57 protein-coding genes and 2 pseudogenes (1 of these 59 running past the window's edge) are annotated in these 55,559 nt (G+C 68.5%); 28 read left to right on the plus strand and 31 right to left on the minus strand.

The window, feature by feature from the left end; all coding sequences use genetic code 11:
- Positions 1 to 1,001 (plus strand): ATP-binding protein (locus ACFOY2_RS48955; protein WP_379535037.1); only part of this gene is annotated, 1,001 nt, incomplete at its 5' end.
- 69 nt (positions 1,002 to 1,070) lie between these two features.
- Here ACFOY2_RS48955 and ACFOY2_RS48960 read toward each other — a convergent pair.
- Positions 1,071 to 1,481, minus strand: a complete 411-nt coding sequence (locus ACFOY2_RS48960; protein WP_379535038.1) for a RidA family protein — start codon at positions 1,479 to 1,481, stop codon at positions 1,071 to 1,073.
- 260 nt (positions 1,482 to 1,741) lie between these two features.
- Between ACFOY2_RS48960 and ACFOY2_RS48965 the strand changes: the two genes are divergently transcribed.
- A complete protein-coding gene (locus ACFOY2_RS48965; RefSeq protein ID WP_379535039.1) occupies positions 1,742 to 2,131 on the plus strand; it encodes a cupin in 390 nt (129 codons plus the stop codon).
- An 11-nt stretch (positions 2,132 to 2,142) separates the two neighbouring features.
- Here ACFOY2_RS48965 and ACFOY2_RS48970 read toward each other — a convergent pair whose 3' ends face one another.
- The gene (locus ACFOY2_RS48970; RefSeq protein ID WP_379535040.1) at positions 2,143 to 4,029 is read right to left on the minus strand and encodes an ABC transporter substrate-binding protein; all 1,887 of its coding nucleotides are present in this window, start codon (positions 4,027 to 4,029) and stop codon (positions 2,143 to 2,145) included.
- A gap of 230 nt (positions 4,030 to 4,259) precedes the next feature.
- Entirely contained in the window at positions 4,260 to 6,005 is a 1,746-nt protein-coding gene (locus ACFOY2_RS48975; protein WP_379535041.1) for a BCCT family transporter, read from the minus strand.
- Positions 6,006 to 6,410: 405 nt separating this feature from the next.
- On the opposite strand from ACFOY2_RS48975, the gene ACFOY2_RS48980 reads away from it, so the two are divergent.
- Positions 6,411 to 7,655 carry an erythromycin esterase family protein gene (locus tag ACFOY2_RS48980; RefSeq protein WP_379535042.1) on the plus strand — a complete coding sequence of 415 codons (1,245 nt, stop codon included), beginning with the start codon at positions 6,411 to 6,413 and terminating at the stop codon, positions 7,653 to 7,655.
- A gap of 96 nt (positions 7,656 to 7,751) precedes the next feature.
- Here the strand turns inward: ACFOY2_RS48980 and ACFOY2_RS48985 are convergent, their stop codons facing one another.
- Positions 7,752 to 7,901: a hypothetical protein gene (locus ACFOY2_RS48985; protein WP_379535043.1), complete on the minus strand. Its 150-nt coding sequence runs from the start codon at positions 7,899 to 7,901 to the stop codon at positions 7,752 to 7,754.
- A gap of 104 nt (positions 7,902 to 8,005) precedes the next feature.
- On the minus strand, positions 8,006 to 8,185 hold the full coding sequence (locus ACFOY2_RS48990) for a hypothetical protein (RefSeq protein WP_379535122.1): 180 nt from the start codon (positions 8,183 to 8,185) through the stop codon (positions 8,006 to 8,008).
- Here ACFOY2_RS48990 and ACFOY2_RS48995 point away from each other — a divergent pair.
- The 7 genes and pseudogenes from ACFOY2_RS48995 (at position 8,100) to ACFOY2_RS49025 (ending at position 11,853) form a co-directional block, all read left to right on the plus strand.
- On the plus strand, positions 8,100 to 8,336 hold the full coding sequence (locus ACFOY2_RS48995) for a hypothetical protein (RefSeq protein ID WP_379535115.1): 237 nt from the start codon (positions 8,100 to 8,102) through the stop codon (positions 8,334 to 8,336). The genes ACFOY2_RS48990 and ACFOY2_RS48995 overlap by 86 nt on opposite strands.
- A pseudogene (locus ACFOY2_RS49000) lies at positions 8,260 to 8,571 on the plus strand (hypothetical protein); the annotation flags it as partial. The gene ACFOY2_RS48995 and the pseudogene ACFOY2_RS49000, both read left to right, overlap by 77 nt.
- The gene (locus ACFOY2_RS49005; protein ID WP_379535044.1) at positions 8,568 to 8,948 is read left to right on the plus strand and encodes an antibiotic biosynthesis monooxygenase family protein; all 381 of its coding nucleotides are present in this window, start codon (positions 8,568 to 8,570) and stop codon (positions 8,946 to 8,948) included. The pseudogene ACFOY2_RS49000 and the gene ACFOY2_RS49005, both read left to right, overlap by 4 nt.
- A complete protein-coding gene (locus ACFOY2_RS49010) occupies positions 8,878 to 9,279 on the plus strand; it encodes a nuclear transport factor 2 family protein (protein ID WP_379535045.1) in 402 nt (133 codons plus the stop codon). Before ACFOY2_RS49005 ends, ACFOY2_RS49010 begins: the two co-directional genes overlap by 71 nt.
- 817 nt (positions 9,280 to 10,096) lie before the next feature.
- On the plus strand, positions 10,097 to 10,252 hold the full coding sequence (locus ACFOY2_RS49015) for a hypothetical protein (RefSeq protein WP_379535046.1): 156 nt from the start codon (positions 10,097 to 10,099) through the stop codon (positions 10,250 to 10,252).
- Between the two features lie 63 nt (positions 10,253 to 10,315).
- Complete coding sequence (locus ACFOY2_RS49020) at positions 10,316 to 10,918, plus strand: PadR family transcriptional regulator (protein ID WP_379535047.1); 603 nt, start codon at positions 10,316 to 10,318, stop codon at positions 10,916 to 10,918.
- Between the two features lie 80 nt (positions 10,919 to 10,998).
- The gene (locus ACFOY2_RS49025; RefSeq protein ID WP_379535048.1) at positions 10,999 to 11,853 is read left to right on the plus strand and encodes an alpha/beta fold hydrolase; all 855 of its coding nucleotides are present in this window, start codon (positions 10,999 to 11,001) and stop codon (positions 11,851 to 11,853) included.
- A gap of 13 nt (positions 11,854 to 11,866) precedes the next feature.
- Here ACFOY2_RS49025 and ACFOY2_RS49030 read toward each other — a convergent pair whose 3' ends face one another.
- The 3 genes from ACFOY2_RS49030 to ACFOY2_RS49040 are packed head-to-tail and all read right to left on the minus strand — an operon-like array spanning position 11,867 to position 13,730.
- The gene (locus ACFOY2_RS49030) at positions 11,867 to 12,523 is read right to left on the minus strand and encodes a response regulator (protein ID WP_379535049.1); all 657 of its coding nucleotides are present in this window, start codon (positions 12,521 to 12,523) and stop codon (positions 11,867 to 11,869) included.
- Positions 12,524 to 12,542: 19 nt separating this feature from the next.
- Positions 12,543 to 13,358 (minus strand): sensor histidine kinase, encoded by an 816-nt coding sequence (locus tag ACFOY2_RS49035; RefSeq protein WP_379535116.1) that lies wholly within the window; start codon positions 13,356 to 13,358, stop codon positions 12,543 to 12,545.
- Positions 13,359 to 13,385: 27 nt separating this feature from the next.
- Positions 13,386 to 13,730, minus strand: a complete 345-nt coding sequence (locus ACFOY2_RS49040) for a DUF7134 domain-containing protein (protein WP_379535050.1) — start codon at positions 13,728 to 13,730, stop codon at positions 13,386 to 13,388.
- Between the two features lie 155 nt (positions 13,731 to 13,885).
- On the opposite strand from ACFOY2_RS49040, the gene ACFOY2_RS49045 reads away from it, so the two are divergent.
- A complete protein-coding gene (locus ACFOY2_RS49045) occupies positions 13,886 to 14,701 on the plus strand; it encodes a hypothetical protein (protein WP_379535051.1) in 816 nt (271 codons plus the stop codon).
- A 78-nt stretch (positions 14,702 to 14,779) separates the two neighbouring features.
- Here ACFOY2_RS49045 and ACFOY2_RS49050 read toward each other — a convergent pair whose 3' ends face one another.
- Entirely contained in the window at positions 14,780 to 15,760 is a 981-nt protein-coding gene (locus tag ACFOY2_RS49050) for an MFS transporter (RefSeq protein ID WP_379535052.1), read from the minus strand.
- Positions 15,761 to 15,821: 61 nt separating this feature from the next.
- On the opposite strand from ACFOY2_RS49050, the gene ACFOY2_RS49055 reads away from it, so the two are divergent.
- Both ACFOY2_RS49055 and ACFOY2_RS49060 read left to right on the plus strand, forming a co-directional pair.
- The gene (locus ACFOY2_RS49055; protein ID WP_379535053.1) at positions 15,822 to 16,814 is read left to right on the plus strand and encodes an ArsR/SmtB family transcription factor; all 993 of its coding nucleotides are present in this window, start codon (positions 15,822 to 15,824) and stop codon (positions 16,812 to 16,814) included.
- A 166-nt stretch (positions 16,815 to 16,980) separates the two neighbouring features.
- Positions 16,981 to 17,925, plus strand: coding sequence for a helix-turn-helix domain-containing protein (locus ACFOY2_RS49060; RefSeq protein WP_379535054.1), 945 nt, complete (start codon positions 16,981 to 16,983; stop codon positions 17,923 to 17,925).
- A gap of 10 nt (positions 17,926 to 17,935) precedes the next feature.
- Here the strand turns inward: ACFOY2_RS49060 and ACFOY2_RS49065 are convergent, their stop codons facing one another.
- Positions 17,936 to 19,492, minus strand: coding sequence for an OmpA family protein (locus ACFOY2_RS49065; protein WP_379535055.1), 1,557 nt, complete (start codon positions 19,490 to 19,492; stop codon positions 17,936 to 17,938).
- A gap of 128 nt (positions 19,493 to 19,620) precedes the next feature.
- Here ACFOY2_RS49065 and ACFOY2_RS49070 point away from each other — a divergent pair, with 128 nt between their 5' ends.
- The 3 genes from ACFOY2_RS49070 to ACFOY2_RS49080 all read left to right on the plus strand — a co-directional run bounded on the left by ACFOY2_RS49070 (position 19,621) and on the right by ACFOY2_RS49080 (position 22,020).
- A complete protein-coding gene (locus ACFOY2_RS49070) occupies positions 19,621 to 20,643 on the plus strand; it encodes a S66 family peptidase (RefSeq protein WP_379535056.1) in 1,023 nt (340 codons plus the stop codon).
- A gap of 249 nt (positions 20,644 to 20,892) precedes the next feature.
- A complete protein-coding gene (locus tag ACFOY2_RS49075; protein WP_379535057.1) occupies positions 20,893 to 21,243 on the plus strand; it encodes a DoxX family protein in 351 nt (116 codons plus the stop codon).
- Between the two features lie 27 nt (positions 21,244 to 21,270).
- Positions 21,271 to 22,020, plus strand: coding sequence for an SDR family NAD(P)-dependent oxidoreductase (locus ACFOY2_RS49080; RefSeq protein WP_379535058.1), 750 nt, complete (start codon positions 21,271 to 21,273; stop codon positions 22,018 to 22,020).
- Between the two features lie 34 nt (positions 22,021 to 22,054).
- Here ACFOY2_RS49080 and ACFOY2_RS49085 read toward each other — a convergent pair whose 3' ends face one another.
- Positions 22,055 to 22,507 (minus strand): helix-turn-helix domain-containing protein, encoded by a 453-nt coding sequence (locus ACFOY2_RS49085; protein ID WP_379535059.1) that lies wholly within the window; start codon positions 22,505 to 22,507, stop codon positions 22,055 to 22,057.
- 303 nt (positions 22,508 to 22,810) lie between these two features.
- Between ACFOY2_RS49085 and ACFOY2_RS49090 the strand changes: the two genes are divergently transcribed.
- Positions 22,811 to 23,773, plus strand: coding sequence for a helix-turn-helix domain-containing protein (locus tag ACFOY2_RS49090; RefSeq protein WP_379535060.1), 963 nt, complete (start codon positions 22,811 to 22,813; stop codon positions 23,771 to 23,773).
- Between the two features lie 60 nt (positions 23,774 to 23,833).
- On the opposite strand, the gene ACFOY2_RS49095 is transcribed toward ACFOY2_RS49090, so the two are convergent.
- Positions 23,834 to 25,090: an NAD(P)/FAD-dependent oxidoreductase gene (locus ACFOY2_RS49095; RefSeq protein ID WP_379535061.1), complete on the minus strand. Its 1,257-nt coding sequence runs from the start codon at positions 25,088 to 25,090 to the stop codon at positions 23,834 to 23,836.
- A gap of 93 nt (positions 25,091 to 25,183) precedes the next feature.
- A complete protein-coding gene (locus ACFOY2_RS49100; protein ID WP_379535062.1) occupies positions 25,184 to 26,128 on the minus strand; it encodes an RNA polymerase sigma-70 factor in 945 nt (314 codons plus the stop codon).
- Positions 26,129 to 26,215: 87 nt separating this feature from the next.
- Between ACFOY2_RS49100 and ACFOY2_RS49105 the strand changes: the two genes are divergently transcribed.
- The 5 genes from ACFOY2_RS49105 (at position 26,216) to ACFOY2_RS49125 (ending at position 31,688) form a co-directional block, all read left to right on the plus strand.
- Positions 26,216 to 26,788, plus strand: a complete 573-nt coding sequence (locus tag ACFOY2_RS49105) for a TetR/AcrR family transcriptional regulator (RefSeq protein ID WP_379535063.1) — start codon at positions 26,216 to 26,218, stop codon at positions 26,786 to 26,788.
- Positions 26,789 to 26,860: 72 nt separating this feature from the next.
- A complete protein-coding gene (locus ACFOY2_RS49110; RefSeq protein ID WP_379535064.1) occupies positions 26,861 to 28,648 on the plus strand; it encodes an alpha/beta fold hydrolase in 1,788 nt (595 codons plus the stop codon).
- 15 nt (positions 28,649 to 28,663) lie between these two features.
- A complete protein-coding gene (locus tag ACFOY2_RS49115; RefSeq protein ID WP_379535065.1) occupies positions 28,664 to 29,293 on the plus strand; it encodes a DUF3887 domain-containing protein in 630 nt (209 codons plus the stop codon).
- A gap of 233 nt (positions 29,294 to 29,526) precedes the next feature.
- Complete coding sequence (locus ACFOY2_RS49120; protein ID WP_379535117.1) at positions 29,527 to 30,975, plus strand: M20/M25/M40 family metallo-hydrolase; 1,449 nt, start codon at positions 29,527 to 29,529, stop codon at positions 30,973 to 30,975.
- A gap of 455 nt (positions 30,976 to 31,430) precedes the next feature.
- Positions 31,431 to 31,688, plus strand: a complete 258-nt coding sequence (locus ACFOY2_RS49125) for a hypothetical protein (RefSeq protein ID WP_379535066.1) — start codon at positions 31,431 to 31,433, stop codon at positions 31,686 to 31,688.
- A gap of 12 nt (positions 31,689 to 31,700) precedes the next feature.
- Here the strand turns inward: ACFOY2_RS49125 and ACFOY2_RS49130 are convergent, their stop codons facing one another.
- Positions 31,701 to 32,885: a PP2C family protein-serine/threonine phosphatase gene (locus ACFOY2_RS49130; RefSeq protein ID WP_379535067.1), complete on the minus strand. Its 1,185-nt coding sequence runs from the start codon at positions 32,883 to 32,885 to the stop codon at positions 31,701 to 31,703.
- A gap of 285 nt (positions 32,886 to 33,170) precedes the next feature.
- Between ACFOY2_RS49130 and ACFOY2_RS49135 the strand changes: the two genes are divergently transcribed.
- The 3 genes from ACFOY2_RS49135 to ACFOY2_RS49145 all read left to right on the plus strand — a co-directional run bounded on the left by ACFOY2_RS49135 (position 33,171) and on the right by ACFOY2_RS49145 (position 37,768).
- Positions 33,171 to 33,620, plus strand: coding sequence for a GNAT family N-acetyltransferase (locus ACFOY2_RS49135; protein ID WP_379535068.1), 450 nt, complete (start codon positions 33,171 to 33,173; stop codon positions 33,618 to 33,620).
- A gap of 49 nt (positions 33,621 to 33,669) precedes the next feature.
- Entirely contained in the window at positions 33,670 to 36,483 is a 2,814-nt protein-coding gene (locus ACFOY2_RS49140) for an AfsR/SARP family transcriptional regulator (RefSeq protein WP_379535069.1), read from the plus strand.
- 67 nt (positions 36,484 to 36,550) lie between these two features.
- Positions 36,551 to 37,768, plus strand: a complete 1,218-nt coding sequence (locus ACFOY2_RS49145; RefSeq protein ID WP_379535070.1) for an exonuclease domain-containing protein — start codon at positions 36,551 to 36,553, stop codon at positions 37,766 to 37,768.
- Here ACFOY2_RS49145 and ACFOY2_RS49150 read toward each other — a convergent pair.
- From ACFOY2_RS49150 to ACFOY2_RS49160, 3 genes are read right to left on the minus strand one after another with little or no spacing between them, the layout of a single operon-like run.
- The gene (locus ACFOY2_RS49150) at positions 37,762 to 39,426 is read right to left on the minus strand and encodes an ABC-three component system protein (RefSeq protein WP_379535071.1); all 1,665 of its coding nucleotides are present in this window, start codon (positions 39,424 to 39,426) and stop codon (positions 37,762 to 37,764) included. The two genes, ACFOY2_RS49145 and ACFOY2_RS49150, sit on opposite strands and share 7 nt — an antisense overlap.
- Positions 39,416 to 39,667 (minus strand): ABC-three component system middle component 6, encoded by a 252-nt coding sequence (locus tag ACFOY2_RS49155; RefSeq protein WP_379535072.1) that lies wholly within the window; start codon positions 39,665 to 39,667, stop codon positions 39,416 to 39,418. The genes ACFOY2_RS49150 and ACFOY2_RS49155 overlap by 11 nt, the downstream gene beginning before the upstream one ends.
- Positions 39,651 to 40,535, minus strand: a complete 885-nt coding sequence (locus ACFOY2_RS49160; protein WP_379535073.1) for an ABC-three component system protein — start codon at positions 40,533 to 40,535, stop codon at positions 39,651 to 39,653. Before ACFOY2_RS49160 ends, ACFOY2_RS49155 begins: the two co-directional genes overlap by 17 nt.
- 318 nt (positions 40,536 to 40,853) lie before the next feature.
- Here ACFOY2_RS49160 and ACFOY2_RS49165 point away from each other — a divergent pair, with 318 nt between their 5' ends.
- Positions 40,854 to 41,159, plus strand: coding sequence for a nuclear transport factor 2 family protein (locus ACFOY2_RS49165; RefSeq protein WP_379535074.1), 306 nt, complete (start codon positions 40,854 to 40,856; stop codon positions 41,157 to 41,159).
- A 29-nt stretch (positions 41,160 to 41,188) separates the two neighbouring features.
- On the opposite strand, the gene ACFOY2_RS49170 is transcribed toward ACFOY2_RS49165, so the two are convergent.
- From ACFOY2_RS49170 to ACFOY2_RS49205, 8 genes are all read right to left on the minus strand, one after another.
- On the minus strand, positions 41,189 to 41,878 hold the full coding sequence (locus tag ACFOY2_RS49170; protein WP_379535075.1) for a DUF899 domain-containing protein: 690 nt from the start codon (positions 41,876 to 41,878) through the stop codon (positions 41,189 to 41,191).
- A gap of 125 nt (positions 41,879 to 42,003) precedes the next feature.
- Positions 42,004 to 42,762, minus strand: a complete 759-nt coding sequence (locus ACFOY2_RS49175) for a class I SAM-dependent methyltransferase (protein ID WP_379535076.1) — start codon at positions 42,760 to 42,762, stop codon at positions 42,004 to 42,006.
- A 235-nt stretch (positions 42,763 to 42,997) separates the two neighbouring features.
- Positions 42,998 to 43,153: a hypothetical protein gene (locus ACFOY2_RS49180; protein WP_379535077.1), complete on the minus strand. Its 156-nt coding sequence runs from the start codon at positions 43,151 to 43,153 to the stop codon at positions 42,998 to 43,000.
- Positions 43,154 to 43,418: 265 nt separating this feature from the next.
- Positions 43,419 to 43,592, minus strand: coding sequence for a CsbD family protein (locus tag ACFOY2_RS49185; protein ID WP_379535078.1), 174 nt, complete (start codon positions 43,590 to 43,592; stop codon positions 43,419 to 43,421).
- 66 nt (positions 43,593 to 43,658) lie between these two features.
- Positions 43,659 to 43,910 (minus strand): hypothetical protein, encoded by a 252-nt coding sequence (locus ACFOY2_RS49190; RefSeq protein ID WP_379535079.1) that lies wholly within the window; start codon positions 43,908 to 43,910, stop codon positions 43,659 to 43,661.
- A 128-nt stretch (positions 43,911 to 44,038) separates the two neighbouring features.
- Complete coding sequence (locus ACFOY2_RS49195) at positions 44,039 to 45,220, minus strand: sensor histidine kinase (RefSeq protein WP_379535080.1); 1,182 nt, start codon at positions 45,218 to 45,220, stop codon at positions 44,039 to 44,041.
- Between the two features lie 44 nt (positions 45,221 to 45,264).
- Positions 45,265 to 45,939 carry a response regulator gene (locus ACFOY2_RS49200; protein WP_379535081.1) on the minus strand — a complete coding sequence of 225 codons (675 nt, stop codon included), beginning with the start codon at positions 45,937 to 45,939 and terminating at the stop codon, positions 45,265 to 45,267.
- A 55-nt stretch (positions 45,940 to 45,994) separates the two neighbouring features.
- Positions 45,995 to 47,599 (minus strand): carboxylesterase/lipase family protein, encoded by a 1,605-nt coding sequence (locus ACFOY2_RS49205; RefSeq protein WP_379535082.1) that lies wholly within the window; start codon positions 47,597 to 47,599, stop codon positions 45,995 to 45,997.
- Positions 47,600 to 47,779: 180 nt separating this feature from the next.
- On the opposite strand from ACFOY2_RS49205, the gene ACFOY2_RS49210 reads away from it, so the two are divergent.
- Positions 47,780 to 48,658 carry a DUF72 domain-containing protein gene (locus tag ACFOY2_RS49210; protein WP_379535083.1) on the plus strand — a complete coding sequence of 293 codons (879 nt, stop codon included), beginning with the start codon at positions 47,780 to 47,782 and terminating at the stop codon, positions 48,656 to 48,658.
- A gap of 56 nt (positions 48,659 to 48,714) precedes the next feature.
- Positions 48,715 to 49,542: an SAM-dependent methyltransferase gene (locus ACFOY2_RS49215; RefSeq protein ID WP_379535084.1), complete on the plus strand. Its 828-nt coding sequence runs from the start codon at positions 48,715 to 48,717 to the stop codon at positions 49,540 to 49,542.
- A gap of 38 nt (positions 49,543 to 49,580) precedes the next feature.
- Here ACFOY2_RS49215 and ACFOY2_RS49220 read toward each other — a convergent pair whose 3' ends face one another.
- The 6 genes and pseudogenes from ACFOY2_RS49220 to ACFOY2_RS49245 all read right to left on the minus strand — a co-directional run.
- Entirely contained in the window at positions 49,581 to 50,201 is a 621-nt protein-coding gene (locus ACFOY2_RS49220; protein ID WP_379535085.1) for a DJ-1/PfpI family protein, read from the minus strand.
- On the minus strand, positions 50,198 to 51,094 hold the full coding sequence (locus ACFOY2_RS49225) for a DMT family transporter (protein ID WP_379535086.1): 897 nt from the start codon (positions 51,092 to 51,094) through the stop codon (positions 50,198 to 50,200). The genes ACFOY2_RS49220 and ACFOY2_RS49225 overlap by 4 nt, the downstream gene beginning before the upstream one ends.
- Complete coding sequence (locus ACFOY2_RS49230; RefSeq protein WP_379535087.1) at positions 51,091 to 51,603, minus strand: MarR family winged helix-turn-helix transcriptional regulator; 513 nt, start codon at positions 51,601 to 51,603, stop codon at positions 51,091 to 51,093. Before ACFOY2_RS49230 ends, ACFOY2_RS49225 begins: the two co-directional genes overlap by 4 nt.
- A 161-nt stretch (positions 51,604 to 51,764) precedes the next feature.
- Positions 51,765 to 51,944, minus strand: a pseudogene (locus ACFOY2_RS49235) (hypothetical protein); the annotation flags it as partial.
- 66 nt (positions 51,945 to 52,010) lie between these two features.
- Positions 52,011 to 54,797 (minus strand): hypothetical protein, encoded by a 2,787-nt coding sequence (locus ACFOY2_RS49240; RefSeq protein ID WP_379535088.1) that lies wholly within the window; start codon positions 54,795 to 54,797, stop codon positions 52,011 to 52,013.
- A gap of 65 nt (positions 54,798 to 54,862) precedes the next feature.
- Positions 54,863 to 55,559, minus strand: partial view of a PEMT/PEM2 family methyltransferase gene (locus ACFOY2_RS49245; protein WP_379535089.1) — the 3' portion only. The gene runs 26 nt beyond the window's last position; 697 of the gene's 723 nt are visible here — the last part of the coding sequence; the start codon falls outside the window, past its right edge — the gene reads right to left on this strand; the stop codon is at positions 54,863 to 54,865.

The raw sequence follows: 55,559 nt of genomic DNA on the forward strand, positions 1-55,559 counted from the left end.
AGGAGGCGCTGCTGCGCGACAGCTCGAAGGCCATCCTGCGCGAGGCCGGATACGTCGGGGCCGGCACGTGCGAGTTCCTCGTCGGCCAGGACGGCACGATCTCCTTCCTTGAGGTCAACACGCGGCTGCAGGTCGAGCACCCGGTCACCGAAGAGGTCTCGGGCGTCGACCTCGTCCGCGAGATGTTCCGCATCGCCGACGGCGAGGCGCTCGGCTACGACGACCCGGTGCTGCGCGGCCACTCCATCGAGTTCCGGATCAACGCCGAGGACCCCGGCCGAGGCTTCCTCCCAGCCCCGGGCACCATCACCCGCTGGCGCGCCCCCTCCGGCCCGGGCGTCCGCCTGGACAGCGGCTACGAACAGGGCGAGACGGTCCCCGGTTCCTACGACTCCCTGGTCGCCAAGCTGATCGTCACCGGCGCCACCCGGGAGCAGGCCCTGCAGCGGGCCCGGCGCGCGCTGGCCGAGTTCGAGATCTCCGGCATGCCGACCGTGCTGCCCTTCCACCGGGCCGTCGTGACCGACCCGGCCTTCACCGCCGAGCCGTTCACCGTCCACACCCGGTGGATCGAGACCGAGTTCGACAACCAGATCGCCCCCTACGCGGGGCCGATCGCGACCGAGGAGCCGGGACAGCGGGAGCGGGTCACGGTCGAGGTGGCGGGCAAGCGCCTGGAAGTCGTCCTCCCCGCCGGGTTCCGGACCGGTGGCGGCACTGACGCGAAGAAGCCCGCCGCCGGCCGTCGCGCCAAGAAGGCGACGGCGCCCGCGGCGGGCGGCGACTCCCTGGTGAGCCCCATGCAGGGCACGATCGTCAAGGTGGTCGCGGCCGACGGCGACACCGTGACCGCCGGCGACACCATCGTCGTGCTGGAGGCCATGAAGATGGAGCAGCCGCTCACCGCCCACAAGGACGGCACCGTGGTCGGCATGAACGCCGAGGCCGGAGCCACGGTGGCGGCGGGCGCGGCGATCTGCGAGATCAAGGACCCGTCGTGACACGGCTGGCTACCTCACCGCGAGGACGCTCAGCGTCGTTCGTACGTCGTCCTCGTCACTCCTCCGGGCTCATCGGCGGGGCAGGGCGGCCACGCCCTCGATCTCGACGGTCAGCGCCGGGTCGGCCAGGGCCGTGACCACCGCGAGCGAATGGGCGGGCCAGTCGCCGTCGGGGTACCACTTCGCGAACCTTTCGCCCCGCGCCGCCCGGCAGCCTTCGACGTGTTCGACGCCCGCGACCAGGGTGAACAGCTTCACCAGGTGCTGCGGCCCCGCGCCGAGCGAGTCGAGCAGGCGCTCGAAGTTGTCGAAGATCTGCCGCGTCTGCGTCTCCGCGTCGGGGCCCGCGAGGGTGCCGTCCGGCAGCGTGCCGACCTGGCCGGAGATCATCACCAGCTCGTGACCGTCCGGCACCGACGCGAGGTGGCTGTACTGGCCGATCGGCGGGGCCAGGTTGTCGGGATTCCAGCGGCGGATCATCGGCTCTCCTTCGTTCGGTGACGCCGGAAAGGTTAGCGATCCGCCGGACTCTCCTGCGCGCCATGCCCTCCGGGCAACAGCCCGGCCACCAGAGTGGTACTACCAGTGTGGTAATCCGGCCGGTCGCTGGTTCCGGTGGGGTAGCGGTAGGTGACTTCGCTCGCAGGACGCCTCTGAGCAGTGGGTGGGCGACGATTGTTGTCATTACGCATCGTCGCGCCCGACCGGCAACCCACCCCCGCAGGAAAGGTCGTCTCGGCATGGCCGTCACCCCGATCGATCTCTTCGCGTCCTCCATTCACCTTCACCAAGGCGGCGAGATCCGCGCCGGGAAAAGAACGACGAACTCCGACCAGGACGGCTGGCGGTTGACGGCCTTCCACGCGAAGACCGACGCCGACGTGCACGGCGGCCACTGGGAAGTCCACCCCGAGGCCGAGGAGATCGTGTCCTGTCTCATCGGGAAGATCCGGCTCTACCTTCGTCCTGAGCGACCTGGGCAGGAGGAGGAAGAGATCAGGCTCGTGGCGGGAACCGCCGCCATCGTCCCGCGCGGGCGCTGGCACCGCATCGAGCTGGACATCCCCAGCAACATCATGGCCGTCACCCTGCCGCGCGGCAGTTGCCTGGAGGAGCGGGCAGAAGGCTAGCGCGGGACGGATCAGGTCGGCAGTTCGCCGAGTTCGTGGGAGAGGCTGATGTAGGTGTTGGTGGCTTTGTATTGGTAAATACCGATCGGTGCCGTCGCCGGGTCGCCCCTGTCGGTGAAGTCGATCGGGCCGCTCGCGCCGTCGTAGTCGATGTCCTCGCCCGAGGCCAGGAGCCGGGCGCAGGTGCGGAAGTCGGTGCAGCGCTCGCCGCCCCTGGTCACGTCCGCCATGGCGCGGGCTATGCTCTTCGGATCGTCGCGCCCCGCGGCGAGGGCGGCCAGGGCGGCGACGATCGTCGCGTCGTACGCCTCCGGCGCGTACTTGAAGTCCGTCACGCCGGGGTCGAAGGAGGCCAGCCGCCGCCGGAAGGCGTCGGTGACCTCGGCTCCCGCCATGGTGGCCTTGACCCCGGTGAGGGTGCCGCGGGGGAGACCTCTGCCGTAGAAGGACAGGTTGCCGTCCACGAAGTACCACTTGTGCCGGTCGACACCCAGCCCCTGCCTCACCAGCTCTCGCGCGACCGCCGCCGTCTCAGTGCGGCCGACCACCACGATCGTGTCCGGAGCCGAGTCCTTGATGTTCTTCACCTCGGTGGTGTAGCTCGTGTCGAAGGTGTCGTAGGTCTCAGCGTGCAGATCGGTGATGCCCCGGTTCTCCAGCGACCTGCGGATACGCTCGCTCAACCCGGTCCCGTAGGGGTCGTCCAGCGCGAGCACGCCCACCCGCCGGCCACCGTCCGCCGCGATGAGCTTCGCGAGGACGTCGCCCTGGATGGAGTCCGGCGCCACCATGCGGAAGAACAGGCCGTCGTCGTCGGCGTCGCTGAGCTGGTCGGCGGTGGCGGTGGGCGAGATCTGCGCCACGCCGGCGCTCTTGGCCTGGTCGATCAGTTCGAGGGACATCGAGGAGGTGATCGGGCCGATGACGACGTCGGACCCACCCGTGATCAGCATGTTCAGCGCCTGAAGGTGGAGATCCGTGGTCGAGTCGCCCGAGTCGGTTTCGACCTCGGACACGTCCCGGCCGAACACCCCACCGGCCGCGTTGATCTCGTTGACGGCGAGCCGGACGCCCGCCGCCATCGGGCGGTTGAAGAACTGCAGATCTCCGCTCCAGGGCACCAGCACACCCAGGCGGAGCACTCCGTCACCACCCACGCTCGCCACGGTGGTCGAGGCATCGGGGGCGCCGGTCATGTCCTTGGCGGCGGGCCACACGGCCCAGGCGGCGATGACGACACCGGTGAGCGTCAGCGCGGCGGCCCTCATGGCGCGTCTCCCCATCCAGCGCCGAAAGGGCCCGACGGCCGGAGGCAGGGTCGTGGAACCACCGGACGGGCGCTGCGGCGAATCGGTCGATTCCGGCGGGCGGAATTCCGGCGGTTGGAGGGACGGTCCCGGTGGGCTGGGGGACGGTTCCCCGGAAGGCGGTTCCCCTGGCGGCTCTTCGGGAAGTGGTGCTGACTCGGGTACGGGCTCGGCCGAGGGGCCGGTGCCCTCCGAAGGCGAATCGCTCGACCGTAATCGCTTGGCGGCCTCTCCGGCCATCCGGCTGGTACTGCGCATCCCGGCCATGTCCAGCAGCAGGTCGCGATAGGCCGCATCCCAGACCTTGGGATCGGCCAGGTCGTCGGGCAGGGAGCGGCCCGATTCCTCGCCGATACGCAGGCAGGTGTCGACGAAGACCTCGAAGTTCTCCTGTTCGGGACGTACCGGCCGAGTCCTGCTGATCATCCCGGCGATGGTGCTGCGTTTCAGCCGCAGAGGTGGCAGACCGTCGCGCCGCCGCGGCGTCCGGGCACTGGCGACCTCCAGATCGCGCACCGAGACACCTACCGCGTCTTTCAACGCCCGCAGCCGCTCGGCGAACCCCGACCGTGGATCCGATTCGTCACCCACCTGACCGCCCCTCAGATCCCGACTCCCCGCCGGAACGTGTCCGGCGGCGCCGGACACCCCATGATCCGGAGTTTAAAGGCGCTGCCTGCGGATTCGTAGTCGTCCGTCCGGAGTTCGTCCGATCGCATCGCCGGACATGCGCTCAAGCGGCTGGTAGACGTGTTCGTCCGGCCTCGCCGGGGAAAAGCCCCCGGCGAGGCCGGACGAGTCAGTCGGCACGCCGAGCGGATCTACTCCTTGTGCGCCCCACTGACGACGGCCTTGTCGTCGGCGTCCTCGGTGCCGTTGCCGTTGCCGTTGGTGGGGACGACCCCGAGCTCGAAGTCGCCGTCGTAGAGCTCGTGGCCGGTGATGACAGCGCTCTCCACGGCCTCCTCGCCACGCTGCCCGCGCAGGATCAGCGGGTCCTGCCGCAGGTCGCGGGTGAGTGCCCAGCACAGGCCCACCATCACCAGCATGAACGGCACCGCGGCCAGGATCGTGAGATTTTTCAGTCCGGTGAGCGCCGCGTCACCGCCGCCGCCGAGCAGCAACATGATGGCCGCGACCGCGCCGGTCAGCACACCCCAGACGATCACCATGACCCGGGTGGGCTCCATGCTGCCGCGCTGCGAGAGCGTGCCCATCACGATCGAGGCGGCGTCCGCCCCGGAGACGAAGAAGATGCCTACCAGGATCATGACGACCAGGGTCGTGATGCCCACGACCGGGTACTCGTTCAGCATCGCGAACAACTGGCCTTCCGCGGTGGCTTCCTGGGTCAGCCCCGCGCCACCGGCCTCCAGTTGCATCGCGGTGCCGCCGAAGATCGCGAACCAGACCAGGCTGACCACGCTGGGCACCAGGATCACGCCGCCGACGAACTGCCGGATGGTACGGCCCTTGCTGATACGGGCGATGAACATGCCGACGAACGGCGTCCAGGAGATCCACCACGCCCAATAGAACACCGACCACCCCGACAACCAACTGGCGACCTCGTCACCGCCGGTGGCCTCGGTGCGGGCCGCCATCTGGGCCAGGTCGCCGATGAACGAGCCGATGGAGGTGGGCAGCAGGTTCAGGATCAGCACTGTCGGGCCGGCCACGAAGACGAACAGGACCAAACCCAGCGCCAGCACCATGTTGATGTTGGACAGCCACTGAACGCCCTTCTCCACCCCGGACACCGCCGACAACACGAACGCCAGCGTCAGCACCACGATGATCACGATGAGCAGGCCCTCGCCGACCTCCGACATCCAGCCGACCTTCGTGACGCCGCTGCCGATCTGCAGCGCGCCGAGACCGAGCGAGGCGGCCGAGCCGAACAGCGTGGCGAAGATGGCCAGGATGTCGATGACCTTGCCGACCCCCCCGTTGGCGTGCCGGGCGCCGATCAGCGGGGTGAACACCGCGCTGATCGTCTGCCGCCGGCCGCGGCGGTAGCAACTGTAGGCGATGGCCAGGCCGACCACGGCGTAGATCGCCCAGGGGTGCAGCGTCCAGTGGAAGAGCGTGGTGGCCAGCGAGGTCTCCATGCGCTCTGGCGCGGGCGCGGTGGCCGCGTGCGTGCCGGGCGGCGGCTCGGCGAAGTGCGTGAGCGGCTCGTTCACCCCGTAGAACATCAGCCCGATGCCCATGCCCGCGCTGAACATCATCGCGATCCAGGACACGGCCCGGAACTCTGGCTTCTCGCCCTCCTCACCCAGGGTGATCTTGCCGTACTTGCTGAACGCCAGCCACAGCACGAACACCACGAAACCTGAGGCCGCGAGCACGAAGGCCCAGCCCAGGTTGTGCATCGTCCCGTTGAGCAGCGAGGTCGACACGCTTTCAAGCGAGTCGGTGCCGGCCGCACCCCAAACCACGAAGGCGAGGGTTAATGCGGCGGTCACCCCGAACACCACCCAGTCTGTCCGGGGTGGGAGGGCGGCTTTCAGCCCTCCTGAGGTCTCCATGATCTTGTCGTCGGTGTCCTGTTTTTCCCGTCCCACGAGCTCTTATGGCCTTCCCTCGTGTCCGCGTGCGTCTTCACCGCACGCGGACGACTTCCGTCGACGCTATCGAACGATCTTCGAATAGCCAAAAAAATCTTCGCAATCAGGTAAACTTTTCCGCCCGGTCGAGCGTCTCGAAAACCTGTGTTTCCGGGCATTTGCGGTGTCTCCGAACTCGGACGGTGAACGGCGCTTCAGCGACTCAGGTCCACATCCGGATAGCCACAGGTCTAGGACCGGGGACGACGGCCTGGCCTCGCGTGTGACGGCCGTCGACCTGGGGGCGATGACCGGCGGGCGAGCGATCCGATGGACTTGACCCATGATCGAGGTCAGCACGTTCACCAAGGCCATGAAGGCACCCGCCACCGCGCTCTGCGGCCCGGATTCGCGTGATCTGGCGTGAAGCGCACGCTCCTGAGCATCGCCGCGATCGTGCTGGCCGCAACCGGCTGCGGGGATGTGGACACTTCGGAGGTGACGTCCAAGGCCGTGATCCCTCTCCAGCAGGCCCCGCTCGCCGACGCCGCCGCCAAGCGCGTGGTCGGGATCGGCGAGGCCACACACGGGAACAAGGAGTTCGTCCAGACCCGCATGCTGATCATCCAGAAGCTCATACGCGAGCACGGCTTCCGCACGGTCGCCCTGGAGGCCGACTTCGGCGGCGCGGCGGCCGCCGGCGACTACGTGATGGGCGGGCAGGGCAGCGCGGAGGCCGCGGCGGCGGCGCTGGGCTTCGCCCTCTACCGCACCCGAGAGACAGCCGATCTGATCAAGTGGATCCACGACTACAACGCCGCCGTCGCCGACCGCGACAAGGTGCGTCTCTACGGCTTCGACATGCAGCGCTCCGACCGGAACAAGGAACGCCTGCTGAGCTACCTCGCGAAGGTCGATCCCACGCAGGTCCGGCCGGTCCAGGAGTCGCTGGCCGCCCTCACCGACGCCACCCGCACGACCCAGGACGCGGGAAAAGTCACCGCCGCTGCCGCGGCCGCCGGACGGCTCGTCGCCCAGATGACGGCCAACCGGGAGAAGTACGTGAGCGGCAGCTCCGCGGAGTCGTTCGCGCTCGCCCTGCAACACGCCGAGACGCTCCACCAGGGCGCGCGGTTGCAGACCTCGGGAAACGACTATGCGAGCAAGCGCGACGCCTGGATGGCCGAGAAGATCGACTGGATCGCCGACCTGGAAGGCGCCCAAGGACGGAAGAAGATCATCGTGGCCGGCCACAACGGCCACATCGACAAGAGCGGCGCGGCGTTCTCCTTCGAGTCGATGGGCCCGCGGCTGGCCAAGACGTACGGCGATGACTATTTCGCGATCGGCACCGACTTCGGCACGAGCACCTTCGTCAGCAGGGACGACGGCTCCGGCGAACGCAGACGCTTCACCGTGGAAAACGACTCGCCCTTGGCCAAGCTGTTCGGTGACGAGCCCCTGGGCTACGTGAACCTCGCCCAGGCCTCGGCCGAACCGGCCAACCGCCGGCTGCTCGCGTCGGAGATCAGGATGGGCAACGTCGGCGAGGGCTTCCGATCCTTCTACAGCTCCTTGACCTGGGCCTACACGGTGAAGATGGTGCCCGCGCAAGCCTATGACGCCATCGTGTACGTGCCGCGTGCCAGTCCTGTCACCCCGCTCTGACAGGCCACCAACGGAGCCGATCTTCGTGCTGTCATGAGGCGGCTGAGAGCCCGATCAATCTGCGTGAACCGCGGGCGCGCAGGTCTCCTACGACTATCAGCCGTACGCCACGCCCGAGGGGCTCGCGCGGAAGGCGGCCGACGTGGTGGTGGCCGGGCGGGTGGAGGAGATCGGTGACCGGCCTGCGTGGAAGCACAGGTGCGGCATCGACGGGCTGGCGGGGAGGTTGCGCGAGCACGGCTTCACAGGCTGACCACCCGCGACTGGCCGAGGATCGCGGCGCCGGTGCTGGACTTCTTCGCCGGTCTCCAACCCGCCCGGACGCCCTGACGGCGTGCGGCGACGGCCGCTCAGTCGTCCGGATAGGAGCCGGCGGCGGTGGCCGCTCGTCGCGAGCAGGCCGCGCACACCCTGCGCACCGCGCTCAACGCCGCCCATCCGTCGTTGTCGATCTCCGTGGCCCGGCAGGCCGAGCACGCCGTACGAGCGGCCGACGTGATCGTGACCACGACCGGCAGCAGGCGGCCCATCCTCCACGGTGATTGGCTACGTCCAGGACAGCACGTCACCGCCACCGGCGCCGACGACCGCACCAAAGGCCGAACTCGACACGGCCTGCTTCCGCCGCGCCGACGTGCTCGCGGTCGACAGTCGCGAACACGCGCCGGCCTTCGCCGGTGACCTGCACGCGGCCACAACCCCTGCCCACGCCGAAATCGGCGAACTCGTTCTCGGCCGCGCCCCAGGCCGTCAGGACCCCGGCCAGATCACCGTCGCCAAACTCGTCGGTCTGGGCATCCAGGACCTCGCCGCCGCGCAGACCACACTGCGCCTGCTGGAAAGCCCGCCCGCCGACCGGCCACGCCCGGCATCGGGCCAGGACCTGGTGGGCTCCTTCGACAGGACGATCTCATGATCGCCCGAACGTGGCGCGGCCGCGTTCCCGCCCGTCACGCCGACGCCTTCGAGCGGCACCTCCTGGCCACGGGCGTCGCCGACTGCTCCGCGCCGGCGGGCTGCCTCGGCGCCGAGGTGGCCCGCGCCGACCTCGACGGCCACGTGGAGTTCCGGCTCATCACCTACTGGCAGTCCTGGGAGGCGATCAGCGCCTTCGCCGGCCCGGATCCCGGCGTCGCGGTACTCTACCCCGGCGACGAGCGATACGAACTCGTCCCCGGTCGTACCGTCGAACACCACCAGGTGACCCACCGTGAGGAGCAGGATGGAAGTCATGTCGGCCGCGCGCCGCTGGGTAAAGGTGTGGCAGAAGGCATGGCCGATCAAAGACGCTGACGCCATCGTCGCCCTGCAAGCGCCCGACGGCCTGCACTGGGCCTCGCCTTTCCGCCCCGTCTACGAAGGAAGGGAAGGGCTGCGCCGCTACCTGCAGGAAGTATTCGACGACGAGGTCAAGCCGACCGAGTGTCGTTACGGCGAGCCCCTGATCGCCGACGGTCATGCGGCGGTGGAATATTGGGCGCAGAGCCACTACACCAGTGGGCCCTTGGCGATAGCGGGCATCACTCTGCTGCGCTTCAACGAGGAAGGACTCGTTGCCGAGGCACGCGACTACTCCTTTGTCGAGCCGGGCATTCACCCCTTCCGCGCCCACCTTCCCCTTTGAGAAAGCTTCCGGTCGTCCGACTGGCGCTACGTGCATGTGCCTGACTGCCAGGCGCGGTACTCCTTGGTGTAATTCGTCATGATGCTCTTCGGCGCCTGCTTGAGCACCGCCTGCCACTGGCGTACGTTGCCGGACCATGCGGCAGGGGGCTCGTCCCAGGCCACGCTGTCGGTTCAGCGCGCGGCGGATCCCTTCAGGAGTGCCGGGTGGCGCTTGGCGAGTTCGCCCTGGATCCAGGAGTCCTGCGAGTAAACCATGATCCACTGTGCGCCCTGGCGCTCCTTGATCGGGTCCGAGATCTCCTTCCAGGCACTGGCCGCGTACGCGGGATCGGACAGGGAGCTTCGCGCCTCCGGCTTGATCTCCAGCAGCGCGACCAGCCCACGAGACCTGACGTGATCCAGCCACTGCCGTAGCGTGTAGACCCGCTCTCCCCTGTACGGGCCACAGGCGATGCGGCGGTCCTGCAGATTGTCCGTCCCGGCCGGTCATCTTTGAGCCCCATTCATGCCATAAGCAGTGATTCGCACGGGGCAGGCTATGAGCCACGGCGATGACGATCAACAGCGGAGCGGCCTCCGCCAGGCGCCCTGATCGATCGGCAGGCCGGGCCGGCGGCGTGCAACCGTAAGTTTTGATCAGTCGCACAGTCGGCATGGGCCACGGCGGTCCCGCTCACCGATCACCAGCGCTTGTTTGATCACGAACATGGGTATAGCGAAACTTTCCGATGGTTCACCCCCTGTGAGATGGCTTCTTGCGTTCGGCGAGCCGGCTCCGGTTCTCTGGGGTGGCCGCCCGCCAAATGGAGGATCACATGAACATCGGGACCCCCGAAGCTCTGTATCTGTTGGTGATGTGGGTCATCGCGCCGGTGGTGTTCCTCTTCTTCGTTTACTGGGTGGTCCGGCTGGCGATCAGGCACGAGGGACGGCGCGAGTCGCGGACCAGGGGGTCGCGGGACGGGTTCTGAACCGGCCGCACGGGCCACTCCATCGCGTATATTCGATTTCGGATATTCGAAAGCGGGGTAGGCGTGGCGAAGCGGCGCAAAGTCGGGAACCTCATGGCGCTCGCCGTGCTCGCGGCACTGACAGGACGGCCGATGCATCCGTACGAGATGGCCTCGGTTCTGCGTGCCCATGGCAAGGACGAGGACATGAAGATCAAATGGGGGTCGCTGTACTCGGTCGTGCAGAGCCTGGCCAGACACGAGCTGATCGAGGCCGTGGAAAGCCTGCGAGAGGGCGGACGGCCGGAGCGGACGGTCTACCGGATCACCCAGGCCGGGCGTCAGGAACTGCGCGACTGGGAACGTGAACTGATCTCCACCCCGGAGCGGGAGACCTTCAGGTTCAAGGCCGCGCTGTCAGTGCTGGGCGTCCTCGTCCCCGACGAGGCGGCAAGCCTGCTCCAGCGGCGGCTGGACCTGCTGGACAAGCAGATCTCCGACCAGCGGGAGAGGCTTTCAGAGCATCTCCGGCAGCAGGTTCCTCGTCTGTTTCTCATCGAGGAGGAGTACGAGCTGGCCATGCGCGAGGCGGAGCTGGCCTGGGTCCGCGATCTGCTCGGCGAGCTCACCAGCGGTTCGTTCCCCGACCTGGCCGCCTGGCACGCCTACCACGCCGACCATTCCTGACACCCCTAGCCCGCCAAGGGCCTTCCCACCGAGACCGGCGGCCCCTGTGCGAGTAGGCAGCAACCCCCCAGGAGAGCCCCTTGATCGACAAGGTCGACGCGTTGACCGTCACCTCCGCCGACGGCACCACCATCGGCTACTACCAGCTCGGCCGAGGCCCCGGCCTGGTCGTCTCCCACGGAGGCATGGGTTCGGCCTACAACCACATCCAGCAGGCCCAGGCGCTGGCCGACACCTACACGGTCTACCTGCCCGACCGCCGCGGACGCGGCATGAGCGGCCCCTACCGCCCCGGCCACGGCATCCGGCAGGACGTGGCGGACCTGGAGGCGGTCATCGTCACGACCGGCGCTCGCTACCTGTTCGGCCTCAGCGTCGGTGGCGCCATCGCGTTGCAGGCGGCGCTGACGCTGTCCGGCATCGACAAGCTCGCCGTCTACGAACCCGCCGCGTTCACCGCCCCCACCGACTGGCTGGCCCGCTTCGAACGCGAACTGGCCGCGGGCAGGACGGCCGCCGCCCTGGTCACCGCGATGAAAGGCGCCCAGATGGGCCCGGCTTTCATGCGTGCCATGCCACGCCGGCTGCTGGAGTTGGGGACCAGGCAGGCGATGCGCAGCGAGGAACGCACTGGTTCGGGTGGCTATGTTCAGATGCGAGATCTGGCGTCCACCCTCCTGCATGACGTACGGGCACTCGTCGAGATGAAGGGACGACTGGAGGACTTCCGCGACCTGCGCGCCGAGGTGCTCTTGCTCGGCGGCTCGAAGACCGTCCCGTACCAGAAGGCGTCGTTGGCGGCGCTGGAGAGCGTGCTGCCCCGATCCAGGCGGGTGGAGTTGGCCGGCCTGGGCCACGAGGGGCCTTGGAACAAAGAGCGCGGCGGTCAGCCCGAGCGGGTGGCTCAGGAACTGCGGAGTTTCTACGCGCCCTGAGACCCGTCGCCGGTCAGCGGCGGCCCGGTTTGACCAGTCCGGAATCGTAGGAAAGGACCACCACCTGGGCACGGCTGGTCAGCCCCAGCTTGCCCATGACCCGGTTGAGGTGTGTTTTGACGGTGCTCTCGCTGACCGACATGCGTTCGGCGATCTCCTTGTTGGACAAGGCGTGGCCGACCAGACGCAGCACCTGGAGTTCGCGGGCGGTCAGACTGGAGAGCTCGGGCGGCGGGGCAGCCTCCGGCTGCTTGGTGAAGGCCTCGATCAACCGCCGGGTGGCGGTGGGGGCGAGCAGGATGTCGCCGGAGGCGACTGTCTGGATGGCGGCGATGAGGCGTTCGGGCAGGGTGTCCTTGAGGAGGAAGCCGCTGGCACCCAGCCGCAGCGCGTTGTAGACGTACTCGTCCAGATCGAAGGTGGTGAGGATGAGGACCTTCGGCGCGGGCGGCTCGGCGGTGGACAGGATCCGTTCCGTGGCGCGGATGCCGTCCATGCCCGGCATGCGGATGTCCATGAGCACCACGTCCGGTTTGACCTCGGCGGCCTGTCGCACCGCCTCCTCGCCGTCGGCGGCCTCGCCCACCACCGTGAACCCCGCCGCGCGCAGCAGCGCGGCCAAGCCGGCGCGGATGAGCACCTGGTCGTCGACCACCAGCACGCTGATCATCTGGTTCGCCTGACTCGACCTACTCGGGTGGTGGCAGAGGGAACATCGCGAGCACCTCGTACCCGCCTTGCGGGAGACGACCCGCAGTGATCGTTCCCCGGTAGAGGCTGACACGTTCGGTCATACTGATCAACCCGTGCCCGCCGGAACGGTTGCCCAGTGTGGGGAGGCCGGCGCCGTCGTCGGTGATACGCACGGTGAGGGACGTGGGGCGTACGCGATACGGACCTCCGCGCAGGCGAGCCCGGCGTGTTTGAGCACGTTGGTCAGCGATTCCTGGACGATCCGGTAGGCGCACAGCTAGGGGCTGCACCTGGCCCTCGATCTCCACCTTGAGGGGCAGCCCGGACGCGCGCATACGTTCCGCGAGAACGTCCACATTCTGGAGGCCGGTTTCGGTGGTGAACACCCCTTCGTTCTCGTCGTGCGCCTCGATCCGCAGGATCGACAGCAGGCGACGCATCTCGCTGAGCGCATCATGGCTGGTGTCGGCGATGACGTTCAGCGCGGCTCGCGCTGTGACGGGGTCGGACAGCGCGACGAAGCGGCCCATGCCGGCCTGGACCGAGATCACGGACATGTGGCAGGCGATCACGTCGTGCAACTCACGGGCGATTCGCACGCGTTCCCGGGTGACGGCCCGTGCGGCGGCGGCCTCCTTCTCCCTGCGGAGCCGGCCGGTGAGATCGGCCAGTTGCCTGGTGCGCTCGCCCAGCATCCGCATGCTGACACCCGCCCCCAGCGCGCAGGCAGTCAGGAGACCGGACTGCGACAGCGCCGACCAGAAGACGACATCCTCCTGGAGCGCCGACGCATACGTCCAGGCGGGCACCACCAACGCCGCCCCTGCCAGGCCGGACTTTCAGGAGCGGTGGGCGCCGACCGTGTAGAGCGCCACCAACAGGCCGATGTTGTTGAGCGCCAGGTGGTAGCCCAGCAGGTGGTACGCGAGCGAGGGCATCGTGGTGATCACCAGGACGGCAAGCGGAGCGCGCCTGCGCAGTGCCAGCGGCGCGTTCGCGACCAGGGTCAGCGTCGCGGAGAGCAGATCGGGCGGATGCCCGACATCGGGGCCGTAAAAGTCCCACAGCCAGGTGCCGACGACGAGGGGCAGCGCCAGCGCACCGTCGAGGAGCAGCGGGTCGAGCGCGGACAGCCACCGGAGCGGTGACCTGGTCCTGATGGGCATCCGCCACGCTAACTCCACGCACGGATGAAGCGCATCAGTGCGAACATGTCCATCGACGGGCACGGCTGTTCGCCAAGCCATCGCTCAGCGAGGTCAGGCCCCTTTGCCGCCGACGTCGCCATGAAGAAGGGCCGATTGATTCGGTTTCGTTGAACGTAGTATGGTCCTCCGTCATGAGATCTTCTCTCGTGCTGAGCGCGCTCTCTCTCGCCGCGCTCGCTGGATGCGGGTCCGCCACCGCCTCGGGCGCCGGCACTCCCGCGGTGGACGGGCAGGGCCGCGTCCACAAGGTTCAATCACTCAAGGCCGACTGTATGAAGCAGAAAGGCTTCCGGTACGTCCCGTTTGTCTATCCGGGGCCCGTCGGCGACGAGGAGAAGGCGCTTACCGGCGACTACGCCGCCATGAAGGCCGAACGCGGGAAACACGGCTTCGGAGTCTTCGCTCATTACGTCTACCGGAACCTCGCCAAGCCTGACAAACCCGATCCGAATATGGATATCTACAACAGGCTGTCCACCGCTCAGCGCAAGCCGTACACCGCCGCCAACGAGGCGTGCGAGATGCAGGCGACCAAGCAGGTCACGGGCAAGGACGTGAAGTCCTTTCGCACGTTGGGTGAGCAATACGATCAGCGGCTCACCCAGGCCAAGACGCGGGAGCTCGACGGCGACCCCCGGCTCGTCGAACTCGGCTCGGCCATGGCCGACTGCCTCGCGGGCAAGGGATACAGGGTCAGCTCGACCAAGCCGACCCTGCTGGCGACCCGGGGCCGCGCCGAGTTCGAGAAGCGGCGTGCCGGGATGGCCGACGACAGCGGCGACATGTCCGGCATCACCGCCGATCAGGCCCGGCCGCACCTGGGCAAGGAGATCAAGGCCGCGCTCGACGACCTGGAGTGCGGCCGGCGGTTCTACCCCGTGTTCGCGCCCAAGGAGCGGGCCGTCGAACGCACGATCAACGACGAGTTCGGGATGCCCAGCCTGTGACGCCGGCCTTCGGCGGCACGGCTCAGGGGTGCCGGCGGAGTGGGGACAGGACGATCGGGATCCAGCTCAGGGCCATGATCAGGGCGCCGGCCCACAACGCGGAGCGGCCGCCCACAACCACGGCCCCCGGTCCATGAACGGAATCAGGAGGGAGGCGGGCGCGGTGGCCAGGCTGACGAGCCAGGTGGCCCGCCCGGTGCCGAGGCGGCGGCCGATCAGGTGGGCGGACGACGAGCCCGCCAGCAGGCCGAGCCCGCCGACGGCGAGGTAGGCGCCCAGCACCCACTCCGGGTAGCCGAGTCGCTCGACGATGAGGACCGGCAGCAGCACCGAGCAGAGCGGGAAGGCCAGGTTGGCCATCGTGCCCTGGGCCAGGGCCGCCACGAGAACCTGGTTTCCGAAGAGAAAACGTACCCCGGCCGAGATCTGCCCTCTGATCGGCTCACGGGCAGGCGAGACCGCCATCAGGGGTTCGGGGACGCCGCGGAGACAGAGCGCCGACCACAGGTAGCTCAGCGCGTCCATGAGGATCGCCACCGGCGCCCCCGCGACCTGCACCAACACTCCGGCCGTGCTCCGTCCGGCCATGTCCATGCCCGCGCCCATCCCCACCAGCAGCGAGTTGGCCGACGTCAGCCGCTCGCGCCCCACCAGCCCGGGTACGAGGCTCAGCGACGCCACGTCGAACAGCAGCGTCCCCATGCCCACCAGGACCGCCACCGCGTACAGATGTCCCATGGACAACCACCCGCCCCACCACGCCACCGGCACCGACAGCAGCACCGCCGCCCGCAGCACGTCGGTGGCGATCATCACGGGCCGTCGTCGCACCCGGTCCACCCAGGCTCCGGCGGGCAGTCCCACCAGCAGCACCGTGAGGGTGCCGAGCGCCGACAGCAGCCCGACCTCGCCGGCCCCCGCGCCCAGCGTGGTCACGGCGAGCAGGGGGAGCGCGACGTAGGTGATCTGGCTGCCGAACTGGCTGACCGCACTGGCGACGAAGAGGTTGCGAAACCCGCGAGAGCGCAGCAGCGGCTCGTCCATCAGAGTTGCTGACATGTCCGCAAGAGTGCTGAGATGCGGATAAAGCGCGCTATTGATTAAGTGACGAGCGAATCCAATGACCCTGGACCTGACGTTCACCGCCGACGACATCGCCAACACCCGCTTCGCCATCTCGCCGCTCGGTGAGGTGGTGGCCAGCGTCCGGGTGGTGAAGGATCCGCCGGCGCACCCGCTCCTGCGCCGCTGGGCCGACCAGGTACGCCGTCGCCTCCAGGACGTCGACTGGCGGTTGCTGGCCGACCTCGTCCCCGTGCCGACCGTCGTGATCGCCGGCTTCACCTGCACTCCGCCCTCGACGTCCATGCCGGACCTGGACCTCGAACTCGCCACGATGCGGGGCGCGGCCGACCGGGTGCGCTCAGACCTGGACGAGATTCCCGGTCCACGGCCGAAACAGGTCCAGGCGCTCTATGACGACCCGGAACAGGGGCTCGAACGCCTGGCGGAGGAGGTCGGGAACTACTGGCGGGCCGCGATGGCCCCGTACTGGCCGAGGATCAGGGCACTGCTGGAGGGCGAGATCCTCTACCGGGCCAAGCTGCTCGCCGAGGGCGGCGCCCGGCGCATGCTGGCGGATCTCGACGACGCCGTCACCTGGGAGAACGGGACGCTTCGGGTCCGGCACCGCCACACGTCGGGTGCCCGCTCGCTGCGCGGGCTGGGGCTGCTGCTGGTGCCTTCCGTGTTCGTCTCGCCGAGGGTCTTCACCGTCACCACGCCGCCGTACCAGCCGACCGTCCGCTATCCGGCGCGCGGCATCGCCACGCTCTGGGAACGCCGCGAGCTGGACCCGCCAGAAGCCCTGGCCGCCGTACTCGGCAGGACGCGCGCCCGGCTGCTGGCCGAGCTCGGCCAGCCCGCCTCCACGCGCGAGCTGGCCCGGCGCGCCGGCCTCTCCGAGCCCGGCGTCAATCAGCATCTCACCGCGCTGCGCAAGGCAGGGTTGTGCTCGGCGCACCGTACGGGGAGATATGTCCTGTACGCCCGCACGGCGATCGCCGAAGCCCTCCTCGAAGGCCGTCACCAGGGCGCCTCAAACCGTGGTTGACACGCCATCAACCCACAGTTGACAAAGAGATACGGCAATTCCACCCGTGGGTTGACGACATCCTCCAACCATACTGAATAGATTTTACGAGCAACAAGAACTTGATGCGCTACGGAAAAGGATAATTCCGCTGAACGGCCTGATCTCTTGAAGACGGGGGTGCTGAATGGACGTTCTGGATCCTGCCAAGGTTGATGACATTCTTGCGCGGTCTGCTGGTGAGATGGTTTCTCTTGATGTGCTGAGGTGTGGGGATTCTCCTCGGTTGTCGGGGCAGGACGCGGGTCATGTGGATGTTCTGGTTGGTGTGGAGGTCGGGTTGCCGCCGGTTCTGGTGTGCCGGCGGACGATGCGGGTGATCGATGGCGTGCATCGGGTGCTGGCCGCGCGGTTGCGGGGTGATGCGGAGATCGAGGTGTGTTTCTTCGATGGTGATCAGCGGGAGGCTTTTGTTGTCGCGGTGCTGGCGAATGCGGCGCATGGGTTGCCGTTGTCGTTGGCGGATCGGTCTGCTGCGGCGACGCGGATTCTGGAGTTTTATCCGGAGTGGTCGGACCGGGCCATTGCTCGTATTACGGGATTGGCGGCGCCGACGGTGGGGGCGATTCGCAGGCGTGCGACTGTGAGTTTTGATCGGTTGAACGGCCGGGTGGGTCGTGATGGCAGGGTGCGCCCGTTGTCGACGGCTGAGGGGCGGATGCAGGCGGTTCGGTTGCTGGCGGACAGGCCGGACGCTTCGTTGCGGGAGATCGCGCGGGAGAGTGGGATCTCGGTGGGGACGGCGCGTGATGTGCGCCGGAGACTGGCGGAGGGGCAGGATCCGGTGCCGTTGAACCAGCGCAGGCCACCAGGGCCTGGTCTTTCTCCGGAGGCGGTGCTGGAACGGCTCTGCCGCGATCCGTCGTTGCGATTCAGTGAGACAGGGCGGGTGTTGTTGCGCTGGCTCACCACGCAGGTCAAGGACGTCGACAGGGGCAAGGACTTCGTCGACCTGGTGCCACCACACTCCACGACCCTGGTCGTGGAGGCCGCGCGGGGGCTGGCACACAGGTGGGAACGCTTCGCCAACGAGATGGAGCGCCGCCTCTCCTCCACCTCGGAAAGCGCCTGAGTGAACAGGGTCACTCGGCGATCGGGACGTTGGCGAACCGGCCGAAGCGCCCGGCGTCGAAGGTGACGGCCTTGACGCCGGGCGGCGGCGCGGGCACGTAGAAGAATCCGCGGTTGACCGTTCCTACGTCGGTGTTGAACACCGCCCAGCCAGGGTCCACGGCCATCAGGTTGAGCCGCGCCTCGCCCCAGTTCTCCGGGCCGATGCGGACCCGCATGTAGCGGACGTTCGTGGCAGGGTCCAGAACGGTGAACTCCTCGAACCTGCCGAAGTTGCCATAGTCGTCCACCTCGACGAGGTTGCCCGCGAGGTTGGTGATCTCGAAGACCGCCACCAGGTAGCCGCCGTCCCGGTAGAACGGCTTGACGTCCATGCGCCGTGCCTTCCTGGTGCCGAACGAGTCCTTCCACTCGTTCGTACGGCTGGCGACGGTGCCGCCGTCACTGGGGCGGAACGCCGCCGGCTGCCCCTCGGCCCCGCCGACCTGCTCGTGCTGCCCGCCGGAGGCGGTCGCGGTTCCCGGGGTCCGCTGCCTGATCTGGTAGGAGACCTCGACCCGGCGGTTCTTCTGGCGGGCCTGCTCGTCGTCGGCGCCGCCCTCCTCGGCGACCGGCTCGGTCTCGCCCTTGCCTTCGGCCTCATACCGGTACTCCGCGCCCAGCCGGGTCCGCAGTTCTTCGAGCACCGTCTGGGCACGCTGCCGCGACAGGCGGATGTTGTAGTCGCCGGTGCCCTTGCCGTCGGTGTGGCCCTCGATGCGGATCGGCGGCTTGGCCGGGTCAGCCTTCGCCTTGGTCTCGGCCGCGACGCCGTCCAGCACCTGTGCGGCCTTGTCCGACAGCTTGGCGCTGTCGAAGTCGAACAGCACGTCGGTACGCAACCCGACCTCCTGCTCCTTGCCGCTGGTCGTGGTCACCTTCACCGGATCCTCGACGATCCCGAACAGGTCGTACACCCCGCCGCTGACCTCGCCCTGCGGGGTGCGGATCGGCAGGGTGGCGGTGCCGGCACCGGCCGAGGCCGTGCTGGCGTCTATGACGGGGACGCCGGTGAATTCACCGGCGGTGCTCGGGGTGAGTACCGTCAGGGTCTTCACGCCCTCGGGGATCGGCGGGAAGTGCAGTTCCGCGTCGTACGTCACGCCCGGCTCGGCGGAGCGCACGGAAGGATCGCTGCCCACGGAGTCGTCGCGCTCGTCGTACAGAGGCGTGTATCCCTTGTGGCCGACCGGGTCGATCAGCTTGAAGTCGAAGTTGCCCGTGCTCGCGGCCGAGGTGGGGAAGTCGATGGACGCCAACCCCTTTTCCAGGTTGGTCAGCGTGAAGCGCAGCACGGACTCCTCCGGACGGCGCTCGATGCGCAGCATCTCCAGGCGCAGCCGCTTGGTGGAGAGGGCGGCCGTCGCCACCTTGACCAGCCGGTCGGACGGCTGGGCCGTCTGAGCTGGGGAAGCGGCCGGGCTGCTACGTCGCTGACTGGACGGCCTGTCCGGTTCGACACCGCTACAGCCGGCGAGCAGGACCAATGAGGCGACGACGCCGGCGCAGAGGACGCGGCGGAAACGCAAGATGCAACTCCTCGTGCTGGATTGTCGTGCCACTCCCCTGGGCACAGTGACGCGCTCATTCCTGAGCGCAGGGGAACCGTATCGCCACCGTCGTCCGATATGCACGTGTTCATGCTGGTGCCGTCCTCGTGGGCAGCGGCCCGGCGGTTACGCTTCGGCGAATGGACATAGTTTTCCCGCCCAAGCTGAAGAGGGGCGACGTCATACGGGTGGTGGCACCGGCCAGGTCCCGCGCGATGGTGACAGAGCACGACCACACCGGCATCATCGAAGCCCGTTTCGCCGATCTCGGCCTGAGACTGACCTACGGGCTCCATGTCGATGAACGGGACGCCTTCGACTCCTCCAGCGTCGCCTCTCGGGTCGCCGATCTGCACAATGCGTTCGCGGACCCCTCGGTGGCAGCGGTCATGACGGTTATCGGCGGCTACAACGGCAACGAACTCCTGCCATTCCTGGACTGGGAACTGATCCGCGCCAACCCGAAGATCCTGTGCGGGTACTCCGACATCACAGCCCTGCAGAACGCCATTCTTGCCCGTGCCGGGCTGGTCACCTATTCGGGGCCGCACTGGTCGACGTTCGGAATGCGCGACCATTTCGAGCAGATCCTGCGGTGGTTCACCGACGTCGTGTTCGGCGCCGATCCGATCGCCCTGACTCCGGCGGCCGAGTGGAGCGACGATCTGTGGTTCCTCGACCAGGACAAGCGCGACCTGATCCGCAATGAGGGATGGTGGCCGATCCGGCCCGGCAGTGCCGAAGGGAGAATCGTCGGCGGCAATCTGTGCACCCTCAACCTGCTGCAGGGCACGCCATACATGCCCTCTCTCGACGGCACGATCCTGATCGTCGAGGACGACTTCGAATCGCATCCGGAGACCTTCGCCCGGGACCTGACCTCCCTGCTCCAACTTCCCGACGCCGCCGGCGTCCGGGGGCTGGCGATCGGACGTTTCCAGAAGGCGAGCCGCATGACTCGCCCGCTGCTGGAACAGATCATCGCCACCCAGCCGGCTCTGACAGGTGTTCCCGTGCTCGCCAACATCGACGTCGGCCACACCTATCCCTTGGCCACGTTCCCGATCGGGGGCACAGCCCGGTTGACCGTCGACGGCGACAGGTCCGACCTGACCTTGCGACGCCACTGACGCGGCCACGCTCGCTTTTCACCGCGTGCGGGTGGGCGGAGGCGCCGCTGAAGATTTTCTCCTGACCGGCGATGAGTTCGGCGACTTGGCGGGGTTGTACCGGTGTCTGGACCGATACGACATTCGGAGGCCAAGTCATGCCGCTCACCGACAACACGGTCATGATCTACGGCGGGGGAGAACATGACTGAGCACCAAACCGCCACCGCGCCCACGATCCGGGGCCGCGCCCTGAACATCACGCTGTGGGTGCTCCAGGCGTTCTTGGCGTTCACGTTCGCCTCCGCCGGATATTCCAAGCTCAGCGCCGACCCGGCGCAGGTTGAACTCTTCGCGAACATCGGCGTCGGCCAATGGCTTCGCTATTCGACCGGCGTGCTGGAAATCGCCGGGGCGGTCGGCGTTCTCATTCCATTGTCGTCCGGGCTTGCCGCCTTCGGGCTGGCCGGGATCATGGCGGGCGCGATCGCGATCACCGTGTTCGTCGTACCCGAAAATCCGTGGGCTCCTCCGCTCGGCTTTCTCGCGCTGAGTCTGTTCGTCGCCGCGGGGCGATGGTCGCGAACCAACGCATTGATCGGCACGTTCAAGCTCCGTTGAAAGTGAAACAGAAGGACAGGTGACACGATGTTGCTGAAGGACAAGACGGCCGTGGTCTACGGGGCCGCAGGCGCGATCGGCGGTGCGGTGGCCCGCGCGTTCGCGCGCGAGGGAGCCGTCGTCTACCTCGCAGGGCGCACGAAAAGCAGGCTCGACACAGTCGCCGACGACATCCGAGCCGGCGGCGGCCTGGCGCACACCACGGAACTGGACGCCCTGCACGAGCAGGCCATCGACCAGTTCGTCGACACGGTGGTCGCCGCGACCGGGCGCCTGGACATCTCGTTCAACGCCATCGGCATCGAGGACGTCCAGCAGTCGCTGAGCGAGATCGCGCTCGACGACTTCCTCCAACCGATCATGATCGCGATGTGTACCCAGTTCTTGACGACCAGGGCGGCGACCCGGCACATGGTCAGTCGTGGATCAGGGGTGATCCTCGCGTTCGGCGGCGGCGACGAGTCCACGCTGCCGGGGCTGGGCGGCTTCAAGGTGGCCCTCGACGCGATCGAAGGACATCGCCGGCAGTGGGCGTGCGAACTGGGCCGGCACGGCATCCGATTCGTCACGCTGAAGACCGGCGGAGTTCCGGAAACCATCCCGGCGGACTTCCCCGGCCGTGACGCCATCGTCGCGAGCCTGGAGGAGTCCGCTCTCCTGCCCGGCGCGGCGACGCTGGCGGACGTGGGAAACGTGGCCGCGTTCGTCGCCTCCGACCAGGCCCGCACCATCACCGCCACCCAAATCAACATCTCCTGCGGCGCCATGATGGACTGACGACCTCATGCGGCCGCTGGAGCAGGTGCTTCGGTCAGGACGCACGATCTTCGGGGCCGGAATCGTCGCCGTGGGGGAGCCCTTCGAGCTCGCGTATCCGCTCGATCATCCCGGTGATCGTCTCCAGGCTTTTGGTCGACAGCCCGGAGGCACGCAGCGCCAGTTGCCGGACGGGCGCGTCTCGCAGGGCACTGAGCAACTCGAGCTCGGCGTCGATCCGCTCGGTTGCCTCGTCGTCGAAGAAATAGGCGGGGGGCACGCCGAAGAAGCCGGCGAGCGCTTCCAGGTGACGCTTGGTGGGGTTGTCCCGAATGCCCTTGCGAAGCTGCCAGACGTAGGTGGCGGAGATGGTCGGCCCGCCTCGGCTCCGGATGGCTTCTGCGACCTCTTCGAAGCTGTACTCGCCGCCGGCGCGGGGGTGGACCGTCTGAAACAGATGGTTGAGCTTCGCGGCGAGGGTCCGCTCGCCGCCGTCGCCCTCGGGCATCGGCCCCCCCTACGACATAACCCCTGGCAGGGGCACGACCCTGAAAGCCGATGTTACCAGGGCGTCAACTCACGTTGAGGCGTCGCAGGCATTGGAGTGCGCCTCAGTTGACGCCGTTGCAATCTTACGCTTATGCTGACAGTAAGGACATAAACTGAGATAAATGAATGAATGGCGATGCGTTTATGTTCCAAGCCGGCTCTTGATCGACGGGGTGTTCGGATTCGAGAGACTGCGTGCTTCTGCCGCCCGGGCGGGCGTGGTCATAGGTTCGGCTTGACCATTTGAAGACGGGGGTGCTGAATGGACGTTCTGGATCCTGCCAAGGTTGATGACATTCTTGCGCGGTCTGCTGGTGAGATGGTTTCTCTTGATGTGCTGAGGTGCGGGGATTCTCCTCGGTTGTCGGGGCAGGACGCGGGTCATGTGGATGTTCTGGTCGGTGTGGAGGTCGGGTTGCCGCCGGTTCTGGTGTGCCGGCGGACGATGCGGGTGATCGATGGCGTGCATCGGGTGCTGGCCGCGCGGTTGCGGGGTGATGCGGAGATCGAGGTGTGTTTCTTCGATGGTGATCAGCGGGAGGCTTTTGTTGTCGCGGTGCTGGCGAATGCGGCGCATGGGTTGCCGTTGACGTTGGCGGATCGGACTGCTGCGGCGACGCGGATTCTGGAGTTTTATCCGGAGTGGTCGGACCGCGCCATCGCTCGTATTACGGGATTGGCGGCGCCGACGGTGGGGGCGATCCGCAGGCGGGCGAGTTTTGATCGCCCGGACAGCCGGGTGGGTCGTGATGGCAGGGTACGTCCGTTGACGACCGCTGAGGGGCGCAGGCAGGCGGTTCGGCTGCTGGCGGACAGACCGGACGCTTCGTTGCGGCAGATCGCGCGGGAGAGCGGGATCTCGGTGGGGACGGCGCGCGATGTACGGCGAAGGCTGGCGGAGGGGCAGGACCCGGTGCCGTTGAACCAGCGAGGGCCGCGCGGGCCGTCGCGGCGTGGTCTTTCTCCGGAGCGGCGTTCGCCGGAGGCGGTGCTGGAACGGCTCTGCCGCGATCCGTCATTGCGTTCCAGCGAGACAGGGCGGGTCATGTTGCGCTGGCTCACCACGCAGGTCAAAGACGTCGACAGGGGCAAGGACTTCGTCGACCTGGTGCCACCGCACTCCACGATCCTGATCGTGGAGGCCGCCCGGGGGCTCGCGCACAGGTGGGAACGCTTCGCCAACGAGGTGGAGCGCCGCCTCACCTCCACCTCGGAAAGCGCCTGAGCGAGTTGCCCGCAGCGATCACCCACATCCCGGGGCTCCTCCGGTTCGTAAATTCGCGTTCTACACCGTCGCATTGACGGCCGAGCCCGCCGCGGCCCGCTCCGGCGTGACGTGGCGGCGCCGGGTCGGCAGCCCGAGCATCGGGTTGGCGACGCCCCAGGCCGCGCCCTTGCAGACCAGTTCCTTGTAGACGGCGGCGAGCCGGCCGGTCAGGACCGCCCGCACGGCGCGGTCGTCGGCGGTGACGTACTGGATCAGGCCCTCCTTGCGGCCCAGCGAGATGCACTGGTTGAAGTAGCGGAGCGGCGCGTTCGGGAGCTTCCCGCCGGTCAGGCGGGCCGCGATCGTGTCGGCGGCCTGCCACGCGGTCGGAGTGCCCGATGCGCACGACATCCGCAGCGGCTTGTCCCCAGGGCCCATCACCATGGCCGCGTCGCCGATGGCGTACACGTCCGGGTGTGAGACCGAGCGCATCGTCCCGTCGACCACGATCTGGCCGGTGCCGGTGACCTCCAGGGCGGTCGCCTTCGCGATCGGGTGGACCGTGAAGCCGGTGGTCCACACGGTGACCTCGGCCGGGATGGCCTCGCCGTCGGCGGTGGCGACGCGGTCGGCTTCGACACCGGTGACGGCGGTGTGCTCGTGCACGTTGATCCCGAGCTTGCCGAACACCTTCCGCAGGTGCTCGCGGCCCTTGGGGGAGAGCCAGTCGCCGAGGCCGTCGCGGGCGGCGAGGGCGACGTCGAGGTCCGGACGCGCCTCGGCGATCTCGGTCGCGGCCTCCAGACCGGTGAGGCCGCCGCCGACGACGACCACGCTCTGCCCGGCGTCGAGGCGGGCCAGGCGCTCACGCAGCCGAAGTGCTCCGGGGCGGCTGGCGATCTCATAGGCGTGCTCGGCGGTCCCGGGGACGCCTTGGGCGTCCCAGCCGCTGCCGAGGGCGTAGACGAGCGTGTCGTAGGCGAGTTCTTCTGCGCCGGGCTCGGGCGCGATGGGGGTGGTGCCGGGCTCGGGCGCGGTCGGGGTGGTGCCGGAGCCGTTCGTGTTGATGACGGCGACGGTTTTGCGGTTGACGTCCACGCCGGTGACCTTCGCGAACTTCAATCGCACGCCCGTGTCCGCGAACATCTCGCTGAATGGCCGGGGCCTGAGGTCCTGGCCGGTAGCCACCTGGTGCATGCGGACGCGTTCGACGAAGTCGGGCTCGGCGTTGACGAGGGTGATGGCGACGTCCTCGCGGCGCAGCCGCCTGGCGAGGCGGCCGGCGGCGATGGCTCCGGTGTATCCGGCTCCGAGGACGACGATGCGGTGCCTCATTTCCCTGCTCCTATCTTGCGCGGGTTTGCCCCTTGAACCGGACGGCCCGCGATTTCCTGACAGGAACACGATGTGAAGCGCCTCACACAGGGATCAGAAGGCGTTGAACAGCGGCTCCCCGTGGTCGGCGGCCGCCCAGCGCGCGGTCGCGCGTTCGAGTTTGTCGGGGTTGACCTGGCTGCGGAACGCGGTGATGCCCTCGGCGGTGACCTCCAGGCACATGACGCCGACGACCCGGCCGTCCACGGTGGCGACGACGGCGGGGTCGCCGTTGGCGGTCCAGGCGTAGACCTCGGGCGCGCCGCCGATCAGGGCGCGCTTGGCCTGGCTGGGTTTGAACAGTCCCCACAGGAACTTCGCGACCGCGACGGCGCCCTCGAACGGCTTGGCGCGGGCCGGGACCTTCCCGCCGCCGTCGCCGATCGAGATGGCGTCCTGGGTGAGCAGGCGTACGAGTGGCTCGATCTGGCCGCTGGTGGCGGCCGTCAGGAACTCCTCGACGATCCGCCGGGCGGCGGCCTCGTCGATCTCGGCACGGGCCTTGCCGTCCGCGACGTGCTTCTTGGCGCGGTGGAAGATCTGCTGGCTGGTGGCCTCGGTGATGTCGAGGATGTGGGCGATCTCCCGGTGCGGGTATGCGAAGGCCTCCCGCAGCACGTACACCGCCCGTTCGTTGGGGGACAGGCGCTCCATGAGGGTGAGGACCGCGTACGAGACCGATTCGCGCTGCTCGGCGGTGTCGGCCGGGCCGAGCATCGGGTCACCGGCGAGCAGCGGCTCGGGAAGCCACCGGCCCACATACGTCTCGTGGCGCGCCCGCGCGGAGGTGAGCTGGTTGAGACACAGGTTGGTGAGGACCTTCGTCAGCCAGGCCTCGGGCACCTCGATGCGGTCGACGTCGGCGGCATGCCAGCGCAGGAACGTCTCCTGCACGGCGTCCTCGGCCTCCCCGGCGGAGCCGAGAAGGCGGTAGGCGATGGCCTCCAGTCGCGGCCTGGAGGCCTCGAACCGGTCGACGTCGTTCGCGGTCAGGGGCATGGCCCGAGCCTAGCCGCGCGTCGCGAATCGGCGGTCAGCAGGCGGTAACGGTGGACAGAATATATAGATCGGTCTACTCTCGTGTTCGTGGCAATCAAAGGGGAGCAGACGCGGACGAGGTTGATCAACGCCGCGCGCACGCTGGTCGAGGAGCGGGGCTACTTCGGGGCCGGGCTCAACGAGGTGACCGAGGCCGGCAAGGCCCCACGGGGGTCGCTGTACCACCATTTCCCCCATGGCAAGGACCAGCTGATCGCGGAGGCTCTCACCGTCTCCGGCCAGGAGATCGCCGAACTCATCCGTACCCTTTCCGAGACCGCCCCCAATACCGGCGCGCTGGTCGAGGCCGTGCTGGACGCGCTGGCCGACCGCATGGAGCAGGCCGGCTACGCCAAGGGCTGTCCGATCGCCACGGTCGCTCTGGAGGTCGCGGCCACCAACGACGCGCTGCAGAGAATCTGCGCCGACGCCTACGGCGACTGGCAACGGGCGCTCGCGGATCGTCTCGTCGCCGACGGCCACGCTCCCGACCGTGCCGAGGGCCTGGCCTGGTCTCTGCTCGCCCTGGTCGAGGGGGCGCTGGTTCTGGCCCGCGCGCAGCGAAGCCGGATCCCCATCGACCGGGTGCGAGAGTCCGCGCGGGCGCTTCTCAAAGTCTGAGAGGCATCCACTCGGAGGCGCATACGTCTGCGCCAAGAATATGTAGATCGGTCTATTTTAAGAAGGACTTTCATGATCGAAGAGCCAGACACCTTGGTCGTCGGCGCGACCGGCCTTCTGGGCCGGTGGCTGGTGGCGGAGCTGCTCGCCCAAGGGCGATCGGTCGCCGCCACCGTCCGCGGCGGACCCGCTCGCGGGGACGAACTACGCACCTGGCTACGCGAACATGACATCGGCGAGCAGGCGCTCACTGTCGTCTCGGCCGACATCACTCAACCGGGACTCGGGCTCCTCCCTGAGGACCGGCGCCGGCTGAGCTCCGTCCGAGATGTTTTCAACACCGCCGGCCTGTACCGCTTCGGCCTGGGACGGGACGAGGCCCGGCGGGTCAACGTCGACGGCGCCATGAACGTCGCGCGCTGGGCCGCAACCCGGCAGCGCCTGCGGCGCCTGATCCAGATATCCGGATACCGGGTCGCAGGGGCGCACCCAGCCTCGGAGAACAGGCTCTATCGGCGTTACGGCGCCTATGAGGCGTCCAAACGCGAGGGCGACGCGATGGTACGGGCCTTCGCCGCGGCAGAGGGGATTCCTCTGACCGTGGTCAATCCGGCCGTCGTGATCGGGCACTCGATCACCGGCGAAGCCGAGCAGTACATCGGCCTGGCCGAGATGGTGGAGAACCTTTGGGCGGGACGGCTCCCGGCGCTGGCCGGCACCCGGCGCACGTTCGTTCCCGTGGTCACCGTCGATCACCTCGCCCGCTTCCTGACGGCCGTGCCCGAGTACGACCGCGGTCCCTACAGCGCCCACTACCTCCTTGACGACGCGACCCCCGAACTGCCCGAGCTGATCGCGCTCCTGGCGCGGCACCTCGGTCTGCGCGCGCCGCGCATGGTTGCGCCGACGGGCCTCGTACGACGACTGCCCCGCGCGCTCACCAGAACCGAACCCGAGACCCTGACCTTCCTGTCCGAGGACCGATACGACACCTCCTCGGCCGACGCACTGGCCGATGCCGCCGGGTTGAGCCACCCGCCGGTGAAGGAGGCTCTGCTCCGCTGGGCGGACCGGCTCGTCGCGGACCGGTTCGGCCGTGCCCGGCCGCCGGTGAAAGGCGGATTCCAGCGCGTCGGACAAACGCGGACCTACCTCGCCGGTGATCGCCTGTCCGCGGGGTACGTCCTGCTCCACGGCCTGCCCCTCACCGCCGAAGCCTGGCAGGGCGTCCTGCCGGAGCTGAACGGCACCGCGCTGGTGGCTGACCTGCCGGGGCTCGGGCGCTCGGCCCGATCCGCCGACGACCCCGCCGACTGGCTCGCCGAGCTGCTCGCTCCGCTACGGACCAGGCCGATCCTCGTCGGGCACTCGGCGGGCACCGCACCTGCCCTGCGCTACGCGCACGCCCACCCGGAACGGGTCACCGGCCTGGTTCTCCTGTCGCCCTACTTCCTCCAGCGGCGGCCGCGGTGGCACCTGCGCACCCCACCACTCGCCGGACCACTGCTACGGACCGCTTCACCCCGACTGCTCGGCAGGGCGTTGGTCGGCTCACACGAAACGGACATCCCCGCGCTGGACGACGCGGTCGCGCAGTTGCGGCGGCCGGGCGTCGCCCGGCGTACGGCGCGGTGGCTCGACCGAGCACAAAGTCAGACAGAACGTGCCGAGCTACGGACGCTGACAGCCACCTGCCCGGTGCCGGTTCACCTCGTCACCGGCGAGTTCGACCCGCTGATCGACGACCCCCTCGACGTTCCGGTGACGGTCGTCCCCGGAGCAGGCCACCACCCGCAACTCACCCATCCGAGCCACGTGGCCGCAGCTGTAAAGGATTGCTTGACATCCATGAGGGCGTAAAGGCATCCTTTACACATGGTCGACTCCCCCCAGACCCTCACCGCCCTGAGCAGCCTGCTGGCCGAGCAGGCCTCGGCGCTGGCCCAGGCAGTGGGCAGCCCGTTGGCGTCCCCTGCCTACCTCGACATGGTCCGGCGCGCTCAGGGCGTCGACGACCTGGCGGAACAGGTGCTCAAGCTGTGCGTGCAGCAGTGCAGGGACGCCGGCCACACCTGGCAGGAGATCGGAGACCTGCTCGGAGTCACCCGCCAAGCCGCCTTCCAGCGGTTCGGCAAGCCCATCGATCCCCGAACGGGAGAACCCATGGACAAGACAGTGCACATGACCGACGCCGCGGAGCGCGCGATCACGATCGTCACGGCGGTCCTCGAAGGACGCATGGACGAGGCCAGGCAGTCCTTCAACGCGCAGGTCCTGGAGGCTTTCACCGACGAGGTCCGGGGCAACGGCCTGGCCACGGTCGCCGGCATGGTCGGCGCGTTCGAGCGCTTCGGCGAGGGCGAGCCGTTCGTCCGCCGCATCGGCGATCGCACGGTCGTCGACATCCCGCTGCACTACGAGGCCGGCGACATGAAGGCCCGGGTCGCGTTCGACGCGGACGAGAAGGTCGCGGGCCTCGTCATCATCACCCCCGAAACCCCGTAAACCCTCATCCCTGAACCGGGCACTCGGCGCTCACCAACCAAAAGACGCCAAATAACCGGATATTGGTGACGAAAGCGTCGTAAGTCTGAATTTATCGGGTAAGCCCTCTTTCTGTAGCGGCCATGTATATGATCTTGGGCTTGTGCGGATCTCTTGACTCGGATTCGTGCACTCAGTCATGTACGTGGAGGGCATACGTGCGCAAAATCGCTATCGGTACCTTGATCGGCTTGGTGGCAACGCTCGGCGCGGCGCCGTCCGCCAACGCCAGTGCCCCGAGCCTGGCCGACCTGGTCAAGCTCAAGGACATCCGGGCGCACCAGTTGGCATTCCAGGTGATCGCCAACGGCAACGGCGGCAACCGGGCTTCCGGCGAGGCCGGTTTTGAGAAGTCGGCGAATTACGTTGTGGCCAAGCTCACACTGGCCGGATACAAACCCCAGATCCAGCGCTTCACATTTCCCTACTACAAAGAGGCCACACCCTCGGTCTTCGCGCAGACCGCCCCGTCCCCGGCCTCTTACGTCCATAGCACCGACTACCGCACCCTCGACTACTCGGGCGCCGGCGACGTGACGGCCGCCGCGGTGGCCGTGGACCCCGACTCGGCCGGAGTGGGCAGCGGCTGCGAGGCCGACGACTTCGCCGGTTTCACCACCGGCGGTATCGCGCTCGTCCAACGCGGCGGCTGCACCTTCGAGATCAAGGCGGACAACGCCCAGAAGGCCGGCGCGAGCGCGGTCGCCTTCTATCAGCGTCCCGATGTCACCGATGTGCCGGTGGAGGGGACGGCGCTGCGCCCGTTCGGCATCCCGCTGATCGGCTTCACCAACAAACTGGGCCTCGAACTGGTCCAGGCGGCGAAGGCGGGCGGCCTGAAGCTCCGCGTCAAGACCGACACGATCAGCGAGCAGCGCACGACGTCCAACATCGTGGCCGAGACCCCGTACGGCGACCCTGACCGGGTGGTCGCCATCGGCGCCCACCTCGACAGCGTGGCCGCCGGCCCCGGCATCAACGACAACGGCAGCGGCGCGGGGACGGTCCTCACCATCGCCCAGAAGATCGGCGAGATTCGCGGCCGTGTCAACAACCGGGTCCGCTTCGCCTTCTGGGGCGCCGAGGAGGGCGGCGACCTCGGCTCCAAGCACTACGTGGCGAATCTCGGCGCCGAAGAGAAGGCCAGGATCGCGCTCTACCTGAACCTCGACATGATCGGCTCCCCGAACGGGGTCCGCGGCGTCCTGGACGGCGATGACTCGCTCGGCACCAACAGCTCCAAGCCGCCCGCAGGCTCGGACGTGATCGAGAAGACCTTCACCGACTACTACGCCGGGCGCGACCTCGCGCTCAAGCAGGACGCGTTCACCGGTACCTCCGACTACCAGTCGTTCATGGACGCGGGCATCCCGGCGGGCGGCGTGCGGTCCGGCACCGACACCGTCAAGACGGACGAGGAGGCCGCCGTCTTCGGCGGCACGGCGGGGGTGGCCTACGACCCCTGCTACCACCAGGCGTGCGACACCTACGACAACGTCAACACGACCCTCCTCGACCAGCTCGCGGACGGCGCGGCCCACGCGACCGAGACGTTCGCCACCAGCGTGCCGACGGTGAGGCGCGACAACGTGCCGGCGCCCACCACCCCCAAGACCGGCCAGGGTCACACCCCCGCCAGCTGACGCGGGCGGGCATCACGACGTTCGGCAAGGTCGCCGTGCCGAACGTCGTGATGCCCGCTCCCGGCGCGACATTGCCGGTGGCGTAGATCCTCCGCTGATCCCGTGATGTGGGTCGTCGTCAGGCGTCGAGCGCGATGTGGTGCAGTTCCGGCTCGACGCGTGTCTCTTGACGTGCTCCTCGTCCTGAAGAGGCGAGGACTCCCGTGCTGCTTGCGCAGCAGTTCATGCCGCGAAGCAGCACGAGCTGTGGAACAGGATGCTTGACGCTTCACCGACCCGCCCACCGGCAAGTCTCCACGTCCTGTCACCGCCCGTCCGGCGGCCTCGTTGTACCGATGAATCCAGGAAGCGATCTCATGGCCAGCTTGGTTGTCGCTTGCCAGTTCGATCACGGAAACCTTACCGTACGTGGTTGAGACATCGCAAGCAGTTCCGGTCACTGCACGCTCGCGCCCTTGAAGGCACTCGCGCGCGGGCCTGCACCATCCCGCCTGAAGGTGGGAGCGCTGGCCCACATCTCGGTAGAAGTCGATCTGCGCCTGGAGGTTCGCCGGGTCGACGTCGAGAACTCAAGGACATCGATCGCGCCGTACGACGACCTGTTCTGCCTGCTGTGGCTGGCCGGCATCGCCAGCAGAGACCCCCACGCCCCCGCCGGCTGGCGGCGTGCGATCGAACGTTCTTTCGAGGCCGCATGGACGTCCTCAACCTGAGAGCCGGCTGCTTCAGGGCCGCGCCGGCACCGGCGTCTTGGTCGCAGCCTCGGGACGGTTGCCGAGGCCGGCCGGCCGGGGACGGGCGATCGCTCTCGCGACGGCGATCCCGTCGCGAGGCGCCCGTTCGATGGCGATCATGGCCGCGTCGTCGCCCAGGTGGCCGCCTACGTATCCGACCAGGTCGGAGCAGATGCGTTCCACGAGGGTCTGTGGTTCGCAGCCGGTCCATGTCGTGATCCGTTCCAGCAGGGGGTAGAACCGGCCTTGCGGGTCCCGGGCTTCGATGACGCCGTCGGTGTACAGCAGCAGGATGTCGCCCGCCTCGAAGTGGCAGGCCTGTGCCGTGTATTCCCGGGGGGCCGCCAGCGTGCCGAGCCCGAGGGGAGGGGCGTACCGTCCGGGGTCGAGTAGTTCGACGTCGTTCCCGCGGATGAGCAGCGGCGGTGGATGGCCGCAGTTGACCAGCACGCACGCCGGATCGTCGTCGGCGATGTCGAGCATCACCGCGGTGACGAAGCTTTCGCCCTCATCGGCCGCCTCCATGTTGAAGCTCGCGCTCTCGTCGAGGTCGGCGGCCAGTTCGGGCAGGGTGGGGCACCGCCGGGCGGCCTCGCGGAACGCGCCGAGCAGCAGCGCCGCGTCGGAGACCGCGCCCAGCCCCTTGCCACGGGCGTCCCCGATGATCAGGCGGGTGCCGCGGGCGGTGCGCGTCACCCCGTACAGGTCGCCGCCGATGTGGGCTTCCGCCTCCGCCGCCAGGTAGTGGGACGCGAGCCGTAGCGGGCCGGCCTGGCGCGGCAGGGGTCGCAGCAGCGCGCGCTGTGCCGCTTCGGAGACGGACTGCACCTGCACGAGTTTCCTGCGGTCGCGCTCGCGCAGCACCCTGAAGACCACGACGAACGCCGACACCGACGCGACGGCGACGATCTGTGCCTGCAACACCTGCGAGTCCAGAGTGCCCTCATGCATGCCGGTGAACGCCTGCGAGGCCACGGATACCGCGCCGATGCCGCCGGTGAGCCAGGGGCCCGCGAACGAGGCCGTGATGGCGGGCGCCACGACCAGCAGCGGGCCGAGGTGGATCTGGCGCGGCGTGAGGATGTCCGCTGCCGTGATCAGCACGATCAGCGCGAGTGGCACCAGGACCAGCCACCGGCTGGACCAGCGCGACCGCTGCTCTACGTCTAGGATCACCCCTGCGGCCCCCTCCATCGCCGCTGACCGGTTCGAACTCCGGCTCGCTGGCCTCGATAAGCGGATGCACGTGCACAGTAGTGCCATTCCAGGTCAAGGGAGGATGAAGAAAACGGCCTGTTTTGTCTGGGTTGCCGGTTTTTCCTTGTTTGTGGTGAATTCTGCAACCGATCGGGGCAGACTTCGGGCAGTCTGACTGCCACCTATGCCTGCCGGTCATCGGTGATCTCGCCGAACGGGGTGATCGATTGGCATGCGGGTTGGCAGGGTGAACAGACTGTCAGCATGGCAATCATTCGAGGCGCGCACCGAAGCGAGGCCGCCACGCTGTCCGGCCTGGCCCGTACAGCGTACGCCCACTACGTCGAACGCATGGGAGGCGCAGAACCCGCACCGATGCGCGAGGACTACCCCTCGCTCATCGACGCCGGTCAGGTATGGGTCGCCGAACTGGACGGCGCGGTTGTGGGCCTCCTCGTCCTGAAAGTCGAGGCGGACCACCTGCTGATCGACAACGTGGCCGTCGCGCCGACCGCTCAGGGCACCGGCGTCGGTAGGCAGCTGCTGAGCTTCACCGATGCCTACGCGCGTGAGCGTGATCTGCGCGAGGTGCGGCTCTACACCAACGAGGCGATGACAGAGAACCTCGCGTACTACCCCCGCCACGGGTTCGTCGAAACGCACCGCGCCGTCGATCACGGCTACCGCCGCGTGTACTTCACCAAGCACCTATAACACCCGCTTGAGTCGGTAGGGTAAAAGCCACTCACTAAGGGGGCGGCCGTTGGGTGGTGCGGAGTTCCGGCTGCTGGGGCCCGTGGGAATCTGGGCCGGCGGCAGGCCGATCGGGCCCTTGACCGCGCAGCAGCGCTCGGTGCTGGCCGTGCTGCTGCTCCACCTGGGCCGTACGGTGCCGCTCGACCGGCTGGTGGAGGCCGTGTGGGGCCAGGAAGCACCGCCGTCGGCCCGCAACGCCATCCAGGGATACGTGTCGCGGGTGCGCAGGCTGCTGGCCGGCGTGCCCGACGTCGAGCTGGCCACCTCTCCGCCCGGATACCGCCTCGACCTCGATCCGCTGCGCGTCGATCTCTACCTGTCGCGTCACCTGGTCGAGCGGGCGCGGGCGGGCCCCCAGGAGGAGACCGTCCTGCTGCTGCGGCGGGCGCTGGCCCTGTGGAGCGGGCCGCCGCTGGCCGGGGTCGCCGGCGAGTGGCTGAGTGAGACGTTCGGCGGGCCCTTGGAAGAGGAGCGGCTCGCGGCCGTCGAGGAGCGCATCGCGGCCGATCTCCGCCTCGGGCTGCGCAGAGAGCCGCTGGCCGAGCTGCCGGTGCTGATCGGCGAGCATCCGCTGCGCGAGCGGCTGAGCTACCTGATGATGGCGGCGCTGCACCAGGACGGGCGCAGGACCGCCGCACTGGAGGCGTTCCGCGACGCCAGGCGGCGGCTGGTGGACGCTCTGGGCATCGAGCCGGGAAGCGAGCTGCAGGAGCTGCACCAGCGCATCCTGCGCGAGGAGGCGGACGTCGAGCCTCCGGCGGCGTTGGCCGTCGAAGAGGCACCCGTTCCCGCGGAGCTGCCCGCCGAGGTGGCGTCATTCGTCGGGCGGGCAGAAGAGGTGGCACAGGTGAGTGCGGCGCTGGCCGGGGACGGGCCGGGCGCGGTGCGGATCTGCCAGATCAGCGGCATCGGCGGCGTCGGCAAGTCCTCCCTGGCGATCCACGTCGCGCACGTCCTGGCCGGCCACTACCCCGACGGCCAGCTCTACGTGAACCTGCACGGCGCCTCGCCGCAGGTCGCCCCCGTCAAGCCGATCGAGGCGCTGGGGCGGTTCCTGCGCTCGCTGGGCGTGGCAGGCTCGACGGTGCCCTTGGACCTGGAGGAGGCCGCGGGCCGCTACCGTTCGCTGACCGACGGCAAGAGGATGCTCGTCATCCTGGACAACGCCAGGGACGCCGCGCAGGTGCGCCCCCTGCTTCCCGGCAGCTCAGCCTGCGCCGTGCTGATCACCAGCCGCCGGATGCTCACCTCGTTCGACGGCGCCGTTCAGCTCTCGCTGGACATGCTGCCGGACGGCGACGCCCTCGACCTGCTCAGCGGCATGGTCGGCGAGGAGCGGATCGCCGCGGAGCCCGACGCCTCGGCCGAGGTGGTCCGGCTGTGCGGCGGCCTGCCGCTGGCGCTCTGCCTGGCCGCGGCCCGGCTGAGGGCCCGGCCGTCGTGGAAGGTGTCGGAGCTGGCCGGGCGGCTGGCCTCCGCCCACCGCCGCCTCGACGAGCTGCGGGCCGACGACCGGGAGCTGCGCGCCAGCTTCCAGGCCGGCTACCAGGGGCTGAAGTCCGATCCCGACGGGGCCGCGGCGGCGCGGATGTTCCGGCTGCTCGGCCTGCTGGACGTCCCCGACATCGGCCTGCCCACGGCCGCCGCGCTGGCCGCCCTTCCCGAGGAACGCGCCCAGCACCTGCTCGACCTCCTGGTGGACGCGCGGCTCGTGCAGGACCGCGCCCGCGACCGCTACAGCCTGCACGACCTGCTGCGGCTGTTCGCCCGCGAACGGGCGCAAGAGGAGGAGAGCGAGCCGGACAGACGGCTGGCCGTGGAGCGCACGCTGCACTACTACCTGGCCACCGCGCGTACGGCGCTCAGCATGTTGAAGCCGGCCTCCGCGTGGCGCAACGGGGTCGGCCCGAGCTCCCTGTCGCATCCCGGTCTGGCGCTGGAGACGAACGAGGACCTACGGGCCTGGATCGACGCCGAGGAGGACAGCCTGCTCGCGGTCGTCGGCCAGACGCGCGGCACGCCGGAGGCCGAGCTCGGGGTCGCGCTGGCGGCGGCGTTCGCGGTCCCGCTGTTCTACGTGGGCCGCTGGCGCGGCCAGATGGCCCTCAGCGAGGCCGCGTTGCGGGCCGTCGCGGACAGCGCGGAGTGGCTCCACGAGGCCCTGATCCACGGCGACCTCGGCTGGGCGCACGTGTGCGTGGGCAACCAGGCCGTCGGCATCGCCCACCTGCGGCGCTCGCTGGCCATCTACCGGCGGCTGGGGAACACCCGCCGCGCGGCCGCCCTGCTCGACCAGCTCGGCATCGCCTACCGTGGGGCGGGCCGCTTCGATGAGGCCGCCGACCACCACCGGCAGGCCATCGCGCTCACGGACGACCGCCACCGCGAGGGCGCCAGCCTCACCCATCTCGGGCTGGTCCACCAGCGGGCCGGGCGGTTCTCCGAGGCCATCGAGGCCGGGGCCCGATCGGTCGCGCTGCTGGAGGAGACGAGCACGGCGGTCGACGTCGTGAGCGCCCTGGTCAACCTCGCGGAGGCGTACCGGCTGGCGGGCGACCCGGACGAGGCCATCGCACACCACCACGAGGCGCTGGCCCGCTACCGCGCCGCGGGCCACGGCGGCGACTACGTCGAGGCGGAGTGCCTGTGGGGGCTCGGGCACGCGCTGAACGACATCGGCGAACGCGGCGAGGCCCGCCGGCTCTGGCGCAGGTCGGCCGTCATCCTGCACGGTCTGGGCCTGGCCACCGCCGAGGAGAGACGCTCGCTCGAAAGCGACGACGTGCCGGTCACGCCGCAGGTCATTCAGCGCCAGCGCTGATCCCCGGAGTCGCCGGCCGCCGACGGGGGCATACAAGGAGCGAGAGCCCCTGATGGAAGGCGAGCCGATGCCTCCAAACGGCTACGCGGTCATCGACACCGAGACGACCGGATTGCGTCCCACCTGGCATGACCGGATCATCGAGCTGGGCATCGTGCACCTGGACGCCTCCGGCGAAATCACGCGCGAGTGGGGGTCGCTCGTCAACCCGGGACGTGATCTGGGGCCGCAGCGGATCCACCGCATCATCGCGGCCGACGTGCGGCACGCGCCGGCCTTCGCGGAGGTCGCGGGAACGGTCGCGGACCTGCTGCGCGGCCGGGTCGTCGTCGCCCACAACCTCCGTTTCGACCTGATGTTCCTGGCCGAGGAGTTCAGACGTGCCGGCGCGGACGTCCCGCTCGCTCCCGAGTCGGGGGTGTGCACCATGGCCTGGGCGCCGCACTTCTTACCCGGTGCCCCGCGCAACCTCGCCGGCTGTTGCGCCCTTGCCGAGGTGTCGCTGGACGGGCATCACGACGCGCTCGTCGACGCGCGGGCCGCCGCGGGGCTCCTGCGCCACTACATCGCCCTCGCCAGGGCGCGGGTTCCGTGGCAGGACCTGCTCGACGCGTCCCGCCGACCGGCTCAGTGGCCCGATCTCGCCGACGCGGGGCTTGCTGAGGTGCGGCGTGGCGTCTCCGCCGAACGTGACGCTCATTTCCTCGCCCGGATCCTGGACAGGATGCCGCGGGTCGCCGAACCCGCGGGGGCCGATTCGTACCTGGCCCTGCTCGATCAGGTGCTCCTGGACCACCACATCTCACCCACGGAAGCCGACGCCCTGATCAGGTTCGCCGAGGCGGTGGGGCTGGGCAGAAGCGACCTCGAACGCCTGCATGCCGACTACCTGGAAGCGCTCGTCAGGGCCGCCAGGGCCGAGGGGGCCGTCACGCGGTCGCGGCGGGAGGAGCTCGCGAGCGTCGCCGGCCTCCTCGGGTTGCCGGATGGCGCCGCGGAGCGGGCTCTCGCACGGACGGATGGGCAAAAAGCCCGTTCGTTCACCATGTTCCAGCTGAACAACGGCGATCTGGTGGCCTTCACCGGTGAGATGGGGGCCGGGCGGGAGTCCTTGGAGGAACGGGCCCGCACGGCGGGCTACGTTCCGCATCCCCGTGTCACCAGAAAGGTGAAGCTGCTGGTGGCCGCCGACCCGGACACCCTCTCGGGCAAGGCTCGCAAAGCGCGCATTTACGGGATCCCGATCGTGACCGCCCAGGCATTCCTGCGGTTGATCGGTCAATGACGGCCCTCGGGCATCGCCACGTGGCAGCGCAGATCGGGGGACTCGCGAAGCACGGCCTCCAGCCGGTCGGCGTCGATCGTCGTCACGTACTGCATGCCCTCCTGCCCGCACACCTCCGAGGCGAGACGCAGCGCGGCGGCGGCCCTGCGGGCATCCACCTGATCGAGAAGATGACCGTCGTGGACGAGAAAGTCGGGACCGTGACCTGCGCGCCGCGCCGTGACCGCCATGCACAGGTCGAAGCAGAACAGTGTCATGGCCCGGCCCTCTGGGTCGGCCGCCCCGCCGATGAGGGGGACGAACTTGTATCCGGACTGCCTGGCCTCGATGGTCAGCGCCGCGGGCCGCTGGTCGCCGTAGAGCCGGTGCGCGAATGAGGCGTACCGGCGCGAGACGGCCGCGAGATGATCGCGCCGCTCATGCAGGTCGGCGCTGACCTGCATCTCGAGCTCGGCCGAGCGGAACTGCAGGTGCCGGCTGGTGTCCATCCAGCGGTCGACGATGGAGCGGCGTTCGACCAGCTCGGTGAGCCTGCCGTCGACGATGGACAGTCGTCGCTGTAACTCGCTGTACGTCTCCAGCGCGCCGCCCGCCGTCAGCAGCCGCATCAACTCGGCGCGTTCGTTGTCGAGCGCGGCGAGTTTCTCGTGCTCACGGGAGGCGTCGTGGACCAACCGGACATGTTCTGCCTCCAGATAGCGGCGCCGATTGGCCACGACCGAGTCGTGGAAGGCCGCCACCTCCTCGAACCGGCGCGTGACGAGGTCCGGGAGCACGACGTTGAGCTCCTCGAAGACCTGCCGGAGATAGGCGTGGTCGGGGAGACCTTCCTCGCTGTCGGAGATCGCTCGCAGGACGTCCTTGACCTGGCGCTCGACGACCATCAGATGGTCGTTGACTTCGCGGATCCGCCTGCTGAGCTCGTCGGCCCGCTCACGGTGCCGGGCATAGCGGTCCACCACGCGGAACTCCGCGATCTCGCCCGCGAGGGCCTCGCGCTCCATCCGCAGGGTCCCGATCATGGCGTCGAGGTCGTGGCCCCTGCCCAGGGTCAGGCTCATGATCGACTCCTTCGCGGCCTTGCGCAGCTCGCGAAGGTTCCTGTCGGTCTCCCTCACCTCCTCCACCTTGGCCATCAGCTCGACGTCCAGCGCGAAGAGATGCGCGAGCGCCAGCCTCGTGTCGAGCCCGCGCTGCTTGCGGTACGTCTCGGTCGGAGAGGCGAACCCGCCGGCGCCGGCGTCCCTGAGGTAATAGGCCACCACGGTCCTGAAGGTCGGTTCGTTACCCGCTCCTGTGAGCCCGAACAGCGCCTTGCCGAGGTAGGCGCGGAACTTCGGCACCGTCATGCTCGCCTCGTTCACCTGCGCCGACAGCGGGCCGTCGGCGCTGCGGGCGATCGTCCTGGGCTGGCCGAAGAGGTCGAGAGTGAGGCCGAACTCCGCCTGCGCCGGCTCCACACGACGCAAAGGGTGCGCGGCGCGGACGTCGGATCCGAGCAGGAAGTCCAGAACGCGTACGAACCCCGCCTTGCCGAAGGCGCCCCCGCCGTCCTCGTCGGCGAGCGCCTCGCTGGTCCGGGCGACGACAAGGTTCACGCCTTCTCCGAAGCGCGTGGTCCTGAACCCGGGCAGCCGGCCCTTGAGTTCATACAGCACGGCTCTTCCTCACCAGCTCTCCGTCGTGCAGTTCGATCACGTCGATCGTGTAGAGGACGTCGAGAGCCAGGGCGAACCACGAGAACGGCAGCGCGGATCTCATGCCCTGATCGGTTCGCCACCGTCGCAGTCGTTCCCACGTCGCGCTGACGCTGCCCGGACGTTCGAGCTGGATGAGTATCTGGGCGCTCACCGCAAGGAGCGCCTGGTCGGCCGGTATCGCTTTAGAAGGAAGCAGCACGCCGTTGCTCCTCAGGCGCCTCGAAAATCTCACAATTCTCGAAGAAATGGGTGACGACCATTAACGCCGCGCTGCGCTGCTGGGCCGTGTCAGGAAAACCGCTCCTGCCGAACGCCTCCGCGATCAGATCATCGCAGAGCGCGTGAAAGACGGCGTCAGGGGATTCGTAGCGGGCACGATGACCGGCGAAACGGGCCTGGAGATTCTCCGACACCTGCGCCTGCTCCCCTGGCGAAGCGTACCTGAAGTAATAGCGTACATGTCCGGTCTGAACTTGAAAACGTTTGATCAAATCGGACACCTCGGGGCTGAAGCCGTTATATTCGATCTTGCCGAAGGCTACTTCGGGAACCGGATCCAGATCGGGTCGCAGCCGCGTCCTGGCCAGCGATTCCACACAACGCGCGATGTACGACATCCCCGCGGGATGATCGGAGGGCGGATAACCGATGATCCGCGCGAGGCGCTCCCGCGGAAGGAACGAGCAGTGATTCCACAGGATCTGCGGCGGCCACACCTCGATCCGCACCAGGCCCCGATGCCGCCGCCGCAGCTCGATGACCGCCCGCGCCGCCATCTCCGGCAGCCCGTTGGCGTTGTTGTGCACGAAGGCCCAACTGTCCATGCTGTCACCCCAGTATTTCAGGGCGGTGGCGAAATCACTTTCGACCTTCTTCGTCACGTACCGCTGATTCGGGCTGGTCGCCCCGTAGCAGGCCAGCATGAGCCCGTCCACCCAGCCGTCACACCCCTTGTCGCCCCGCCCGCCCGGATCGACCGCCACGAATTCCCCCGGATGCACCGCATGCATGAGATCGTTGACGAACGCCTGCCATTCGAAGCCGGTCTTCCTGGTCGACAAGGACATGAATTGGCTGTGGAACCAAGCCCTGTCCTGGTCACCGTATGAGCTCATCGTTTCCTCGGATAGCACCGTCCGGCGGCAGCGCCGACCATGCCGACTTGCACGTTATATTTCCCTGCCGGGTTACCGGGCCGGGTGTCCGCAGTGAAGCCTGCAATTCGCTTCGGTTACGGTTTTCTGCCGCGCCGATTGGGCTGGTCGGCAGGTGACCGGTGGGCCGCGTTCCATAGCCGCTCCATGAACCGCCTTTGCCAGTCTGGACCCCGTCCGTCCACAAATCGGATCGAAGAACCTCGGCCGGCCCCTGGGGTGTGGCTGCCTGTGGGAAACGGGTTCGAGCTGATGTTCCGCTACCAGCAGACCGTCGAGACCTGCCTGGACGGCTTCCGCAAGAACGATCAGGCGCAGATCCTGAGCTGCCTGACCGACGACATCGAGTGGGCCGTCTTCGGCGCCTTCCACCTGACCGGCAAGGAGGCGTACGACGCCGCCATCGAGGGCCCGGGTTTCATCTCGCCGCCGCGACTGGAGGTCGTGCGCATGGTCGAGGAGGGAGACGTGCGCGACGGAAAGATCTGCGAGCGCCGCGCCTGGGTGATCGAGCTCAAGGAGAACGACCACCGCTGAGGCGGGCGGTGGCGCGCTCGCCCGCGTTCCTAGGCGGTGTCCGGGCCGTAGAGCGCGGCGATCTCCTGGGAGCTGGTCCCTCGGCTGTAGGTGGGGAACTGCGGCCAGCCGTCGGGCGAGTCCTGCCACTCCTCCTGCCGCCCGTACGGCAGCAGGTCGATCAGCGCGAAGAAGTGGCTGAGCTGCTCGGTGCCCCGGCCGTTGGTGTGCCAGGTGCGGTACACGGTGTCGCCATCACGCAGGAACACGTTGACGGCGAAGCCTTCGCCGGGCGGTGCGCCGACGTCGGTGCCGAACGGGCTGTTCGCGGTGGAATACCAGGCCATCGTGTTCCCGACCCGCCGCTTGTAGGCGAGTGCCTCGTCGATCGGGCCCTGGGTGACGACGACGAAGCGGGCGTCGTAGAGGTTCAGGAACTCCAGCCGGGTGAACTGCGAGGTGAAGCCCGTGCAGCCCGGGCACTGCCACTCCTTGCCCTGGAACCACATGTGGTTGTAGACGATCAGCTGCCTCTTGCCTTCGAAGACGTCCGCCAGCCGAACCGGCCCCTCCTCGCCCTCAAGGGTGTAGTCCGGCATCCGCACCATGGGCAGGCGGCGGCGCTGGGCGGCGATGGCGTCGAGTTCCCGGGTGGCGGCCTTCTCCCGGGCACGCAGCGCTTCGAGCTGACGCTGCCAGGTCTCGGCGTCGACGACGGGCGGTAGTGCGTTGGCGCTCATGGTCCCTCACTGATGTCTGCGAACCTTGCGGTGCGCAAGGGTAGACCTGCCCCGGTCGCCGAATTCATCGGTGGCCGGCTGATCCGCACCGCCGGGCCCGCCTCATCGAGGCGTCGCCGGCATGATCAGCGCCGTTCGAGCGTGAGCAGCGGCTCGGAGAACACCGGCGCCGGTGCGTCGGGATCTGCGGCGACAGCCTGCTCCAGGCGGCGGAAGCCGACCTCCAGGTCGTCGGGGCTGAGCTGGGCGAAGAACGAAAGGGTGCGCAGGCGCAGCCGTTGGAGCATCTCACCGCGGGTGCCGTAGGACGGCTCGGTTACCGTGCAGAAGCCGGCAACGCGCCAGCCGGCCGACGTGAACATCTCGATGACCTCGTGCAGGGGCTGAAACAGCGAGGCGTCCACCTCAAGGCCGCGGGGGAAGTGCTCCAGCCACCACGGGCCGGGATGGTGGTCGCTGAAATTCGCGCGCAGTAGCAGCCGCCCGGCGGGCCTGAGCACCCTGGCCAGCTCCCGGACCGCCCGCGGCTTGTCCTGGACGTGGTGCCAGGACAGGAACATGAGAGCGTAGTCGGCGCTGCCGGACGGCACCGGCATGTCCTCGGCGGAGCCTTCCAGATACCGCACATCGGGATGCGGGGACTGCGCCTGCGCGATCTCGCGCATGCGGACCGACGGCTCGACGCCGGTCACCGGCCCGAACGCTCGCGCCAGCGCGGGGGTGAACCTGCCGGTCCCCGACCCGACGTCCAGCCCCGCAAGCGGACGCCGCTCGGGCAGCGCCGCTCCGAAGGCGCTGATCCATGTCTGTTGCTGCTGCTCGGTGAGCGCGCGGCCACGCGCGTAGTTCTGGTACTGCTCCGTGTCGTAGTCGATCCGCCTCATCGCGACTCCCGCGTCAGCTGGGCTACGGCAAGCCATCGCTCCGATATATCGAGCTGATATATCGGCACGATATGCGGTGTCGCGTCATGCCGCAAGGCGGGCGGGCGTGCCCGCACTGACGCCCCACCCAGGTCTTTCAGCTGCCGGCTGCGCTCGGTGGCGCCGGCTTACGCCGTGCCCCGTCGCGGGCGGATTCGAGCGGAGGTCGCGGTGACTGATGGCGCGGAAGCTGATGTCAGAACCAGTACCGCCGGCCCCCGATTGGACGGCCGATGGCGCCCAGGATGAGCAGGATCACTCCGACGATGATGAGGATGATGCCGATCGTGTACAGCACCGCGATGCTGAATATCCACCCCAGGATCAGGAGGATAATGCCAAGGATTATCATGATGTCCTCTTTTGAAAGAATTGAACATCTGTGACGCGGTCACGTTCTTCTCGGCCTCGGATGGGCTGTCGAATGTCGACTACCCGGTGTGTTCGCCGTAAACGGCCTGCACAGTAGAGCCTCAACCGCCGGCAGCGCTCGACCGGAACAGTCAGCTTGTAGGCGCGCGCCGTGTGGCGACGGCTCGGCACCCTCCTGCCCGAAGACCGGTGGCGGCGCTTTGGCGAAAGCCCGCCTGCACGGGCTTCCGCCATACTTCGAGGCGTTATCTCTTGAAGGCGTCCTTCACCTTCTCCGCCGCCTGCTTGAGGTTTGCTTGGATTCTCTCCAGTCGACCCTTGGTCTGGAGAGACGAGTCGCCGGCACCCTCTCCGACGCGCTCTTTTGCCATGCCTTTGACTTCTTGAGCCTTTGCTTTGACCTTGTCTTCCTCGCCCATTACCAAGTCTCCTTTGCGAGACGCGTTATCTCTAGTCTAGAACGTCGTCGAAAAGGGCTTATGTGATTATGGGCGAGCCTGATCACAGCAACGGGCGCGGTGTCGTGCGATCTTGATGATGACGAGCGCGGCGGTCACAGCCAGACAGGGGACCAGCAACCGGGCGGCCGGGTGCCGCCGGAGGGCACGCCTCAACCAGTGCGGTGGCTGGGGTGGAGTCAGGCTGTCGGCGATGATCGCGGCGGTCTGGACGGCGGCCTGCTCGTCGAGGTCCTGCTGCGTTTGCCGGCTCGGCGGCTGTGTGCGGTCTGCCTGCATGATCCGTCCCAGAGCTGACCGGCTACACGCCGGGGGCGGCGCTCTGTGGGTAACCGGCGTCCATGGAGTATTCGATCGCGCTCATGATTGATCCGTTGCCCGGGTAATGGCCGGGTTAACATCTGGGCCTAGGTTGGGATGGGAATGCGGGCGGTGACCGTGAAGCCTCCCTCGCCGTCGTCCCCTGCGCTGAAGGCGCCGCCGAGCAGCGTCACCCGGCGGCTGAGCCCGGTCAGGCCCATCCCGGACCCGGTGCCGGCCAGCGCGGGATCGACGCTGCGCGCGGATGGCGCGTTGCGCACCTCGACCTCGGCCCGGTCACCGGGATAGACGACGGTGACGGTGACCGGCGCCCCGGGGGCGTGCTTGCGGGCGTTGGTCAGCGACTCCTGTACCACCCGATAGACGGCACGGGCCACGACCGCGGGCACCGTACCGGGATCACCCTCGACGCTCAGGGCCGCGTGCCCGGCCGCCGTCAGCGTGGCCAGGTCGCCGCCGACGTCGTCGTCGGGACGCCCCGCGGGCACCGCCCGCACCCCAGTGGTGATCACCCGCATGAGGTCGCGCAGCTCGGTGAGGGTGCGCGTGCCGGCCCGCCGGATCTGATCGGCCGCCACGCGGGCGTCGTCATCGCGGGTGGTCACCCGCAGGGCGTCGGCGTGCAGGACCATCTCGGTGACGTGATGGGTGACGATGTCGTGCAGCTCCGCGGCCAGGCGCCGCCGTTCGGCGGTCTCGGCCCGCTCGGCGAGCAGGCGACGCTCGGAGTCGGCCAGCTCGGCCCGCCTGCGCAGCGATCGCACCAGCTCGAAGCGAGCCTTCAGGTAGAGGGCGACCAGCGCGGGCAGAGTGGTGGACGACAGCGCCCCGTACAGCGTCCCCCACGAGGGCGCCCAGATCGGGATCGCCGTCAGCGCCAGAACCGCGGCGAAGGCGAACGCCTGCCGCCACGGCAGCAGGATGACCAGGAACGACACCGTGAGCGGGGCCGCTACGGGCGTCACGTCCGGGTCGATCCTCGGCCCCACCACGCCCGGCGCCAGGGTGGCGCCGAGGGCGAGCACCGTCGTGATCACGATGGCCAACGCGCCCACGCTGCGCGGGAAGCGGACCACCAGCGGCAACGACGCGTCGAGCAGGAGGTTCAGGGCCAGCTCGGCGAGCGAGCCGGGGCCGCGGTCGTGCACGCCTGTGGCATACAAGGCGATCTGGACGACGGCGACCAGCACGGCCACGCCGAAGGAGCCCAGGAGCATCGTCCTGCGGTCGCTGACGATGAGCTCCGGCCTGGAGAAACGTGGCAGCACAGCGGGCACCTCACAAGGCCGTCGTGGTGTCAGGGGGCTGGACGTCAGCCGGGCTCGTCGAGGAGCCCGGCCTGGTGGGCGAGCAGGGCGGCCTGCGTGCGGTGGGTGAGGTCGAGCTTGACCAGCAGGCGGGAGACATAGCTTCGGACGGTCGTCTCCGACAGGAACAGCCGCTGCGCGATCTCCGGATTGGTGAGCCCCTCACCGAGGCAGGCCAGCACCTCGCGTTCCCGCTCGGCCAGCTTGGCCACTTGGGACCGTGCGCCGTCGCGCCGTTCGTCGCCTCTGGACGACTGCGCGACCAGCCTGCGCGCCGCGATCGGTGACATCACGACGCTCCCGGCGGCCGCCACCTTGACCAGGTTGATCAGGTCCTCGGCCGGGGTGGCCTTCACCAGGAAGCCCCCGGCTCCGGCCTCCAAGGCACCGAGCACGTGCTCGTCGGAGTCGAACGTCGTGAGCGCGATGACCGCGGGCGGCGCGGCCAGCGCCGCGATCTCCCTCGTCGCGGTGATCCCGTCCACACCCGGCATCCGCAGATCCATCAGCACCACGTCGGGCTGGTTGCGCAGGACCTCCTCGACGGCCTCCGCCCCGTCTCGCGCCTCGCCGACCACCTCGATCTCCGTACTGGAGCCGAGGATCGTCCTGAGATGCCGTCGGACCATCGGATCGTCGTCGGCAAGCAGCACCTTTATCACGTCCGGATACTCTTTCACAGCGCGCTCGTTCGCGATGGCTGGCCCCAGGGAGGGGCCGGCCATTACTGCGCGATCAGTCGCCGAGTCCGCTCCAGAAGCCGCATCGGTGCCGCTTGCCCAGGTCATCCGGACCGATGCCGCCCTGCCCTGCCGGCTTCAGGCTGAGAACGGTCTGGCCGGACGGCTTGAAGGCGGGCCAGGCGGGTGCGCCCTCGGCACGGGGCCGTCCCGTGTGGGCGAAGGACGTCCAGTAGCCGATCATCTGTTCCGCCAGCCGCCACTGCTCGGACGTGAGCCCGTCCCATGGCCGGCCGTCCAGGTCGAACAGGTAGGGCAGGTCGCTGGCGTGCTGGGCGCCCAGCGGGAATTCCGAGGGGGTCTCGAAGATGTTCGGGGCCTTGGCGTCGGCGAACTCGTAGGCGTACACCGTGGTGTGGGCGGCCATCGCCTCGTCGCCCTCCAAGGTCGGGCAGGCCCAGCCGCGGTCACTGCTCACCGTCGCCCAGGCCAGGCCGGGCGAGGAGAAGTCGGTCAGCGGATATTCGCGCAGCACCTTGTCGGCCTGCTCGCCGAACGCGTTCTTCATCAACGTCGGATAGTTCTCGGCGGTCACCCGGATCCCGGCCTGCGCGGTGCCGGCGACGTAGCCGTTGCCCTCGCTCCTGGTGCCGCCGGAGATCACCGGCACGCGCAGGAATTTGCCCGTGCGCAGCGCCTGCGCCGGCTCCAGCGGCAGCAGCGGCGTGCCGTAGGCGAGGTTGAGGCCGAAACTTTCGTGGACCTTCATCAGCTCTGCGACCGGTTTGGCCCGCAGGCAGTCCAGCTCCTTGCCCGCTGCGCAGCCGAGCTGCTTGGCCGCGGCCAGGCTGAAGTCCCGGCTGGTCTTCAGCGAAGGGTACGGCGTCATTGACGGCATGTCCGGGACCGGGATGTAGGTGCCGGCCGGCCAGTTGAGCGTGCATGTCCCCGACTGCATGACGGCCTTGTCGATCAGACCGCGCGCGGCCGGGGAGGTGAGCAGCGCGCAGGTGCTGATCCCGCCGGCGGACTGGCCGATCAGCGTCACGTTGCCCGGGTCGCCGCCGAAGGCCGCGGCGTTGCGCTGCACCCATTTCAGGGCTTCGAGCTGGTCGGCCAGCCCGAACGTGCCAGAGCCGGGCAGCCCGGGCAGCGCGAGGTAGCCGAACGGGCCGAGCCGGTAGTTGGGCGTCACCACAATCACTTCACCCTGCTCGGCCATCCGCCGGGCGTTGTACATGCTGCCGTAGCCGGTGAGGAAGCCGCCTCCGTGCAGCCACACCATCACCGGCAGCGGCTTGCGCGAGGCCTTGGCCGGCGCGGTGAGGTCGAGGAACAGGCAGTCCTCCCCGCCGACCTGCTTGCCCCCCTCCACCTGCGTGCACGGCCGGCCGGGCTTGGTGGCCTCGGCCACCCCCTGCCACGGTGCGACCCGCACCGGCTCCTTCCAGCGCAGCTTCCCCACCGGGGGTTGCGCGAAGGGAATGCCCGAGTACGTCGTGACCGTGCCGTCGTCCGAGCCCCGGATCCGGCCCGAGTCCAGCTTCACGATCGAGGGCTGCGGCTTCGTCTCCGCATGTGGCCGCGCGGCGGCTTGGGCCACGCCCGCGGTCATGGTGAGACAGCCGCCCGCGATCACGGCGAGCAACCGCCTCGCCATTGACGTGCTAAAACGCGATCTCTTTCCGATCATATGGCCAGCTTCGTGTCATTGGCCGCCTCGCCGGGACGTGTGAATGTTGCCGGCTCGCGATCGGTTGTTGCGAATCGGGTGACCAAAGAACGAGTCAGGTCGTCGACATCCCCTTTTGCCCTGCCCCAGGAGGGTAGAGGGTGGCATATGGGTTCCATCCTGGTGGGGACCGCTTCCTGGACCGACAGCACGCTGCTGGCGTCGGGCTGGTATCCCAAGGACGTCACCTCTGCGCAGGAACGGCTCGCCTACTACGCCAGCCAGTTTCCGCTGGTGGAGGTAGATTCCTCCTACTACGCGCCACCTGCGGAGGCCACCGTTTCCCTGTGGCGCGATCGCACGCCTGCCGGTTTCACCTTCGACATCAAGGCGTTCTCGCTGCTGACGCAGCATCCCACGCGCCCAGGCGCTCTGTACAAGGACCTGCGGGAGCGCCTCGGGGAAACGAAGAAGAACATCTACCTTCGCGACTTGGATCGCGACATCGTCGAGCAGGTATGGGACAGGTTCCTCACGGCGCTGACGCCGCTGCGCGAGGCGGGCAAGCTCAGCGTGGTCCTGTTCCAGTTTCCGCAATGGTTCCCGATCGCCAGGCGCAACAAGCAGTACATCCTGGAGTGCAAGGAGCGTTGCGCTCCGCTGCCGATCTGCGTCGAGTTCCGCAATCACACCTGGATGAGCGAGGAGAACCAGGACGAGACTCTGAGCTTTCTCGGCGCGCACGAGATGCCCTACGTGAGCGTGGACATGCCCCAGGGGTACCCCAGTTCGATCCCGCCCGTGCTGGCGGCCACCGCTGGGCTGGCCGTGGTGCGATTTCATGGTCATTCGGCGAAGTGGACCAGCAAGGACGTGCACGAACGGTTCGGCTACCTCTACAGCGAGGATGAACTCAGGCACTGGGCGCCAAGACTGCGCCGGCTCGCCGAGGACGCCGAGACGACGCACGTACTCATGAACAACTGCTATCGCGACCATGCCCAGGTCAACGCCGCACAACTCGCCCGCCTGTTGCCACACGACTGACGGAATCTCCGCAGCGTATGGTGCAAGTCTCGACGAGACAGGAAATGGAGAAGCTTGTGGCTGATTTCCCACCCTCCGATGCTTCTGCGCTCAATGGGATCGACACCACGCGTCCGAGCCAGGCCAGGGCGTGGAACTACTGGTTGGGCGGCAAGGACTACTACCCGGTCGACAAGGAACTCGCCGACATCGTCGAGCGGACCTATCCCGGGATGCGGCAGATCGTCTTGCACGCGCGGGCTTTCCTGCGCCGCGCCGTCCGCCACCTGGCCGAAGAGGAGGGCGTCCGGCAGTTTCTGGATATCGGGTCCGGTCTGCCGACCGTGGACAACACCCACGAGGTGGCTCAGCGGGTGGATCCGGCCAGCCGGGTCGTCTACGTCGACAACGATCCCGTGGTGCTGGTGCATGCCCGCGCTCTGCTGACCAGCCACCCGGAGGGGGCCAGTGACTACCTCGACGCCGATGTGCGCGATCCCGCCGACATTCTGCGGCGGGCGGCCCGGACGCTGGATTTCACCCGGCCGATCGCGTTGTTGATGCTCGGAGTCCTGGGCACCGTACGTGATGACGAGCAGGCCCGCGACCTCGTCGGCCGCTACCTGCGGGCATTGCCGGTGGGCAGCTACCTGGTCGTCGAGGATGGCACCAACACCGTCAAGCCGCAGGCGGCCGCCCAGACCGAGCAGTTGCGCGACGAGGGCCAGGTGTATTCCTACGAGCTGCGCACACCCGGCAGGATCGCCCGCTTCTTCGACGGCCTGGAACTGCTCGAACCGGGCGTCGTGTCGGTGTCTCGCTGGCGCTACGAGGATGAGGCGGTCGACGGCGTCCCGGACGAGGTGGACGCCTTCTGCGGTGTGGCGCGCTGGGGGAGTGAATAACGGTCTTCCCCCAGGTGCGGTGACGTGGGGCGGACGTGTTACAAGCCAACCCGATGATGGGGCTCGTCGGCGAGGTACGGTGGGGCGGGCTCGTACTGGATCGCGCTCCGGACCGCGCGGGCGTGGTCGCGGCCGTGGATGCGCCCGACGAGCCACAACGCCATGTCGATCCCCGCGGAGACACCCTGGCTGGACACCAGATTGCCGTCCACCACATACCGGGCGTCACGCACCACCGTGATGTCCCCAAGTCGCGCCAACTCGTCCTCGAGGGCGCGTTCGGTGGCCACCCGGCGGCCGTGGGACACACCTGCGGCGTGCATGAGGAACGCGCCGGTGCACACGCTGGTGACCCACTCGGCGCTTGAGGCCGTGCTCTTGATCCAGCCGGTGACCGCGGGGTTCCGCATTTCCGCCTCGATCCGCGAATGGGCGCCGCCCGGGACCAGCAGCACGTCCAGCGGCGGGTGGTCGGCCAGAGTGTGGTCGGGCATCACCCGCATGCCGTTGCCGCAGCGGATGAGGTCGGGCCGCTCCGCGATGAGCACGACCGAGTCGACGCGGCCGCGGCGTCGGGAGGATCCGTGGAACACCTCCCAAGGGCCGACGAAGTCGAGTTCCTGTACCCCGTCGAAGACGAGGATCCCGTAGGTTGTCATTGGACTTCCTCTCCTTTGAGTACAACGTCGTCTGTCTGGGCGCTCGACGCGTCGGCGACCAGGCTGCCGACCACGAGCGCGCCCCCGGCGAGGTCCAGCCACGTCACCTGCTCTCCCAGCGTGAGCACCGCGCCCAGCACCCCGAACACCGGGATCAGCGTGAGATAGGTGGCCGCGCGCGCCACCGGCATCCGCGTGAGGGCGGTCAGGTAGAGCCAGAACGGCAGCGCGTAGTTGAGGATGCCGGCCGTGGCGGCCAGCAGCAGATGGGCGGGTTTCGCCGAGGGCCACAGCAGCGGTCCGGCCAGGACGAACTGGGAGACGATCACGAACCCCAGCGCCCACACCTGCTGCGTGAGCGCCGCAGGAAGCGGCGCGACAGTCGTGACCTGCTTGGAGGCCACCACGACGTAGAGCGCGGCCGCGACGACGCTCGCGACGACGAGGCCGTCGCCCGCCCAGGACCCGGCGCCGCCGTCGGCTGAGAACGACACCAGCACCGATCCCACCGTCGCACCGGCGATGACGACGACGAGTCGCCGGTGCGGTCGCTCGCGCAGCAGCACCCAGGCGATGAGCGGGACCATCACCGGTTCGAGGCTCCCCAGCACGCTGGCGTTGGTGGCGCTGGTGAGCGCGAGCCCGGCAAGGCCGAACTGGTAGGCGATCCCGGGCTCGAGCAGCCCGACCCAGCCCTGCCGCCACGCACCCCTGAGCGAGGCGCCGGTGACCGCGTACGCGGCGGCGAGCGTCCCGACGGAAGCGACGAGCTGGACCACCAGCACCGAACCGGGCGCCGCACCGGTGGTGTCGAGCGTGACCTTCGTCAGGACCAGACCGGCCGCCCAGGTCGCGGCGCTGGCCACCATCAGGAGCGGCCCGCCGGCCCTCATGTGCTCGTGGTGGTCGCGAGGGTGACGGGGCACCGGTCCTGTGGGCAGCGGTACTCGTCGCACAACCGGCAGATCCGTTCCGCCGAATCCTCGTCACCGGTGATCACGGTGAGGAGCGCCGAGACGATCCGCTCGATGTCGGCGCGCTCACTGACGGCCAACTGCGCGATCGTCCGCTCCAGCCATCCGAGGCGGGCGTCAGTCTGCCGCTTCCACACCTCCTCGCCCGCCGCGGTCAGGTACAGGGAGACCGTACGGCCGTCCACACCGGCACGGCGCTCCACGAGCCCGGCGGCGGCCAGGCGGTCGACGGTGCGTACGGTGCCGGGGTGTGTGATGCCGAGAGCGACCCGCACCGCGCGGATGCTGCATCCGGGCGCCACTCCGACCGCGTTGAGCGCCGCCGCGTCGGTGGGCGCGAGGCCGGACGCCGCCGCCAGTTCTGCGGTCTGCGCATCGGCGAGGGCGATGCCGAGTGCGCCCAGGAGGTTGGCCGTACGAGAATGCATGACTCATTTATATAACTCATGCACATGTTGGTCAACGCCGAGGGGCTGATCTCGTCTGCCTGCCTCACCAGTCGTGGATCGTGCCGTCCAGCAGCCGGTTGATCGGCAGGTACGCCGCCTCGTACGGGTGAGCGGCCGCCAGTTCCTCGGTGGATCGCGGCGGCCATGCCGACGGGGGAGATGTCCTCCGGGCCGTGGATGGCGCTCTTGATCTGGTGTTGCGCGGCGAAGTCGAACAGCTTCCTCAGCGGTGAAACGCCCCCGAAGTGGGTGACGGCGGAGCGCACGTAGTCGATGAGTTGCTCGCTGAGCAGCGTCTGGTCTGCTCCTGGATCCGGCACGGCGGGCCCCGCTGCCCGGCGCGCTCGGCGCGCTCGGCGTGCTCGCCGGCATCCGGGGCTCAGGCATCAGCGGATGGCCGCTCGGAAGAAGCGCGGACGGTAGATGCCGGTGTCGCGGTAGAGGTCGGCGTCGGCCGCGATCCGGTTGTCCAGGCTGTTGACGTTGTAGGAGATCAGCAGTGAACTGTCGGAGCTCTGCTCGGCGTGCACGTGCGCGTTGTAGGCGATGATGTCGCCGTCCCAGTAACTGCCGTACGGGCCCGGCTCGGGCATCCGGTAGACGCTCGTCTTGTTCGTGAAGCCATCGAAGGGATCACACGAGGTGAAGGCGTTGATCCAGCCGCTGAACGCCTCGGTGCTGTCCTGGCTGACCAGCAGGAACTGGCCCTTCCACGGGGTGACGCTGTACTCGTTGGCGATGCCGGTCAGCGTGTTCTGCGCGTGCTTCTCGTTCTCCGTCCAGCCCCACGAGGTGAAGTACTGCCACCGTCCCTGCCGCAGGTCGTCACCGCGGACGCGGGCGATGCGCATCTGCTTGTGGGTCGGAGCGTCCGACACCCCGTAGACGTAGGTGTAACCGTCACCGCTGCGGCTGGCGGGCAGGATCGCCGACCCCCAGGCCACGCCCCCGTCCGAGGGCAGCTTCTCGACGCTGGTCGGCGTGGTCAGGTCGCTCAGCGAGAACGTGGCCACGACGTTCTCGTCGAACTTGAACGGCATCTCACCGGTGCCCCACCTCATGTACTTCTGGTAGATCACCTGGAGCCGGTTGCCGACGATGAAGCCGTCGCCGCTCCAGTACCAGTGCGTGCCGTCCGGCGGCGGCAGGAGTGCCTTGGGCGCGGCGGCGGTGCCGCCGTGCACGGTGGTGAGCTGGCTGCCGTTCTGGATGACGAACGAGTTGTTGATCAGCGGGGCGGTGACGGGCCGGGTGCCGTCCGCGTTGAGCGGGCCGAGGAAGGTATCGGAGAACAGCCAGAGGATCCTGCCGTCCGGCATGCGCATGGAGTAGGTGGAGTCCGCGCCGGTCCAGCCGTTGGGGGTGCCGGCCGCGTAGGCGTTGAACGTGCTCTCCGGCGCGGCGCCGAGCTCTGAGACCGTGATGTCGGGCTTGCGCAGGTCACAGGTGCGGTGCTGGATCGGGACGTAATTGCGGATGGTCCAGATCGCGCCCTTGTCGTCGGTCATCGCGACGCTGGAGACGGGGTTCAGGTCGGTACGGGTCGCGACCAGCGTGGCCACCATGGGGTAGCGGAAGTTCTCGACCTTGATCGTCCCCGTGCCGTCCGGCGGGAGGCTGCCCTTCAACTGCGGGTACTCGAGCAGGTCGGCGGTCCCCTCGCCGGTACGCGCCCAGACCAGGACACTCCATGTGATCGGGGGCAGAGAAGCGCCAGGGGACGGAGCGCCGGGCCCCTGGAACGTGAGCGTGGCGGCCGCCGCGCCCTTCTCGGCCTTGAAGTCGAGGTACGTCGATCCGCCCGGATAGAGCACGCCGCCACGCACCTCGTTGTAGCCGACCCCCACCGTCTCCGAGGCCCTGGCCGGCCGGGCGCCGCCGAGATCGTCGGCCCCGGTGCCGGCGTGGGCGGCGAGGTTGCGCCGCCAGAGCCCGACATCGGGATCCTTGTAGCCCATCGTCTCCATCAGCGTCTGCCTGCCGGCAAGCCGGTAGTTGGCGATGGCGAACGCGTGCAGCATCCAGTCGAGATCGCGTCCGGCGAGCACCGACTTGAGCGCGTCGATCGGCAGGGCGTCGGCGCTGCGGATACGCTCCCACGTCTGGCGTACGAAGTTCGCGCCCACTTGCTCGGTCAGGTACGTGGGCAGCAGGAACGCCCCGTACTGGCGTGACTGGCCCAGCCCGTCCCAGGCGTTCAGTGCCAGGTTCGGGGCGCCGAGGAAGGCGCCGACGCTGCGCGCGTACATGTCCCGCTGGTTCGGGTCCGGTACGTGAGAGGGGTTCTCCACGTACGTCTGGTGCGCGGCCCATTCCGCGGTGGCCTCCATCCACCAGTTCATCGACCCGAACCGGTCGGAGGCCACGAACTCCCAGATGACGTCCTCGGTCACCTGGCCGACGTTCCAGTAGGAGTACTGGAAGACGTGGAACAGCTCATGCCGCGGGTGATAGTCGTAGTAGATCGGGTCGGACGGCATCAGCACGGTCGGCATGGAGTTGTAGCCGATCGGCAGCACGAACGGCGCAGTCACCGGCTGACCCGCGAGGCTGTCGACGCCGAGGAAGATGCCGTGCGGTAGCGATGGATTGTTCGTGATGTCGAAGCCCATCGACCGGTAGGTGGAGGCGGTGATCGCGACGGCGTCCACCATGTTCTGCACAGCAGTGGGACGGCCGTTCGGTTCGACGGGCGTGGGCGGCACGCCACCGGTCACGTTGTAGAAGACGACGAAGTTGTCGACGTTCACCCAGCAGCGGTAGTCCTTGTTGAGATACCTGTACGGCTGGGCGCGGTCGCAGTCCGGATTCGCGGCGGCCGCCCGGGTGCCCGCCTGGGCCTGGGACAAGGCATGCTGCGCCGGGGACAAGACCTGGCGAGCCCCCGCCGACGCCTTCGCCGACATGGCCGAGAGATAGATGAGGTAGCGCTGCGGGTCCGTGGACAGCGGCCCCGAAGGGCGCAGATCCGCCGGGACCGATTCTGGCGCGGTCAGCGCGGCGATCCCGTGCCTGACCATGTCGTCCACCGACAGGTCGCCGTCGGTGTAGGCCTTGACGATTTTCTCGTCAGGGCCGAAGCCCTCGGCTCTGGACGCGGAGTGGGCTGGGGGCGTAACGAGGACCAGGGGTAACAGGAGAGATATCAGGCCGAGCACGGCCGCGCGTTTCATGCTCGGAGTATCACTCGATCATGCGCTCGCTGGAAGATCCAAGGCACCGTCCCCGTCTTCGTTCCTCAGTGGGCGGCGGCCACGGAATAGACCCGCCGGATGAACGGGCGCTCGTAGAGGTGGTAGAAGGCGTAGATGCCGAGTTGGAAGAGCGCCGCGCAGGCGAGGCCCTCCAGCGAACGCGACCACAGGGCCCAGCCGTACGCGTGCAGGTTGCCGACGCTGTACATCGGGTTGCGCAGATAGCGGTACGGCCCGGAGATGACCAGATCTCCGGGCGTGGCGCTGCCGCGGAACATGTCATGGCAGTAGTACGTGTCCAGCCCCGTCGTGCAGGCGGCCCACGTTTTGCACGTCAGGCCGACCGCCATCAGGGCGCCGCCCGCCAGGAAGCTGGCCCAGAGCGGCACCGCCGACGGGAAGCTGTCGCCGAAGGCGTAGATGATGACGGCCTGCGCGAACCCCTGGTTGCAGAACAGGACACCGAGGCCGATCTCGTAGATGGTCAGCGCCCGAGCCTCGCCGAAGCGGTCGATGAGCAGCCGCCGCCCAGGCCCGCCCAGCACCAGGCTCAGCCCGCCGTAGTACAGGATCCAGACCGCGCCCGCGTACCAGCAGGCCACGGAGGGGGTGACGGCCAGTGGGCCGGCGAGGTAGTACACCGCGAGCACACCCACGAACAGGGCGGTGCGCGCCATGCGGTGGGAACCGTCCAGCCGCAGCCCCGACATGCCGACGCTGACGATCACGAAACGCCACACG

Source organism: Nonomuraea purpurea (assembly GCF_042650645.1).
GTDB classification, from domain to species: Bacteria; Actinomycetota; Actinomycetes; order Streptosporangiales; family Streptosporangiaceae; genus Nonomuraea; species Nonomuraea purpurea.

Excerpts from the sequence above, each read along its gene's own strand:
- ACFOY2_RS48960 (WP_379535038.1), bottom strand. The coding sequence starts at position 1,481 with ATGATCCGCCGCTGGAATCCCGACAACCTGGCCCCGCCGATCGGCCAG.
- ACFOY2_RS48965 (WP_379535039.1), top strand. The coding sequence starts at position 1,742 with ATGGCCGTCACCCCGATCGATCTCTTCGCGTCCTCCATTCACCTTCAC.
- ACFOY2_RS48990 (WP_379535122.1), bottom strand. The coding sequence starts at position 8,185 with ATGGGCCGCCTGCTGCCGGTCGTGGTCACGATCACGTCGGCCGCTCGT.
- ACFOY2_RS49005 (WP_379535044.1), top strand. The coding sequence starts at position 8,568 with ATGATCGCCCGAACGTGGCGCGGCCGCGTTCCCGCCCGTCACGCCGAC.
- ACFOY2_RS49010 (WP_379535045.1), top strand. The coding sequence starts at position 8,878 with ATGGAAGTCATGTCGGCCGCGCGCCGCTGGGTAAAGGTGTGGCAGAAG.
- ACFOY2_RS49015 (WP_379535046.1), top strand. The coding sequence starts at position 10,097 with ATGAACATCGGGACCCCCGAAGCTCTGTATCTGTTGGTGATGTGGGTC.
- ACFOY2_RS49030 (WP_379535049.1), bottom strand. The coding sequence starts at position 12,523 with ATGATCAGCGTGCTGGTGGTCGACGACCAGGTGCTCATCCGCGCCGGC.
- ACFOY2_RS49045 (WP_379535051.1), top strand. The coding sequence starts at position 13,886 with ATGAGATCTTCTCTCGTGCTGAGCGCGCTCTCTCTCGCCGCGCTCGCT.
- ACFOY2_RS49050 (WP_379535052.1), bottom strand. The coding sequence starts at position 15,760 with ATGTCAGCAACTCTGATGGACGAGCCGCTGCTGCGCTCTCGCGGGTTT.
- ACFOY2_RS49055 (WP_379535053.1), top strand. The coding sequence starts at position 15,822 with ATGACCCTGGACCTGACGTTCACCGCCGACGACATCGCCAACACCCGC.
- ACFOY2_RS49060 (WP_379535054.1), top strand. The coding sequence starts at position 16,981 with ATGGACGTTCTGGATCCTGCCAAGGTTGATGACATTCTTGCGCGGTCT.
- ACFOY2_RS49080 (WP_379535058.1), top strand. The coding sequence starts at position 21,271 with ATGTTGCTGAAGGACAAGACGGCCGTGGTCTACGGGGCCGCAGGCGCG.
- ACFOY2_RS49085 (WP_379535059.1), bottom strand. The coding sequence starts at position 22,507 with ATGCCCGAGGGCGACGGCGGCGAGCGGACCCTCGCCGCGAAGCTCAAC.
- ACFOY2_RS49090 (WP_379535060.1), top strand. The coding sequence starts at position 22,811 with ATGGACGTTCTGGATCCTGCCAAGGTTGATGACATTCTTGCGCGGTCT.
- ACFOY2_RS49095 (WP_379535061.1), bottom strand. The coding sequence starts at position 25,090 with ATGAGGCACCGCATCGTCGTCCTCGGAGCCGGATACACCGGAGCCATC.
- ACFOY2_RS49100 (WP_379535062.1), bottom strand. The coding sequence starts at position 26,128 with ATGCCCCTGACCGCGAACGACGTCGACCGGTTCGAGGCCTCCAGGCCG.
- ACFOY2_RS49110 (WP_379535064.1), top strand. The coding sequence starts at position 26,861 with ATGATCGAAGAGCCAGACACCTTGGTCGTCGGCGCGACCGGCCTTCTG.
- ACFOY2_RS49115 (WP_379535065.1), top strand. The coding sequence starts at position 28,664 with ATGGTCGACTCCCCCCAGACCCTCACCGCCCTGAGCAGCCTGCTGGCC.
- ACFOY2_RS49135 (WP_379535068.1), top strand. The coding sequence starts at position 33,171 with ATGGCAATCATTCGAGGCGCGCACCGAAGCGAGGCCGCCACGCTGTCC.
- ACFOY2_RS49145 (WP_379535070.1), top strand. The coding sequence starts at position 36,551 with ATGCCTCCAAACGGCTACGCGGTCATCGACACCGAGACGACCGGATTG.
- ACFOY2_RS49160 (WP_379535073.1), bottom strand. The coding sequence starts at position 40,535 with ATGTCCTTGTCGACCAGGAAGACCGGCTTCGAATGGCAGGCGTTCGTC.
- ACFOY2_RS49170 (WP_379535075.1), bottom strand. The coding sequence starts at position 41,878 with ATGAGCGCCAACGCACTACCGCCCGTCGTCGACGCCGAGACCTGGCAG.
- ACFOY2_RS49175 (WP_379535076.1), bottom strand. The coding sequence starts at position 42,762 with ATGAGGCGGATCGACTACGACACGGAGCAGTACCAGAACTACGCGCGT.
- ACFOY2_RS49180 (WP_379535077.1), bottom strand. The coding sequence starts at position 43,153 with ATGATAATCCTTGGCATTATCCTCCTGATCCTGGGGTGGATATTCAGC.
- ACFOY2_RS49185 (WP_379535078.1), bottom strand. The coding sequence starts at position 43,592 with ATGGGCGAGGAAGACAAGGTCAAAGCAAAGGCTCAAGAAGTCAAAGGC.
- ACFOY2_RS49190 (WP_379535079.1), bottom strand. The coding sequence starts at position 43,910 with ATGCAGGCAGACCGCACACAGCCGCCGAGCCGGCAAACGCAGCAGGAC.
- ACFOY2_RS49205 (WP_379535082.1), bottom strand. The coding sequence starts at position 47,599 with ATGGCGAGGCGGTTGCTCGCCGTGATCGCGGGCGGCTGTCTCACCATG.
- ACFOY2_RS49210 (WP_379535083.1), top strand. The coding sequence starts at position 47,780 with ATGGGTTCCATCCTGGTGGGGACCGCTTCCTGGACCGACAGCACGCTG.
- ACFOY2_RS49220 (WP_379535085.1), bottom strand. The coding sequence starts at position 50,201 with ATGACAACCTACGGGATCCTCGTCTTCGACGGGGTACAGGAACTCGAC.
- ACFOY2_RS49225 (WP_379535086.1), bottom strand. The coding sequence starts at position 51,094 with ATGAGGGCCGGCGGGCCGCTCCTGATGGTGGCCAGCGCCGCGACCTGG.
- ACFOY2_RS49230 (WP_379535087.1), bottom strand. The coding sequence starts at position 51,603 with ATGCATTCTCGTACGGCCAACCTCCTGGGCGCACTCGGCATCGCCCTC.
- ACFOY2_RS49240 (WP_379535088.1), bottom strand. The coding sequence starts at position 54,797 with ATGAAACGCGCGGCCGTGCTCGGCCTGATATCTCTCCTGTTACCCCTG.